51 protein-coding genes (1 of these 51 running past the window's edge) are annotated in these 57671 nt (G+C 56.0%); 28 read left to right on the top strand and 23 right to left on the bottom strand.

Features of this window, described 5'->3' with window-relative positions; genetic code table 11:
• Together IEY52_RS06960 and IEY52_RS06955 are read right to left on the bottom strand one after the other, a co-directional pair.
• Positions 1–794: the beginning of an MDR family MFS transporter gene (locus tag IEY52_RS06960; protein WP_189001740.1), read on the bottom strand. It extends 1030 nt beyond the left edge of the window; 794 of the gene's 1824 nt are visible here — the first part of the coding sequence; its start codon is at positions 792–794; its stop codon lies off the left edge, out of view.
• Positions 791–1255, bottom strand: coding sequence for a MarR family winged helix-turn-helix transcriptional regulator (locus IEY52_RS06955; protein WP_189001739.1), 465 nt, complete (start codon positions 1253–1255; stop codon positions 791–793). Before IEY52_RS06955 ends, IEY52_RS06960 begins: the two co-directional genes overlap by 4 nt.
• A gap of 232 nt (positions 1256–1487) precedes the next feature.
• On the opposite strand from IEY52_RS06955, the gene IEY52_RS06950 reads away from it, so the two are divergent.
• The gene (locus IEY52_RS06950; protein WP_189001738.1) at positions 1488–1895 is read left to right on the top strand and encodes a hypothetical protein; all 408 of its coding nucleotides are present in this window, start codon (positions 1488–1490) and stop codon (positions 1893–1895) included.
• 9 nt (positions 1896–1904) lie between these two features.
• Here the strand turns inward: IEY52_RS06950 and IEY52_RS06945 are convergent, their stop codons facing one another.
• The 4 genes from IEY52_RS06945 to IEY52_RS06930 form a co-directional block, all read right to left on the bottom strand.
• Positions 1905–3200, bottom strand: coding sequence for a diguanylate cyclase domain-containing protein (locus tag IEY52_RS06945; RefSeq protein WP_189001737.1), 1296 nt, complete (start codon positions 3198–3200; stop codon positions 1905–1907).
• Positions 3201–3464: 264 nt separating this feature from the next.
• Positions 3465–4949 carry a caspase family protein gene (locus IEY52_RS06940; RefSeq protein WP_189001729.1) on the bottom strand — a complete coding sequence of 495 codons (1485 nt, stop codon included), beginning with the start codon at positions 4947–4949 and terminating at the stop codon, positions 3465–3467.
• Between the two features lie 443 nt (positions 4950–5392).
• Entirely contained in the window at positions 5393–6664 is a 1272-nt protein-coding gene (locus tag IEY52_RS06935) for a spherulation-specific family 4 protein (protein WP_189001727.1), read from the bottom strand.
• A 165-nt stretch (positions 6665–6829) separates the two neighbouring features.
• A complete protein-coding gene (locus IEY52_RS06930) occupies positions 6830–7063 on the bottom strand; it encodes a hypothetical protein (protein ID WP_189001725.1) in 234 nt (77 codons plus the stop codon).
• Between IEY52_RS06930 and IEY52_RS06925 the strand changes: the two genes are divergently transcribed.
• A complete protein-coding gene (locus IEY52_RS06925) occupies positions 7062–7856 on the top strand; it encodes a DeoR/GlpR family DNA-binding transcription regulator (RefSeq protein ID WP_189001723.1) in 795 nt (264 codons plus the stop codon). The two genes, IEY52_RS06930 and IEY52_RS06925, sit on opposite strands and share 2 nt — an antisense overlap.
• Positions 7853–8968: an N-acetylglucosamine-6-phosphate deacetylase gene (gene nagA, locus IEY52_RS06920; protein WP_189001721.1), complete on the top strand. Its 1116-nt coding sequence runs from the start codon at positions 7853–7855 to the stop codon at positions 8966–8968. The genes IEY52_RS06925 and nagA overlap by 4 nt, the downstream gene beginning before the upstream one ends.
• A gap of 51 nt (positions 8969–9019) precedes the next feature.
• On the opposite strand, the gene IEY52_RS06915 is transcribed toward nagA, so the two are convergent.
• Positions 9020–9361 carry a VOC family protein gene (locus IEY52_RS06915; RefSeq protein ID WP_189001719.1) on the bottom strand — a complete coding sequence of 114 codons (342 nt, stop codon included), beginning with the start codon at positions 9359–9361 and terminating at the stop codon, positions 9020–9022.
• Positions 9362–9644: 283 nt separating this feature from the next.
• Here IEY52_RS06915 and thrS point away from each other — a divergent pair, with 283 nt between their 5' ends.
• On the top strand, positions 9645–11531 hold the full coding sequence (thrS, locus tag IEY52_RS06910) for a threonine--tRNA ligase (RefSeq protein WP_189001717.1): 1887 nt from the start codon (positions 9645–9647) through the stop codon (positions 11529–11531).
• A gap of 148 nt (positions 11532–11679) precedes the next feature.
• On the opposite strand, the gene IEY52_RS06905 is transcribed toward thrS, so the two are convergent.
• A complete protein-coding gene (locus IEY52_RS06905) occupies positions 11680–12459 on the bottom strand; it encodes a carboxypeptidase-like regulatory domain-containing protein (RefSeq protein ID WP_189001715.1) in 780 nt (259 codons plus the stop codon).
• 152 nt (positions 12460–12611) lie between these two features.
• A complete protein-coding gene (locus tag IEY52_RS06900) occupies positions 12612–12845 on the bottom strand; it encodes a DUF8617 domain-containing protein (RefSeq protein ID WP_189001713.1) in 234 nt (77 codons plus the stop codon).
• A gap of 239 nt (positions 12846–13084) precedes the next feature.
• Between IEY52_RS06900 and IEY52_RS06895 the strand changes: the two genes are divergently transcribed.
• From IEY52_RS06895 to IEY52_RS06840, 12 genes are all read left to right on the top strand, one after another.
• Complete coding sequence (locus tag IEY52_RS06895; RefSeq protein WP_189001711.1) at positions 13085–14539, top strand: endo alpha-1,4 polygalactosaminidase; 1455 nt, start codon at positions 13085–13087, stop codon at positions 14537–14539.
• Positions 14540–14576: 37 nt separating this feature from the next.
• Positions 14577–15521, top strand: coding sequence for a carbohydrate ABC transporter permease (locus IEY52_RS06890; RefSeq protein ID WP_189001709.1), 945 nt, complete (start codon positions 14577–14579; stop codon positions 15519–15521).
• A complete protein-coding gene (locus IEY52_RS06885; RefSeq protein ID WP_189001707.1) occupies positions 15508–16386 on the top strand; it encodes a carbohydrate ABC transporter permease in 879 nt (292 codons plus the stop codon). The genes IEY52_RS06890 and IEY52_RS06885 overlap by 14 nt, the downstream gene beginning before the upstream one ends.
• 58 nt (positions 16387–16444) lie before the next feature.
• On the top strand, positions 16445–17710 hold the full coding sequence (locus tag IEY52_RS06880; protein ID WP_189001705.1) for an ABC transporter substrate-binding protein: 1266 nt from the start codon (positions 16445–16447) through the stop codon (positions 17708–17710).
• Positions 17710–18657, top strand: coding sequence for an N-acetylglucosamine kinase (locus tag IEY52_RS06875; RefSeq protein WP_189001703.1), 948 nt, complete (start codon positions 17710–17712; stop codon positions 18655–18657). The genes IEY52_RS06880 and IEY52_RS06875 overlap by 1 nt, the downstream gene beginning before the upstream one ends.
• Before the next feature lie 95 nt (positions 18658–18752).
• Positions 18753–19706 carry an SIS domain-containing protein gene (locus IEY52_RS06870; protein ID WP_189001701.1) on the top strand — a complete coding sequence of 318 codons (954 nt, stop codon included), beginning with the start codon at positions 18753–18755 and terminating at the stop codon, positions 19704–19706.
• A complete protein-coding gene (locus IEY52_RS06865) occupies positions 19703–20557 on the top strand; it encodes a class II fructose-bisphosphate aldolase (RefSeq protein WP_189001699.1) in 855 nt (284 codons plus the stop codon). Before IEY52_RS06870 ends, IEY52_RS06865 begins: the two co-directional genes overlap by 4 nt.
• On the top strand, positions 20554–21459 hold the full coding sequence (locus IEY52_RS06860) for a 1-phosphofructokinase family hexose kinase (RefSeq protein WP_189001696.1): 906 nt from the start codon (positions 20554–20556) through the stop codon (positions 21457–21459). The genes IEY52_RS06865 and IEY52_RS06860 overlap by 4 nt, the downstream gene beginning before the upstream one ends.
• Before the next feature lie 113 nt (positions 21460–21572).
• A complete protein-coding gene (gene melA, locus IEY52_RS06855) occupies positions 21573–22910 on the top strand; it encodes an alpha-galactosidase (protein ID WP_189001694.1) in 1338 nt (445 codons plus the stop codon).
• A 193-nt stretch (positions 22911–23103) separates the two neighbouring features.
• Positions 23104–24402, top strand: a complete 1299-nt coding sequence (locus IEY52_RS06850; protein ID WP_189001692.1) for a Gfo/Idh/MocA family protein — start codon at positions 23104–23106, stop codon at positions 24400–24402.
• 370 nt (positions 24403–24772) lie between these two features.
• Positions 24773–27196 (top strand): SBBP repeat-containing protein, encoded by a 2424-nt coding sequence (locus IEY52_RS06845; RefSeq protein ID WP_189001690.1) that lies wholly within the window; start codon positions 24773–24775, stop codon positions 27194–27196.
• 247 nt (positions 27197–27443) lie between these two features.
• A complete protein-coding gene (locus tag IEY52_RS06840) occupies positions 27444–28493 on the top strand; it encodes an endo alpha-1,4 polygalactosaminidase (protein WP_189001688.1) in 1050 nt (349 codons plus the stop codon).
• Positions 28494–29673: 1180 nt separating this feature from the next.
• Here the strand turns inward: IEY52_RS06840 and IEY52_RS06835 are convergent.
• On the bottom strand, positions 29674–30039 hold the full coding sequence (locus IEY52_RS06835; RefSeq protein WP_189001686.1) for a hypothetical protein: 366 nt from the start codon (positions 30037–30039) through the stop codon (positions 29674–29676).
• A 128-nt stretch (positions 30040–30167) separates the two neighbouring features.
• On the opposite strand from IEY52_RS06835, the gene IEY52_RS06830 reads away from it, so the two are divergent.
• The 6 genes from IEY52_RS06830 (at position 30168) to IEY52_RS06805 (ending at position 37973) form a co-directional block, all read left to right on the top strand.
• Positions 30168–30527, top strand: coding sequence for a hypothetical protein (locus IEY52_RS06830; RefSeq protein ID WP_189001685.1), 360 nt, complete (start codon positions 30168–30170; stop codon positions 30525–30527).
• A gap of 255 nt (positions 30528–30782) precedes the next feature.
• Complete coding sequence (locus IEY52_RS06825) at positions 30783–32174, top strand: cytochrome ubiquinol oxidase subunit I (protein ID WP_189001683.1); 1392 nt, start codon at positions 30783–30785, stop codon at positions 32172–32174.
• On the top strand, positions 32171–33190 hold the full coding sequence (cydB, locus tag IEY52_RS06820) for a cytochrome d ubiquinol oxidase subunit II (RefSeq protein ID WP_229684663.1): 1020 nt from the start codon (positions 32171–32173) through the stop codon (positions 33188–33190). Before IEY52_RS06825 ends, cydB begins: the two co-directional genes overlap by 4 nt.
• A 3-nt stretch (positions 33191–33193) precedes the next feature.
• Positions 33194–34813 (top strand): thiol reductant ABC exporter subunit CydD, encoded by a 1620-nt coding sequence (gene cydD, locus IEY52_RS06815; protein ID WP_189001681.1) that lies wholly within the window; start codon positions 33194–33196, stop codon positions 34811–34813.
• Positions 34806–36332 carry an ATP-binding cassette domain-containing protein gene (locus IEY52_RS06810; protein WP_189001679.1) on the top strand — a complete coding sequence of 509 codons (1527 nt, stop codon included), beginning with the start codon at positions 34806–34808 and terminating at the stop codon, positions 36330–36332. The genes cydD and IEY52_RS06810 overlap by 8 nt, the downstream gene beginning before the upstream one ends.
• A gap of 294 nt (positions 36333–36626) precedes the next feature.
• Complete coding sequence (locus IEY52_RS06805; RefSeq protein ID WP_189001677.1) at positions 36627–37973, top strand: GGDEF domain-containing protein; 1347 nt, start codon at positions 36627–36629, stop codon at positions 37971–37973.
• 78 nt (positions 37974–38051) lie between these two features.
• On the opposite strand, the gene IEY52_RS06800 is transcribed toward IEY52_RS06805, so the two are convergent.
• Both IEY52_RS06800 and IEY52_RS06795 read right to left on the bottom strand, forming a co-directional pair.
• Positions 38052–38312 carry a cold-shock protein gene (locus IEY52_RS06800; protein ID WP_189001675.1) on the bottom strand — a complete coding sequence of 87 codons (261 nt, stop codon included), beginning with the start codon at positions 38310–38312 and terminating at the stop codon, positions 38052–38054.
• A gap of 166 nt (positions 38313–38478) precedes the next feature.
• Positions 38479–39492 (bottom strand): endo-1,4-beta-xylanase, encoded by a 1014-nt coding sequence (locus IEY52_RS06795; RefSeq protein ID WP_189001673.1) that lies wholly within the window; start codon positions 39490–39492, stop codon positions 38479–38481.
• A gap of 383 nt (positions 39493–39875) precedes the next feature.
• Here IEY52_RS06795 and IEY52_RS06790 point away from each other — a divergent pair, with 383 nt between their 5' ends.
• The 5 genes from IEY52_RS06790 (at position 39876) to IEY52_RS06770 (ending at position 45547) form a co-directional block, all read left to right on the top strand.
• Positions 39876–41510, top strand: a complete 1635-nt coding sequence (locus IEY52_RS06790) for a GGDEF domain-containing protein (RefSeq protein ID WP_189001671.1) — start codon at positions 39876–39878, stop codon at positions 41508–41510.
• A gap of 353 nt (positions 41511–41863) precedes the next feature.
• Positions 41864–43177, top strand: a complete 1314-nt coding sequence (locus tag IEY52_RS06785) for a flotillin family protein (RefSeq protein ID WP_189001668.1) — start codon at positions 41864–41866, stop codon at positions 43175–43177.
• 95 nt (positions 43178–43272) lie between these two features.
• A complete protein-coding gene (locus IEY52_RS06780) occupies positions 43273–44280 on the top strand; it encodes an FAD:protein FMN transferase (RefSeq protein WP_189001666.1) in 1008 nt (335 codons plus the stop codon).
• A 48-nt stretch (positions 44281–44328) separates the two neighbouring features.
• Positions 44329–44922 carry a DUF2271 domain-containing protein gene (locus IEY52_RS06775; protein WP_189001664.1) on the top strand — a complete coding sequence of 198 codons (594 nt, stop codon included), beginning with the start codon at positions 44329–44331 and terminating at the stop codon, positions 44920–44922.
• A 52-nt stretch (positions 44923–44974) separates the two neighbouring features.
• On the top strand, positions 44975–45547 hold the full coding sequence (locus tag IEY52_RS06770) for a PepSY-associated TM helix domain-containing protein (protein ID WP_189001662.1): 573 nt from the start codon (positions 44975–44977) through the stop codon (positions 45545–45547).
• A gap of 72 nt (positions 45548–45619) precedes the next feature.
• Here IEY52_RS06770 and IEY52_RS06765 read toward each other — a convergent pair whose 3' ends face one another.
• The 3 genes from IEY52_RS06765 to IEY52_RS06755 all read right to left on the bottom strand — a co-directional run bounded on the left by IEY52_RS06765 (position 45620) and on the right by IEY52_RS06755 (position 49482).
• On the bottom strand, positions 45620–45763 hold the full coding sequence (locus IEY52_RS06765; protein ID WP_189001661.1) for a hypothetical protein: 144 nt from the start codon (positions 45761–45763) through the stop codon (positions 45620–45622).
• Between the two features lie 133 nt (positions 45764–45896).
• Complete coding sequence (locus tag IEY52_RS06760; RefSeq protein ID WP_189001660.1) at positions 45897–46916, bottom strand: LacI family DNA-binding transcriptional regulator; 1020 nt, start codon at positions 46914–46916, stop codon at positions 45897–45899.
• A gap of 325 nt (positions 46917–47241) precedes the next feature.
• A complete protein-coding gene (locus IEY52_RS06755) occupies positions 47242–49482 on the bottom strand; it encodes a carbohydrate binding domain-containing protein (RefSeq protein WP_189001659.1) in 2241 nt (746 codons plus the stop codon).
• Between the two features lie 507 nt (positions 49483–49989).
• On the opposite strand from IEY52_RS06755, the gene IEY52_RS06750 reads away from it, so the two are divergent.
• Entirely contained in the window at positions 49990–50823 is an 834-nt protein-coding gene (locus IEY52_RS06750) for a GNAT family N-acetyltransferase (RefSeq protein ID WP_189001658.1), read from the top strand.
• A 2-nt stretch (positions 50824–50825) separates the two neighbouring features.
• Here IEY52_RS06750 and IEY52_RS06745 read toward each other — a convergent pair whose 3' ends face one another.
• The 8 genes from IEY52_RS06745 to IEY52_RS26625 all read right to left on the bottom strand — a co-directional run.
• Entirely contained in the window at positions 50826–51527 is a 702-nt protein-coding gene (locus tag IEY52_RS06745) for a phosphatase PAP2 family protein (protein WP_189001657.1), read from the bottom strand.
• A 97-nt stretch (positions 51528–51624) separates the two neighbouring features.
• Positions 51625–51957 carry a hypothetical protein gene (locus tag IEY52_RS06740; RefSeq protein ID WP_189001656.1) on the bottom strand — a complete coding sequence of 111 codons (333 nt, stop codon included), beginning with the start codon at positions 51955–51957 and terminating at the stop codon, positions 51625–51627.
• 68 nt (positions 51958–52025) lie between these two features.
• Positions 52026–52394 (bottom strand): hypothetical protein, encoded by a 369-nt coding sequence (locus IEY52_RS06735; RefSeq protein ID WP_189001653.1) that lies wholly within the window; start codon positions 52392–52394, stop codon positions 52026–52028.
• A gap of 352 nt (positions 52395–52746) precedes the next feature.
• Positions 52747–54321: an MDR family MFS transporter gene (locus tag IEY52_RS06730; RefSeq protein WP_229684662.1), complete on the bottom strand. Its 1575-nt coding sequence runs from the start codon at positions 54319–54321 to the stop codon at positions 52747–52749.
• Positions 54322–54416: 95 nt separating this feature from the next.
• Positions 54417–55169, bottom strand: a complete 753-nt coding sequence (locus tag IEY52_RS06725; RefSeq protein WP_229684661.1) for an ABC transporter ATP-binding protein — start codon at positions 55167–55169, stop codon at positions 54417–54419.
• Positions 55148–55960 (bottom strand): ABC transporter permease subunit, encoded by an 813-nt coding sequence (locus IEY52_RS06720; protein WP_189001649.1) that lies wholly within the window; start codon positions 55958–55960, stop codon positions 55148–55150. Before IEY52_RS06720 ends, IEY52_RS06725 begins: the two co-directional genes overlap by 22 nt.
• Entirely contained in the window at positions 55957–56928 is a 972-nt protein-coding gene (locus IEY52_RS06715) for an aliphatic sulfonate ABC transporter substrate-binding protein (protein ID WP_189001647.1), read from the bottom strand. The genes IEY52_RS06720 and IEY52_RS06715 overlap by 4 nt, the downstream gene beginning before the upstream one ends.
• Positions 56929–57175: 247 nt before the next feature.
• Positions 57176–57671 (bottom strand): LLM class flavin-dependent oxidoreductase (locus tag IEY52_RS26625; protein WP_229684660.1); only part of this gene is annotated, 496 nt, incomplete at its 5' end.

Genomic DNA, 57671 nt, shown 5'->3' with positions numbered 1-57671 from the left:
ATCAGGGAGACCAGGGCCGTGCCAAAAAGACCCAGAATGCGGCCTGAATCCCAGGGGTAACTGCGTCCGCCCCAGGTGAGGGCCAGCAGCAAAGGAACAAAGGTGGTGACGATCAGGAGGGCACCCACATAATCGATCTGGGGTTTCTTCTCCAGGCTCATTTTCAGCAGGGGCATGTGGGTGACCAGCATGTAAAGGCTGACCAGACCGATGGGCAAATTCACGTAGAACACCCAGCGCCAGCCGTCAATCACATGGCCGAACAGGTGCATGGTGCCGTGGTCGGTCAGGAATCCACCGATCAGGGGTCCAACCACACTGGACAGCCCGAACACTGCACCGAACAGGCCCTGGGTTTTGCTGCGTTCTTCCACAGGAACGATGTCTGCAATGACTGCGAAGGCAATGGTGAAGAGGGCTGCGCCGCCCAATCCCTGAATCGCCCGGTAGATCACCAGCTGGGTCATGCCGTCTCCCAGGAGGGGCAGGGTACCGAATTCTCCGGCCAGTCCGCACAGCATCGAGCCCAGCAGGAAGATGATCACCCCGATGATCATGATGGGTTTTCTGCCATACAAATCAGAGAGTTTGCCGTAGATGGGCACCATCACGGTGCTGGTGAGCATGTAGGCGGTGGTGACCCAGGAGTAGAGTTCCAGCCCTTTGAGTTGCTCGATGATTCTGGGCATGGCTGTAGAGACGATGGTCTGGTCCAGAGCGCCCAGCAACATCACCATCATGATGGACCCCAGGATCAGGTTTCTCTCTTTGGGTGTGATCGTGATCTGTGTCATGCGTTTTCCTTTTCTTTCTGTTCTTTCTGGTAGGCGTGTTCCACCATCTTGCGCAAGAACCCGATGAGGGTGGAAAGCTCTTCGGGGGTGAGGGATCCAACAATGGGCTCCATGGTGCTTTGGATGGTCTGCTGCACCTCTTTGCGGCGTGCTTCCCCTTCCGGGTTGATGGAAAGGATGGTGCGCCTGGAATCGTGGGGGTCGATTTCCCGGCTGATGGTGCCTGCCTGCAGCAAACGTTCAATGCTGCGGCTCACCATGTCGCGGGGAATGCGCAGCATCTCCGCAATTTCACTGGGGTAACGTGCCCCCTGGTGAATTTCACGGGCAATCAGCAGGTCCTTGAGTTGCAGGTTGTGCACCTGCTCCAGCCGCTGGTTCAGTCGGTTGCCCATCAGCTGACCGAACTCCTGCTGGGTCTTGAGAAAATCAAAAATCAGGGGTGTCGACGGTTCCGTCATGTGATTGTTATAGCATATAGTTGCACCATCCAACTATATTTTAATGCAACTAAGCCATTCTGCTGAGTCCAACCTGAACTGGGCGCACTTTCAGACAGAAACAAGGAGGGAAGCCCGGCCTTTGTTTTCTCGGCGAAATATCCCGTTTGGCACACGATGGACTCGTGTTCATTTTCAAGAAGTCTGCTATACTGAGCGGGCAATCAAACCATCTTTTGTTTGAGGAGAACCCATGAGCCTTGCCCTTTTTATTGTTCCAGAAAAGCCCCTGTCCATCGATCCTTTTGTCAACGGCAAAGCCATGGCCCACGTCATGGATGAGCTGGACCGGCTTTCTGAAGCTGCACAGGTTCCTGTGCTGCTCACTTTTCTGGATGTCTCAGAAATGCTGGAGGAATTTTCAGACGAAGACCCGGAGGAGTTTGAAGAAGCACCTGAAAACCCAGATGCCGTCTGGTTTGATCCGGCACAGGGCCTGCAAACCGTGCAAAGCCTGGTGAACACCCTGCAAAACCAGCCAGAACTGGATTTCGAAGAATTCCGAAGGCAAGACGTGCTGGATGATTTGCAAGAACTTCAGAAAGTGCTGGAAGTCTGCCTGAAGGAAAATGTGCGCTTTCATCTGGCGTTGGATTGTTGAACTTCTTTCTCAGCCCAGACGGTAATTGAAGCGCCCAGACTGCTTCACCTCGTACATCAGGCTGTCTGCCCGCTTGAGCAGGTCGTCTACACTTTCGCCTGCAATGGCCCGGGTGAGGCCCACACTGACCCCAAGCTGGATGTTCTGGTCTTCAATTTCAAAGGGATCCTGCATGACCCTCAGGATGCGGTCTGCAATCTGCGAAAGCGTCTCATCAGACACGTCTCCTCCCAGAATCACCGTGAATTCATCTCCAGCCAGACGGTACACCCGGTCCTGCGTGCGCACAGCATGCTTGAGCCTGTCTGCCACCTCTCTGAGCACAGCATCTCCGGCCTGGTGACCATAATTGTCATTGACTGCCTTGAAGTGGTCCAGGTCCAGAAAGGCAACAGCAAACGGTCCAGAACGGAAACGGCTGCGCAAATAGGCATAAAAGGCATTCCTGTTCTCGGTGGCTGTCACCTGATCTTTAAAAGCAATGTCTTGCAGGTAAAGCTGGTATTCCACATGGTCGGTGATGTCTTCAAAAACCAGCAGGGTGCGGTCTTCTCTGGGCATGGAAATCCGACTCACCTGAAACCAGCCCTGCCCCACCCAGCGGGAATAAACCGCTTCTTCTCTGCTGCTGGACACCTTGTGGTCTTTTTTAAGGGCTTTCCAGTTGAACACCTCTCCCTGTTGCCACACCAGCCCGGTGATGCGTTCAGCCGCTGGATTCAAACCAATGATTTTGCCCTGATCGTCCAGCAACACATAGCCACTGGGAGAGCCTGCCATGATGGTGTGCAGGTCCTCATTGATCTGCTCGAACTCTGACCTGAGCAAACGCTGCTCCAGTTCACTGAGCACACGCGCCGAGAAGCGCTGCATGATGTCGATGTCCCGGCAACTGAACACATGGGGTTCATGGCACACCCCCAGGATGGCCCCCACACGGTAGCCATCTGGGGTGATCAGGGGCACCCCCAGAAAAGCCTGCACCTGAGGCACCTCAGGCAAATTCAGGCGGTACCGTCCAGGTTCCTGCACATCCGACACCACCACGGTCTGTCCCTGATGCACAATCTGGTCGCACAACAAAAGCAGGCTCTGGGGATCGCCCTCAGGCCAGAAAGAGCAGATGCGCATCCATTCCCGTCCAGGATTCATGAAACTGATCAGCACACCCTTGAGGTTTAAAATGAAGGCCAGATCTTCAGCCATTTTATTGAACACATCTTCATCCAGGGTGTCCAGTATGGAGAAGCTGAACAGCCGGTCAATTCTTTTTTCCTGGGTGATGGTGTATTGGGCAACGCGCACGATATCAACTCCATCAATCTTAATTTGCTTCATGTTAGGAGAAACCCTGAGGAGAAGGGTGAAAGAATGGCCATAAGGGAAATCCCGAATCTTGAGGATTGCGATAACATTCTCAAATGGGTCTCCCATAAAAACAGCCGGGGCTCAGCAGCAAATACAAAACCTCATTTTGACTTCAGAAGTTGATTGCAAATGCCTGCACATCGGATTGCAAAAAAATCCCGCCAGTGGCGGGACAGGGTCAGACATGTCAGAGGTGTCAGGTCAACGGGTGGTTTCCAGAACCAATTCTGCAGCGCCAAAGTAATACTGGGGTTTCTTGTCTTCAGAAACAGGGCTGCTGGTGTTTGCAGGTGGGGTGCTGGTTGTTGGGTTTGCAGGAGGAGAAAACACCCCAATGGCCCGTGCCACGGCAGTGGAAAGCACAGGGGTGTCCTGATCAGACATCACCCTGAACAGGCCCGTCAGGTTGCCCACATTCTCCAGCAGCAAATTCAGGGGCTGGCTGGTCACCAGGGCCAGCACGCGGCTTTTGCCTACAGGTTCCACAGCCACAAAATCAAAATTGCCGTAACGCAGACCGGGCAGGGTGATCACTTCATTGGCCCGCACCTGGTTTTTGTCGTTGTATTTGTTGGGGAACACCACCACCAGACTGCCATCCGGGTCAAATTCGATGATGTTCAGGTATCCGGCTTTGCTGCTGCGCACTTTCATGGAGATGCGCTCTCCCAGCTTGTAGGAAGGCTGGCTGGGCAGGGCTTCCACTTTGAACTGGGTCTTTTTCACCAGCTGGTCAAAAAGGTCTGCAGCACTGTTGGCCGCCTGCACGGTGGGTGGAGGGGCCACAGGAGGCGGAGCATCTGCATCTCCAAAAGCAAAGAAATCGCTGTTCAGCCATTTTGTTGGACCGGTGAGCTGGGGGGTGTGGGCTTTGGATTTGGCCCGCTGTTTGATCCAATCCACGGCGTAATTTCTGAGGGCTTCAAAGCTGATGGGTTTGGGCAGTGTGGACAGACCGTTGTACACCGCCTGGGTGAAGGCACTGCCCTCCCCTTTTCTGAGTGCACCCAGGGCCACCTGGTTTTCCGCAGCAGCGCTGAACTCAATGTACCGCTGGTTCTCCGCAGCTTTGCTGGCATCCAGGGCACCATCGTCCAGGGTGAAATCCTTGTTGCTGGCCAGCCCACAGCCGGTGCTGGACTTCTCCCAGAATTTGGAATCTGCATCCACATCCTCATCAATGTCAAAGAGGCTCTTGGTGACGGTGCCACTGAAACAACTGTCGAACATCACCAGGACTTCTCTGGCCTTCACGCCATCCAGCACATTCTGGATTTCATCGTCCAGAATCAGGTTGAGGTCATAAGGGACAATGCTCTCATCGCAGCCGTCTGCCTCGTCACCACTGCGGTCATTGACCTGGGCACCGTGACCGCTGTAGTAAAAGATCACCTTGTCATTGGGGCCGACCCCTTCGGTGAGCCAGGTGCGCATCTGGTTCAGGATGTTGGCACGGGTGGCCTGCTGGTTCATCAGGGTGTGCACCTGATCCGGCTTGAAGCCCAGTTCGCCAATCACTTCGCCGATCAGTTTGACGTCCACTTCTGGACCGCGCAGGTTGGCTTTGGGGTCTTTGTATTCTGCCAGACCGACCAGCAGTGCGCGGTTTTCGGCAAAAGCAATGCTGCTGAGCCCCATACAGGCCAGAGCGCCCAGGGTCTTCAGGTTCAGGGCTTTCAAATTCATGGGTCCCTCCCGTGGTGGACATGCTGAAGTGTTGGATTGAAGGTTGGGCAGGCGTGCTCTTATTAAAGCAGAAAACCCAGACAGAAACGCCAGCTGAAACCTGACAGCAGGAATCCCTTCCCTCAGATTTCGGGCCAACTGGAAAAAGTACGGGGGCACCTTCAGCAAAGTTCCACAGCATTCATCCATTGTGCTTCCTGAATCCGATCATGCACAATTTTTGTGGGTCAGGTGGGCTTTCTGGTCACAACATTGGGGTGAAAAAGCAAAAAGCAGAAGGCAAAGATGCTGAGGGTCGAGCGCCGAGGGCAAAAAGCAGAAAGCAGAAGGAATTGAGGGACTGCCAGAAGCCAGGGGCAAAAAGCACCCATACAAAACAAAAAGCACCCTCTGAAAGGGTGCCTGATGGGTGGGTTCTTCAGGGTTTTTGCTGGAACTGGTGTTTACTGAAAATAGTATTTCTGGGTGCTGGCTCCAGAGTAAGTCTGGGCACTGACCAGGGCTCCTGCGCTGTTGCTGGCCACGGTCAGGGCCCTGCCATTGGTTTTGGAGGTGAAGTACACCAGACCTGCGCTTTCCTGCATGGCCCAGAGCTGGCGGTCTCCCTGGGTGCAGGCTCCCCAGGACACGGTGCTGGCATTGGAGGCCGAGATGTAGGCACAGTTGATGCCGTATTTCAGCTGATAGTAATTGCCTGAAGCATTCTGATAGGTGAGGGTCCAGGCGGTCACGCTGTTGCAGGCCTGCTGTTCCACCCTTGTGCTGATGCCTTTCAGGCAAAGCTGGCTGGAACTGTTGACCAGTTTGTTGCTCAGGTTGCCCCAGTTGACCCCTCCAGTGGGAGGTGGAGTGGTACCTCCAGACAGCACCTGGGTTTCGCGGGTCCAGTATGGGGGAAGGCTGCCCCAGGTGTTGTCTCCGTTTTGCCAGTCTCCGCCAATGCTGGTCATGTAGGCGTAATCTGCGTTGCGGTTTTTGGCATCTTCCGCGATGCGTTCCATATCGGTCTGGGTGGGCACCGAGTACACCAGATGCCAGGCCAGTGCCCCTTTGGCGTGGGCTGCGCTGGTGGAGTCTGTGATGCTCTGGGCCTGTGCTGCATAAGCAGCCATGTCGGATTCAAAGAGCACGGCAATTTCCCCAGCATTCACACCACCCACCACGCAGTTGTCTGGCACGCCAGCGTTGTAGGCGATGATGGCACCGGATTTGTAGCGGTTCACGATGGTGCGAAGCTGCTGGTATTCGTTCACAAAGGCGCTGCAGTTCCAGTTGGAGGGGGCGGCTTCATCAAAGAAGATGCCTTTGAGGTTGGGCATCTGCTGGAAGTAGGCCTGCACCTGCGCTTCAATTCTGGCCCAGGTCTGGCACACGCCTGCCTGGTTGCAGGTGTGGTTGAAATAGCCGGTGGGCACGTAGGCCAGCATCTTGACCCCTCTGGCGTTCTGGGTGTCCACAATGCTCTTGAAGGTGCTGACGTTGCCGACCAGAGTTGTGGTCTGTCCCTGGAAAATGCCACTGTCCGGGTTGATCAGGGCAATGGAATTGGTGGGCAACTGGTTGTACAGGCTGGTGTCGGTGCCCCAGTAGCTGATCACTCCAATTCTGGATTCCAGACGCTGCTTCTGTACGGCAGCGGCCTGGTGGGTGGGGGCCAGCGAAGCAGAGCAGGCGGTGAGCAGGGCCAGGGATGACATCAAAAGGGATTTGCGCATGGGTTTCTGAGGTCCTTTCTTTGAAGCAGAATCACATCGTGACTGCATGATCAGCAAAACAGCCCAGCCAGCAAGCAGCCCAGAAGCAGATGGTGCAATGCAGGGAAATCAGGGGGGGAAGTTGTGGGACCCCCTCACTGTACATAAACAATAAATCAAAGTCAATCACTTGATTGATTGTTTTTGATTCTTGATTGATTTTTTCATCCAACTGATTTTCTCAATCATCACATCAGGCAAGACCATCCACCTGCAGAAGCCGAAAAATCGGCTTTGCTTTTTCAGGTTTCGATCAGAAAAACCCTCAATCCTTCTCAAATCTCGATCAATCTTTGATTGACTTTGACCAAAAATCCGCTTATGCTGGGAAAAACCCAGCCCCTGATCGAGGACCCCCATGCTCGAAATCCGCCTGAAAAAAATCCAGCAATACCTGTACTCCCACGGGACCGCCAGTGTCCAGGAACTTGCAGACCACACCGGAGCCAGCGTTGCCACCATCCGCCGGGATCTGGTCAAGATGGAAGAAGACGGCCTGATCTCCCGCACCTACGGTGGGGCCACCCTCACCAGTGAGAACGGGGTGGAAATCGCCTTTCAGGTCCGGGAACACCAGTACCTCAAAGAAAAACGGGCCATTGCAGAAGCGGCTTTTGCCCACCTGAAAAGCGGCATGACCGTGTTTCTGGATGCGGGAACCACTGTGCTGCAACTGGCCCGCATCCTCAAGATGCAACCCCTGCCCCTCTTTGTGATCACCAACGGCATCAGTGTGGCCCAGGAACTGATCGGGGTGGGCGATGTGAAAGTGATGCTGCTCGGAGGGCAAATCCGCCCCGAAAACCTCTCCAATGTTGGCCCTTACGCCGAACGCATGCTGGAACATTTCTGGTTTGACATGCTCTTTCTGGGCACCAGTGCCGTGCGCATTGAACACGGGATGTTCACACTGGACGCAGCAGAGGCCTCTCTGAACTTCAAGATGCTGGAACGCGCCGGAGAAAAAGTGCTGCTGGCAGATTCCAGCAAGTTCAGTCGGACTGCCCCTTATCGGGTGGCAGAGCTTTCTGCACTCAGTCGCATCATCACCGACCACCACCTGCCAGACGAAGTGGTCCGCAAAATCACCGACCAGGGTGTGCAACTGGAAAGGGCCAGCCTGACCGTGCAGGCGGTGGGTGAAGCCGGGTGAAGCAGTACATCACCGGCAACATCCTGACCCCTCAGGGCTTCAGAACAGGCACCTTGCACTTTGACCAGCACATTCTGGCCTTCGAGGAAAAAACCCTCTCTGGACCTCAGCCTTTTGTGTTGCCCGGATTCATTGACGTGCACGTGCATGGCGGGGGTGGCTATGATGTGATGGATGGGCTGAAAGGCATTGAGGGCACCGCCCAGTTTCATGCAAAACACGGCACCACTTCCCTGCTGGCGACCACCATGACCCGGCCCTGGGAACAGGTGCTGAAGGTGCTGCAGGACATCAAAACGGCATCTGGAACCAGATCAGCAGGATCTGCACACATTCTGGGTGCCCATCTGGAAGGGCCTTTCATTTCCAGATACCGGCTGGGTGCACAGCCCGATTTCACCCTGGAACCTGAATCACATCTGGTGCAAGCTGCGCTGAATGAAGGCAACATCCGGGTGGTCACCCTGGCACCAGAACTGAACCATGCCGAAACGGCCATCGCGCAGTTCGTGCAGGCCGGAGTGAGGGTCAGTCTGGGCCACACCGCTGGAGATGAAAAAGACGCCCTGAAAGCCGTAAGCCTGGGGGCCAGCAGTTGCACCCACACCTTCAATGCCACCGGAGGCCTGACCGGAAGGGAACCGGGCGTGCTGGGGGCCGTCCTGACCAGCGAAGGCGTGCACACCGAGGTGATTCTGGATTTCCACCATGTGCACCCCCTCAGTTTCAAACTTTTGACCCTGCTGAAACCTGAAAAAACCCTGCTGATCACCGATGCCATGCGTGCTGCAAGCCTGCCAGATGGCGTTTACGATCTGGGAGGTCAGGAGGTTCTGGTGAAAGATGGGGTGACCAGACTGCCTTCAGGCTCTCTGGCAGGCAGCGTGCTCACCATGGACCAGGCCTTCAGGAATGCTGTCCAGTGTGGTCTTACCGTGGAGGATGCTTCCAGGCTGACCTCCAGGAACCCAGCACGTTATCTGGGCCTGCAAAACAAAGGAGAACTTCAGACTGGCTGGGATGCGGATCTGGTGGTGCTCGGTCCTGATCTGGAAGTCACTGGGGTTTTTGTCGCAGGAGAGCAGGTTCTGAGACAACCCACTCCCAAATAAAAACAAAAAGGGGAAGGTCTGAACCACCTTCCCCTTTTTGTTCTTGCTTTCTCAGTGCAAAACTTCCACCAGAAACCCTCCCGGACAGCGGTAATAAAACGTCCAGGAACCGTGGAGTTTTCGTGGGGCATCTGCCTGCAGACCGTCTGCCAGCATGCGCTGGTGGATTTCATTGACTTTTTCTGCAGTGGGCTGAATGAACCCTATGTGGAAACCCTCTGGATACTGTGCCCCTTCTGATTTGAAAAGGCCCATCACCATGCCCTGGTCATCGGTGAGGAAGGACATGTGATCGGTGGGTTTGCCCATGCCTTTCATGTCAAAGTACTTTTGCAAAAAATCACGTGTGCCAGCGACATCTTCCACCAGCAGGGTGAGGTGATTGAGTTTCATGGTCTGTCCTTTCAGGGATGGGCAATGGACCCATCCAGATGAGGGAAGGAAGTTTGAGAATGGCTTTCCAGATTCATTCTAAAATTTCTCCTCCTGTTTCACCCCGACCATCTGGCCTACTTGACCCCACCCACATCACCCCCTTACACTCCAGAGAAGATGAACCGGAACTTGACCACCACCACCATGCAGGGGGACACCAGGGCGTAAAAGCTGATTTGGTGATCCCCCGGCCTGCGTTTGGTGCACAGGCCGGTTTTTTTTGTTTTTCTGGAGGTCTGACATGAGTGTGAACGCTAGAAACAACGCTGAAATCGCCCAGAACGTCCCTTCCCAGGCCATGGGTGCCCTGATCAACTCCCAGGTTTACGACCTGCTCAAGCCCCTTCCTGAAGGCGCAGAGGTGCAGTATTTTTCGCTGGATGATCCTGAAGCCGCACAGCTTTTCAGGCATTCGCTGGCCCATGTGCTGGCCCAGGCCATGCAGCACCTTCATGCAGGTCAGGACATCCAATTTGGCATTGGCCCGGTGATCGAGAATGGCTTTTATTACGACTTTGGGCTTCCTGAACCCTTGAAACCTGAAGACCTGCCTGTGCTGGAAGCCAGAATGCAGCAGATCGTCCAGCAGAACCTGCCTTTTCAGCGCTTTGAAGTGTCCAGAGGTCAGGCAAAAGAAAAACTGGCAGCGCAGCGTTTCAAACTGGAATTGCTGGATGGACTGCCAGAGGATGCTGTCATTTCTCTGTACCAGCAGGGGGATTTTCTGGATCTGTGCAGGGGGCCGCACCTGCCTTCCACGGGTCTGATCCCACCCCATTTCAAACTGACGCATGTGTCCGGGGCTTACTGGAAAGGGGATTCCAGCAGACCCATGCTGCAACGGGTATATGGGGTTGCATTTCGTTCCCAGGCAGAACTGGAGCATCACCTCTGGCAACAGGAAGAAGCAAAAAAGCGGGACCATCGCAAACTGGGCCAGCAGCTTGAACTGTTCATGGTCTCGGAGGAGGTCGGACAGGGGTTGATCCTCTGGCAGCCAAAAGGGGCCATGGTTCGCCTCCTGATCGAGGAATTCAGCCGCAAAGCCCACCTGATGAACGGCTACGACTGGGTGATTTCCCCCCACATCGGGCGGGCACAGTTGTGGGAAACGTCCGGGCACCTGGATTTTTACCGTGACAGCATGTATGCCCCCATGGACATTGATGGAGAGGCTTACTACGCCAAACCCATGAATTGCCCTTTCCACATCGAGATCTACAAAAACAAGAAGCGCTCTTACCGGGAATTGCCTCTCCGGTACGCAGAATTTGGCACGGTTTACAGATATGAACTGTCTGGAGCACTGCATGGCCTGACGCGGGTTCGGGGGTTCACGCAGGACGATGCCCACATTTTCTGCACCATCGAGCAGGCAGAGGCAGAAATTGCAAAAGCCCTGGAATTCTCACTGTTCGTGCTGCGAAGTTTCGGGCTCTCGGATTTCACGGCTTACCTGTCCACGAGGCCCATCGACGCTGTAGGAGAGGCAAAAGACTGGGAACTGGCCACGGAAAGCCTCAGAAAAGCCCTGCAGCAGGCAGGATTGCCTCATGACATCGACGAGGGCGGAGGGGCTTTTTATGGTCCCAAAATCGACCTGAAAGTCAAGGATGCCCTGGGCAGGCAATGGCAACTGAGCACGATCCAGTTTGATTTCAACCTCTCAGAGCGCTTTGATCTGGAATACATTGCAGAAGATGGGCAGGCAAAGCGGCCTTTCATGGTGCATCGGGCCTTGTTTGGCAGCATGGAACGCTTTTTTGGGGTGCTGCTGGAGCATTACGCCGGAGAATTTCCGTTGTGGCTTGCTCCGGTGCAGGCCAAAATCATTCCCATTGCAGACCGACACATTGAACATGCCCAGAAACTCGCCAATCAACTGAAAGCCAACCAGTACCGTGCAGAGGTGGACCTCCGGGGTGAACGCATGCAGGCCAAAATCCGCGATGCTGAATTGCAAAAAATCCCCCTGGTTCTGGTGGTCGGAGACCGGGAACAGCAGGAGAATCAGGTCAGTGTTCGGGAACGGGGCGTGAAGGAACAGCAGGTGCTGTCTGTTGAAGCCCTGCTGGAAAAGTTGAAAGCGGCCTCTGTGGACCGGATGCTTTTTCAGAGCGATTTTTAAGTGCTGCATTGCAACTGGCAGTGAAGAAGTTTACAGTCTACAGTTCACAGTTCACAGTTCACAGCGAGAAGAAACCCACCCATGTTCTGAACAAAATAAAGCCCTGAGGTTTCTCAGGGCTTTTGCTGATGGCTGACCGCTGAATGCTTCATTGCCCCTGGCATTCCTGCAGGATGTCCGGGCAATCGTCGTCGCTGATTTCCAGGAACATGGTGGGCCTTAAAGCATAAAAGTCCTTCCAGAAGCCGCCTTTGAAGCTTTTCTGGGTGAATTTGAGCTGGCCGCCACTGCTCTGGGCTTTGCGCACATACAGGGGTTTGCCGTTCAGGGTGATGGTCACCTCGTAGGTGCCGTACATGACGTTCTTGACGATGTAGCCATCTCCGGTGTTGTCCAGGGTGGCTTCACGGGTTTTTCCGGTGGTGCCGTCTGCCAGTTTGCCCACGGGTTTGAGGATGACTTTCATCTGGCTGGGTTCAGCATAGAAGCCCAGGGCCATGCGAACATTGACGATGCCCAGGTTGCCATAAGTGGTGTTGGCAGGTCTGAACACAAAATTGCGCACCCCACCCACATTTCCGGCCACCAGTTGCTCGTTTTCGGGGATCAGGTCCACATCCACGGTGGTGCCCTCGTATTTCAGACGCATTCTGGCGGTGATGTTCCAGGTGCCCAAGGGTTGCCGCACGTCCAGGCTGTATTCCCCTCTGGCGTTGGTGTAGCCAATCACGTTGGTATTGTAGTACAGGGTGTTGTCTGCAATGACTTCTGCATTGGGGATGGGCTGACCGTCTGCGTTGAGCACTTTTCCGGTCACGAAGCCCTTTTTGATTTGTTGTTTTGTGTTGTCTGCAGCCTGGGCCACCAGGGGCAAACCAAAAAGGGCGAGGGCAATCATCAGATTTGAAATGGGTCTGGCGTGGTTCATGGTCATCCTTTGCTGCAAGGCAGGGCATTTGATTTCCGTTCTGGATGCCCATGCCGATCTGTTGATCAATGTACCTGCAGGGGGATGGTTGGAGCATGATTGCTTTTCTGCAGCAAAAGAGAAGCCCAGTTCACTGCAATGATCACCCACCTTCAAGCTTCTGGCAGGTAAGAAGTGGGCATTTCAGAAAAGCCGTTCCAGAACACCCAGAGCCGTCCACAATCCGGGCATTTTGCAAAACGCTGAAAGCGCTCATACAGGGCATCTGTGTCCGCCATGCCATCATAAAAATCAAAATCCACATCCGAAATGAACAGGTACTCAATGGGGTTTGGAATGGGGCTGAAGCTCAGGACTTTCCCGCAATTGCACAGCATTTTTGGCATGGTGCTCCTCCTGCAAGTGAATTGAACACCAGAGGAACACTCTGGGTGGCTTCCAGCTTACCTCTCCAGAGCAATTTCAGGGTTTTCACTCACACCACTCCAAGGCAGATCACCAGATGATCACATTCGCTTACTATAGTGATTGACTTTGATTGAATTTTCCCCTAGGATGAGGGTACAGAAATTCCCTTATGTCCAGCGGTCCAGCCGCAGGATTCATTTGTCTCCCGGAGGAAGCCATGCACAGAAAAACCCTGATCGGCCTCGGTTCACTCACGTTGTCTTGTTTTCTTTCCCTCGCAGGTGCGCAGAACCTGAAACCCGAGTACATTGCCCAGGCCACCGAAAAGACCATTTCTGTGGATGGCGACATCAGCGACTGGGCTGGCCTGCCCAGGTACACCATCGAGATGTCCAACGGCTTCCCTTCTGTTCCAGTCGGATCCAAAGGCTACTTTCAGGTGGCTTACGACCAGAACAACCTGTACCTGGTCGGGGTGTTTGATCAGGCAAAAGAAACCGTGCTGGCCAAACTGGCCGAAGACGCTCCTGAGTGGTGGAACGATGACGTGCTGGAAATTTACTTCGAGCCCAACCGCACCGACAAGGTGCCCACCAGTCAGCACTTTGCCATCAGCCCTGCAGGGGTGCGCTTCAAGAACTACACTGCCACCACCGAGTACCAGACCGCCTCCAGAATTGAAGACAACCGATGGATCGTGGAAGCGGCTTTCCCACTGGGCAAAGGCGTTTTTGCTCAGGCAGGAGACGGCACTGCCTGGAACCTGAAAGTGGGCCGCGAGCACCAGAAAGCCGGAGAATACCCCCTCTGGCCCATGGGTGGCGACTTCAACGCCGAAACCAATTATGGCATTCTGGCCTTCACCAAAACCCAGCAGGATCCCCAGGTTTTGCTCTCCAAATATCAGGTTGCCCAGGAAACGGCAACCCCCATCGTCAGCCGTGTTTCTGACATCTCCTCTTTTGCCACTTACTACGGCAAAGACGCAGCAACCATCAGCAAACTGAGCAACTTTGATCTGGCGATCACCCAGCCCGGTCTGAGCAAAGAACAACTGACCGCCCTGCACGAAAACGGAACCCGCGTGGTGGCCTACCTGAGCATCGGGGAACTGGATCCTGGCAGCGCGTGGGCCAGCGAAGTCAAGGACAGCTGGGTGCTGGGCACCAATGCCAACTGGGGCTCCAGGTTCATCAACGCCAGCGAAGCCGGATGGCAGGACATCATGGTCCGTGAAGCAGGCAAGCTGATTGCACAGGGCTATGACGGGGTTTTCCTGGACACCCTGGACACTGCAGATCTCTACCCACAAGCCGCTGCTGGACTGGTTGCCACTGTGGACAAGCTGCGCAAAACCTACCCCAACGCTGTGATTGTGCAGAACCGGGGCTTCACCCTGCTCAAGCAGACCGCAGAACTGGTGGACGCCGTGATGTTTGAAGGCTTCTCCAGCGCCTGGGACTTTAACAAGAAGGAATACCACGCCGTGCAGGGAGACCCCAACTTCGTGGCCTCCTTTGCCAAACGCGGCCTGGTGGTGCTGGCCCAGGATTATGCCAACCCGGACGACACCGCCACCATCACCAACGATTACGTGCGTGCCCGGGAATTTGGCTTCATCCCCTACGTGGCCAACCTGATGCTGGACCAGCTCTACATCCCCGAATTGTGATGACCGGAGCTTCAAGACAGGCGAAACAGGAGGAAACATGCTGATCCAGCCCGCACGAAAACCCAGATCCAGACTCAGCAACCTGAGACAGCAAGAGGCCCTGCTGGCCTACCTCCTGATTCTGCCCTCCACCATCGGCATTCTGGTGTTTGCAGTGTTCCCCATTCTGGCCTCCATGGGCATTTCCATGACCAACTGGGGCGGACTGACCCAGCCCACCCTGGAGAACTTCAAAAGCCAGTTTTCAGGGTTGCAGAACTATCAGACGGCTTTAAGCGATGACCGGGTGGTGCGCTCGTTGCAGCACACCCTCACTTACGTGCTGCTCTCTGTTCCACTGGGGGTCGCGGTTTCCCTGGCCATTGCCACCCTGATCCACAACCTCAAAGCAGGCTGGCTGCAAACCTTCTTCAGAACCACCTACTACCTGCCGATGGTGACCATTGGTGTGGCTGTGGCCCTCTTGTGGCAACTGCTCCTCAACCCCCAGGGTCTGATCAACCTGATGCTGAGCTGGTTTGGCATCAAAGGCCCCAGCTGGCTCGCCTCTCCCGAGTGGGTGCTGCCCGCCATTGCGCTCTTCTCGGTGTGGCAGGGTTCTGGAACCAGCATCATCCTGTTCCTGACCTCCCTTTCCAACGTTCGCAAGGAACTGTATGAAGCTGCCCAGCTGGACGGAGCCACCGGATGGAGTGCTTTTACCAGGATCACCCTGCCCATGATCAGCCCCACCATCTTTCTGGTGCTGGTGCTGTCCCTGATCTCCAGCATCCAGGTCTTTGATGCCGTGCTGGTGATGACCAACGGCGGACCCGGAGATTCCAGCACCACCATTGCGGTTTACATCTACAAAACCGCTTTTCAGTACTTCAAGTACGGTTACTCCGCGGCCCTGGCCTGGATCCTCGCCATCTTCCTGATCGTGCTGACCCTGATTCAGTGGCGCATGCAGAGACAGTGGGTGAACTATGACCAACAGTAACCGCCAGAACCTGACCGTGACCACCTCAAAGGCCAAAAACACCGTGAAAATTCCCCTCTGGCGCGTTCTGATCATTGCCGCCCTTTCTATCGGCTCCCTGATGATCTTCCTGCCCTTCTTCTGGATGATCCTCACCGCCTTCAAGACCCCTGTGGAAGCCTACGCCTGGCCTCCTGTGTGGATTCCCAAAAGCTGGAGCCTCGCCAATTTCCAGCAGCTCTTTGACACCATCCCCTTCCTGAAGATGTTCTGGAACAGCGTCTGGACCTCCATGGCCATCGCCAGCCTGAACGTGATCACCGCCGCTCCTGCTGCTTACGCTTTCGCCAGACTGCGCTTTCCGGGCAACAACCTGCTTTTTGGTTCGCACATCCTGTCCCTCATCGTGCCCTGGCAGGTCACCCTGATCCCCACTTTCCTGATGATCAAGCAGTTCGGCTGGTACGACTCTTACGCCGCCCTGATCATTCCCAGCATCTCCAACGCCTTCACGGTGTTCCTGCTGTTCCAGTTCTTCAGAAACCTGCCCAAAAGCCTGGAAGAAAGCATTCTGGTGGATGGCGGCACCTGGTTCACCGCCCTGTGGCACATCGGCATTCCCGCTTCCAGAGGCGCAATTGCCGCCGCATGGCTCTTTGCCTTCCTGGGCAACTGGCAGAACTTCCTGTGGCCCCTGATCGTGCTGCAATCCCAGGACAAGATGGTCCTTCCGGTGGGGCTGCTGAGCCTGCAAAACCAGTTCTCGGTGAACGTCCCGGTCCTGATGGCCGGAGCCACCCTGGCCAGCCTGCCCACCATCCTCGCCTACCTGTTCGTGCAGCGTTACCTCACCGATTCTGCCATCACCAGCGGAATCAAAGGCTGAAACCCTCCACCCGGTCAAGATTTCGATTCGCTTCATGAAAGCGTACAAGGAGCATCCCATGAAAAAAGCATCTGTTCTGACCCTGTCCCTGCTGGCCCTGACTGTCGCATCCGCCCAGAAAGTGACCATCCAGTACGCCACCTGGGACGCCACCCGCCAGAAAACCGACGAGGCATTGATTGCTGCCTTCGAGAAAGCCAACCCCACCATCGATGTGGAGTACAACCTGGTGCCCTGGGGCGTGTACTGGCAGAAAGCCGCCGCCATGACCGCCGGGGGAAGCACCTTCGATGTGATGTGGATGAACCTGGACAACTTCCCCTTCTACCAGTCCCAGGGCGCTCTGGCTCCCCTGTCGGTGCCTGAGAAGTCCCTCACTTCCATCAACAAGAACATGCTGGATCCTTACCGGGTTGGTGGCAAACTTTACGGGGTGCCCCTCGGACCCCAGGCGGTCACCGTGTTCATCAACCGTGCCCTGTTCAAAGAGCGCGGCGTGGCCGTGCCCACCAAAGAGTGGACCTGGGACCAGATGCTGGACGCAGCCAAGAAACTCACCTTCGAGAAAGACGGCAAGAAAGTCTGGGGCATCAACGCCCAGGATTTGCAAGTGGACCTCGAATACGGCATGAGCTTCTATTATTCCAACGGCGGCAAAGGCCTGATCAAAAAGTCCGGCAAGACCTTCAAATCCAACCTGGACCGCACCTTCAGTGACACCGCCCAGAAGCTCAGCGACCTGATCTACAAGCACAAGGTCAGCGCAGGTCCCGCAGATGTGGGCCAGCAGGGCTACCAGCAGTTCCTGGCCGGACAGGTGGGCATCTTCGTGGAAGGTTCCTGGATGGTGCCCGTGTGGTCCCAGAACCCCGATCTGGACTGGGCTTACGCTCCTTTCCCCAGCCTACAGAAAGGCAAACCTGCCCGCCCGGTCTTCAGTGCCCACGCCCTGGTGGTGCCTGCTGGAAGCAAAAACAAGGAAGCCGCCAGCAAGCTGATCGAATGGCTGAACACCAGCACCCAGGCCCAGCGCATGATCGCCCAGAAGGGACTCTTGCCCACCCTGGCCGATCAGTACAAAACCCAGTACCTGCAGGCCCTTCCTGGCCGCAATGCTGGCGTGGTGTTTGACCAGCTCAAAAACTCCGTGATCATCAACAGCGATGTGCGCAATCTGTCGAACCTGCCAGAAGTGCTCACTGCCCTGAACACCAGCATGAACCTGGTCTGGACAGGCAACGCCAAGGTGGCAGACGCCGTCAAGAACGCCACCAAAGACATGCAGAACCTGCTGAACCAGGGCAAAGTGATCGGGAGCAACTGATGGATTACGTGCTGGGGCTGGATGGGGGTGGCAGCAAAACCGCTGCCCTCCTGCTCAGCGAGACAGGCTCCGTGCTGGGGCCTTTCTACACCTCCGGGGTCAACCCTTTTGACAACGCAAAGTGGAAGGACACCTTGAACAGCTTCCTGAATGCCCTGCCACAGGTTTCTCTGGTTTCTGCCTGCTTCGGGCTTCCCGGTTACGGCGAAATGGACACCTGCTCCAGACAGCAGGAACAGACCGTGCAGGACTGGATTTCCGATGTGCCCCATGATGTGGTCAACGACGTGCAGGTGGCCTTTGAAGGAGCGTTCTGCGATCAGGCCGGAGTTCTGATGCTGGCTGGAACAGGCTCAATGGCCTGGGGCAGCGGCGGACAGAAGCACATTCGGGTCGGAGGCTGGGGAGAACAGATCGGAGACGAGGGCAGCGCCCACTGGATCGGTCATCAGGCGCTTTCATTGCTGACCCAGACCCTGGATGGCCGCTTGCAGGACGAGGTTTTCAGGGCCAATTTGCTGGAAACCCTGAGCATTCCCTCTGCAGATCCCGGACCCGACCTGCTCTCCTGGTTTTACACCCTGACCCACCCCAGATCGCAGGTCGCTGCACTGGCCCAGCAGGTGGACCGCATGGCCCAGGCTGGAAACCCCACCGCCCAGAAGCTGCTTTCCGATGCCAGCAGCCATCTGGCCTGCCACATTCAGACCGCCTGGACCAGACTCGGCTTGCAGGACAGCGACCTGAAATGGAGTTACGCTGGATCCCTCTTCAAAAGCCAGCAGGTGCTCTCAGGCGTCAAAAATGCCCTCCCAGAAGGCACCCTGCAAGAACCCCTGCTTCGCCCCCTCTCTGGAGCCGTCTGGCACGCCGCGAAAAAAGCAGGCTGGGACCGGCCTCTGGAACGGGTGCGGGATGCGGTTTCCGCTGTGGGTTATAAGGGATAACCCCTCACCCTGACCCTCTCCCCTTTGAACCTCTCCCCTTCACCCACCTGAAGGTCCTCCTCTTCCAGCGTCTCACCTTCAGAAAGGAAGTCCCAATGAACGTCACCGAACAGAGCATTTACGAACAGTTTTCCTTCTGGAAATCCGCCCTTGCCATCGAGCTTCCCGTGCTCAATCCAGAAAAACTGACCATTGTGGTCGGATGTGGCACCTCTTTTTACCTGGCCCAGACCGCCAGTGCACTGCTGAACCGCCACGGGTTCCGTTCCCAGCCGGTTGCAGGCAGCGAGTGGACCCATCACGCCAGCAGTTACACCCCTGAAACCGTGCAAATTCTGGCCCTCTCCCGCAGCGGCGAATCCACCGAAACCATCGAGGCCGTGGAGTACAGCAAGGTGAAAGGTTACCCCGTCATCGGGATCACCTGCGAAAAGGGCAGCACCCTGGAGCGCATCAGCGACTTCCCGGTTTACGCTGCCACCCACGTCAGAGAGGGCATCGTGATGACCTCCTCTGCCAGCCTGATGCTCCTGCTGTCTTTGCGTCTGGCCGGAATCCAGGTCTCGGAGGCAGATGTGGACCGGGCCGAGGATTTCCTGCACGAAGCTTCCACCCAGCTGGACCGCCTGTTGCAGGACCGCTCCCACTTTGTTTACCTGGGAGGAGGTCAGTTTTACGGCATTGCCAACGAGGGTGCCCTCAAGCTGCAGGAAATGAGCCTCAGTTACACCCAGGCCTACCACCCGCTGGAGTACCGCCACGGCCCCATCACCCTGGTGGATGAACGCACCCTGACTGTGCTGCTGTACAACGCTGAAACGCACGCCCTGGAAACCAGATTGACCGGAGACCTGCAGAGCAAAGGGGCAAGGGTGATTGGTTTTGGAGGCCCTGGCGACCTCTCCCTCCCCTACCCCACCGAAAACCCCGAAGTGGCCCCTCTGCTGGCCCTGCCTGTGCTGCAACTCATGGGTGAACGGGTGGCGCAACTGAAAGGCCTGGACACCACCCAGCCCCGTCACCTGACCAAAGTGGTGGTGCTGTCATGACTGCGGCCCTCAGACTGAAACCCAAAAACCGCGCTGCTGCGCTGCTGGCCCACGCCCGTGAGCACCGTTACGCCATCGGGGCCTTCAATGCCGTGAACATGGAAACTGCGGAAGCCATCGTGCAGGCGGCAGAACTGGAAAAAGCCCCTGTGATCCTGCAGGTCTCCGAGAACGCCGCAAGGTACGCAGGTCTGGAACACCTGACCGCCATTTGCCAGAGCCTGAGGGAACACGCCTCCATTCCGGTGATCCTGCACTTTGACCATGCCGAAACCCTGGAAAGCGCCCTGACCGCCGTGGCCCTGGGTTTTGACATGGTGATGCTGGAAGGCGGAGACCTCGACCTGGACGGCAACGCAAAGCGCCTGAAGCTGCTGTCCAAGACCGCCCACGCTCTGGGTGTGGCCGTGGAGGGCGAGTTTGAAGTCACCCAGAAAGGCGAACGCGAAGCCACCCACCTGAGTGCCAGTGCCCTATCCGAGTTCATGAAGGTCTCCGGGGTGGATGCTGTTGCTGTAGACATCGGGACCAGCCACAAACAGACCGAGAAAACCGCAAAACTGGACATCTCCCACCTGCGGGAACTTTCCCACCAGACAGGTGCTCCCCTGGTGCTGCACGGATCAAGCGGGGCCACCCCCGAGGACCTGCGCATTGCCATTCATGAAGGCATCTCCAAAGTGAATGTTGCCACCGAACTGATGCTGGAATTCACCCGTGGCGTGCGGGAACAGCTTGCAGACCCCAAACTGTACGATGCCCGCAAATACCTGGGTTATGCCCGTGAAGTGATGACCCAGCGCGTGCGCACCCTGATTCAGACGTTTGGGAGCAGTGGGCAGGTTCTATGATCATCGCGCTCACCCCCAATCCCTGCATTGACCGGGTGCTGCACCTGGACCGCAAAATGACCCCCCACAGCCTGCACCGGGTCACGGAATCTTTTGAGTACGCCGGGGGAAAAGGGGTCAATCTGGCCCGCGTGGTGCGGGTGCTGGGCGGCGAGGTGTTGCTGGCCGGTTTTCTGGGCGGCTTCAACGGCCTGAAGTTCCGCCACTTGATGCAGCAGGAAGGTCTGGATGGGGTTTTTCTGGAATTGCAGGGAGAAACCCGCGAATGCCAGATCCTGCTGGACGGTTCCGACCAGCCCACAGAAGTCAATGAAAAAGGCTTAACCGTAGGCAAGGCAGACTGGCAGAAGCTGCTGACAAAACTGCCTGCTGGGAAACTGGCCATCTGCGGCAGCCTGCCCCCTGGAGATTCTTTAGAGCATTTCGGGGCCATCCTGAGCAGCTTGCCTTCAAAACCCGTGGTGGACACCAGCGGCAAAGCCCTGGACCTCGCCCTCTCTGCAGGGGTACTGCTGTGCAAACCCAACGGGCATGAACTGGCCGCCATTGCAGGAGCACCCATCAGCACCATGACAGAGGCTTTTGAAGCTGCCTCTGAACTCTACCAGACCTTTAATACCCCCATTCTGCTGACGCTGGGCGCACAGGGAGCCGCACTGGTGACCGAAACCGTTCAGCATGTGCAGGCCCCAAAGGTGAAAGTCAAAAACCCCATCGGGGCCGGAGACAGCCTGCTGGGAGCCTATTTGTGGGCCACCGAACAGGGTTATGCCCCTGAGCATGCCCTGCGCTGGGGTGTGGCTGCCGGAGCAGAATGTGCCCGCAAAGGTGGAACGGCTTTCGTGACCCGTGAAGGCATCACCGAGCTGTACCAGCAAACCCAGAACCTGCAACTGTCCTGAGGTTCTGATTTCGCAGCAAAGACAACACCAGACCACACGGAGGCCCGAGGTGTCCGGACCATCCGAACAGAGCAAGCAGACACTCCGTTCTGATTTTTTCACAGGAGAGAAGCATGAACAAGATCGTCATTCTGGGCGCAGGAAGCGCCGTTTTTGCACAGCAGATGGTCACCGATGTGCTGTGCATTGAAGGGCTGGACACCGGCGAATTCGCCCTGGTGGACATTGATCCGGTCAGGCTGGAACTGGCCCACCAGCTGGCAGAACTGGCCGTCCAGAAATCCGGCAAGAATTTCCGGGTGACGGCCACCACCAACCGCCTGCAGGCCCTGCCCGGAACAGATTTCGTGATCTCCTGCATTGAGGTTTCCGGTCTGGAAAACGTGCAGTATGACTACGAGATTCCCCTCAAATACGGGGTGGACCAGTGCATCGGAGACACCATCGGACCGGGAGGACTGTTTAAATTTTTGCGCACCGCCCCAAGCTGGCTGACCATCCTGAAAGACATTGAACGCCTCTGCCCGAAAGCCGTGGTGATGAATTACACCAACCCCATGAGTGCCCTGGTTTTGCTGGCCACCCGTGCCACAGACCTGCAGGTGATTGGGCTTTGTCACAGCGTGCAGGGAACCGCCCAGCAGATCTCCGAGTACATCGGGGTGCCTTACCAGAAACTGCGTTACCAGTGCGGGGGCATCAACCACCTGAGCTGGTTCACCAAACTGGAGGTGGATGGGCAGGACGTTTACCCGGAGTTGCTCAAAGTCGCCCAGAACCCGAAGATCTACGAGCAGGACCCTGTGCGGTTTGAAATGCTGCTGCATCTGGGGGCCTTCACCACCGAATCCAGCGGGCATGTCTCTGAATACACCCCTTACTTCAGAAAAAGACCCGACCTGATCCAGAAGCACACCCGTGCAGGCTACCGCGGCGAAAGCGGCTATTACGCCCACCACTGGCCCCACTGGCGCTCCTACCACGACAGGCACGCCAGAGAAACCATCGCAAAAGGGGCAGAGGCACTGGAACTGGAACGCAGCCACGAATTCGGCTCTCAGGTGGTCGAGGCCATCACGCTGAACCGCCCACAGGTCATTCACGGAAATGTGAAAAACACCGGCCTGATCGAGAACCTGCCACAAAGCGGCTGTGTGGAAGTGGCCTGCCTGCTGGACCACAACGGCATCCAACCCACCCACTTTGGCCGCCTGCCTGAGCATCTGGCTGCACTGGACCGTGCCCACATGACCTTCCATGAAATGGCCGTGCAGGCCGTGCTGGAACAGGACCGTGAAGCCGCCGTGCACGCCCTGATGCTGGACCCCCTCACTGCTGCCGTGTGCTCCCTTTCTGAAGCCCGCAGCCTTTTTGATGAACTGGCCGAGGCGCAGAAGGCGTATTTGCCACGGTTTATGGCAGGTGGGGCGAAGGCTGCACTTGCCGATTGAGCCGAGAACCTGCAGGGGCGACACATGCCACGCCCTTTGCCGAGAGCCGAGAGCCGAGGGCAAGGTATGCTGATCATCACCAACCGTCAAATTTGTCCTGTTGTACTTCCGTCTTTTCTGTAGAACCTCCCTTGCCATTCAACCTGACCGCTGACGGCTGACAGCTGATGGCTTTCCCCCTGAGGTACCCACCATGACCGAACCCATTCAGGCCCTACTTCTAGGCGCAGGCAGCCGCGGTTACGACGTGTTTGCCCGCTGGGCGCTGGAGCATCCAGAAAGCCTCAAATTCGTTGCTGTGGCAGACCCTGATCCTGGCAAACGCCAGCGCATGATGGAAGAGCACGGGATTCCTTTGAATCATGCTTTCGCAAACTGGCAGGATGCCCTGAACGCCAATTTGCCCATCCAGGCGGTGGTGAATGCCCTTCCAGACCACCTGCATGAGGAGAGCGCCACCAGAGTCATGCAGAAGGGATACCATCAGCTTCTGGAAAAGCCCATCACCAACAACCTTTCTGGAGCCGTTCGCATTGCAGAGGCTGCAGAGGCTTCTGGCAAGGTCCTGATGCTGGCTTATGTGCTCAGGTACACCCCGTTTTTCTCCACGATTCATGATGTGGTGCAGTCTGGTCAACTTGGCGAGGTGACCCACTTCGAGTGGTCCGAGAACGTCTCCTCCATTCACTATTCCCATTCTTTTGTGCGGGGCAACTGGTCCAACACCGAGAAATCCAGCCCGATGATCCTGGCGAAATGCTCCCACGACCTAGACCAGCTCTCCTGGATTCTGCCCAAACGCATCAAGCACCTGTCCAGTTTTGGTTCTTTGCTGCACTTCAGGGAAGAGAACAAACCCGAAGGTGCCCCGAAGCGCTGTCTGGATGGCTGTCCTGCTGCAGAAACCTGCGCTTTCCATGCTGCCAAAATCTACCTGACCGAGTATGTGAGCTGGCCCGTCAATGTGATCAGCACAGACATGTCGCTCGATGGCCGCATCAAAGCCCTGCAGGAAGGCCCTTATGGGGTCTGTGTGTACCAGTCTGACAACGATGTGGTGGACCACCAGGTGGTGATGTTTGAACTCGCTGGTGGAGGCTCAGGCACCCTGGCCATGCATGGACACTCTGGCGAAGAGGGCCGTTACGTGCGAATTGACGGCACAAAAGCGACGCTCAGGGCGGTGTTCACAGACCGCAAACAGGAAATCTGGCTGGAACCCCACACCTTCGAGACCTCCTACCTGACTGGAGGGCACCAGATCCCCATTCAGGCCCCCAGTGGCACTGCAGGCATGGGTCACGGCGGCGGCGACGATGGGGTCTGTCAGGCTTTCGTGCAGGCCGTCCAGAACGGGACCATCGAACCCACCAGCCAGTACCTGGAAAGCCAGTACCTGGCCTTCGCCATTGAAGAGGCCCGCAACCAGAGAAGCATGGTGAACATGGAAGAATTCCGGGAGCGGGCTGCGGTGAGGGCACTGCAGGTTTAGATTTCTTGCGCTTAGATCCCCCTGTGCTCGCTTCGCTTGCACTGTCCCCCTTAACGAAGGGGGATTGTTTCTTGTCTGGCACCCATCCCCCAACACTGACGGGGGACCGCCTTGAGGCGTCAGCGAAAGGCAGGGGGATCTTACCCCTAGTGCCCTCAAACGCCCACTCCCTCTCACAGCATTCCCGCATCTTTAATCATGGATACCGTTATACTTGATCAAAATAGTTCACAGATATGATTGACTATGATCGCCAACAGTGCTAACCTCAGGTCAGTTCCCCCACCATTGCCCTTTGCATCACCTGAGAGATTCACAAGCATCAAAGCCGCCTGATCCCAACAGGACAGGCATCTGGAGGTATTGTCACGTGAAGTCCATCCAAACATTCACCCTGCTCGTCAGCCTTGGTCTGCTCGCTGCCTGTGGATCTGCGCCACAAGTCTCTTCCAGCACCCCCCAGGCGAAAGTCCAGAAACAGGTGGCCACCAAAGCCCCCTCCCGCCTGAAAGATGCCCAGGGCAACCTGAAAGTGCTGAACTACGCCACGTTCTATGCCACCCCCACCAGCGCAGACCTGGACGAACTGCAAAAACGGGACATCTCCTTTGTGCAGCCCAATGCCGTCAGCAACGAGCAAATCCAGGCATTGCAGACCATCGGTTACGCCATTTCTTACCTGTCCATTGGCGAGATCGGGATTTACAACACCTACTACATCAATGGCCAGCCCAAATACGGCTGGGAACTGCTGGGATGGAGCAACAGCGATCCCAACAACCACACCATCACCGGAACCCCCGTGATTCCCCAGTCCTGGGTGGTGGGCCTCAACAAGAGCTTCCAGGCCCCCATGCTGGACCTCAGCAATTCTGCAGCCCGTGCTTTCCTGGTGTCTCAGGCGCAGTACCTGTGGGGCAGGCAGTTTGATGGTCTTTTCCTGGACACCGCAGACGATGCCGAATTTTTTGGAACCGGCACCCCCAGCGTTCAATTTGAAAACGAGGGTCTGATCCTGTATGCAGGCCGTCCCACCTACGCCCAGATGCGGGCCGGTTACATCGCCACCATCAAGGCGCTCAGGGAAGCCTATCCCGGCGGCATTCTGGTGCAAAACGGTGGTTTTGACCTGGTGCTGGACAGCGAAAACAGCGGAGACGGCACCGAGGGTTACATCGACGGTGTGATGCACGAGGTGGCCACCACCCGCTACCTGCCCCCATCGGGCAACCCCACCAACCCCACCCTGAACGGGGCCAACTACCTGAGCTGGACCTCTTACTACGCCATGACCCCCGAACCCCAGCGCACGGCAGACCAGAACTACCGCATCAACCGGGACCAGCATGCAGATGCCTACAAGAACAGAGGGGGCGTGGTTTTCGCGCAGGATTTTGCCACTTCAGACCGCACCGATCTGGCCTGCCTGTCCTACGAGGTTTCCCGTTCCCACGGCTGGATTCCTGCCTACTCTGATGCTTACTTCCAGAAGCTCTACACCTTCCCCAACAGCACGGCACAGATCCGGGCCTACACAGGTTGCGCCAACTACACCTACACCACCGCCAGTGACTTCTCTGTGGTCTTCCAGCCCCGTGTGGTGAGCGCAAAACCCGGAACCTCCACCAGCACCACCCTGAACGTCGGGGCCGTGAACGGCTACACCAGCCCGGTTTCCCTGCGGCTGGGCAAATTGCCTGCTGGCGTCACTGGAAGCTTCACCAGCACCCAGGTCACCCCTGGCCCCACCACCCAGGTGGGCCTGACCCTGAATGTTGCCAGCACCACGGCTTTAAAGACCTACATTGTGCCCGTGATTGCCACCAGTGCCGGAAACAGCATGCGTTATGATCTCAGGCTCAATGTGGTCAATGTCAATGGAGAAAGCGTCTGGATCGCCAATGCTGGCAACGGAACCGTGGCTGCTTACGATTCCCAGAGCACCCTGACCAGCACCAGCACGGAAAACCGCAAGGCCTCCAGCATTTCCCAGCCCTACGACATCGCAGTGGCTGCAGATGGCACGCAGTTCGTGGTGGAAAACGTGGGCAATCCTGCCGCGCCCCAACCTGCAGGGCGCGTCCTGAAATACGCGCCTTACAGCCTCAGTGAACCCCTGCAAACCCTGACTGGACTGAATTACCCCACCAGTGCCGCCCTGGACAGCGTGGGCAACCTCTGGGTGGTCAGCAGTGCCCTGGACTGGTCTGGCGCAGTGCGCGGCACCCCCAGAATCAGCCGCTTTGCCAGCAACGCCACCACCGAGACTTCAGGCTTCAACTTCCCAGCCAGCACCTACGGTTACCCTTTCCGTGCCGCTGTGGACAGCCAGAACCGCCTGTGGGTCACCACCACCTACGGCCTGGTCACCATGTTTGCCACGCCCCTGACCTCCAACGGAGCTGCCCCCGATCTGGTCTGGCAACTGACCGGACTGAACCCCAAAGGCCTGACCTTTGACGGGCAGGGCAACCTGTATGTGGTGGGCAACACTGGAAGCAGCAGCAAGGCCGTGAAACTCAGCACCACCAGCCTGACCCTCAGCCCATACACCGCCAATGCAGATTCCCGCATCCTGAGCACCTACACCAGCAACCTCTACAGCCCCTTCGATGTGGATGTGGATGTGCTCGGCAACCTGTGGGTGGTCAACTCCACCAACAGCGCAGGTACTGGAGCAGGCAGTGTGGTGAGGTTCCCCGCCGTCTCTGGCACCCCCTCCAGCACCCCCAACCTCATCCTGAACCAATCCACGCAATATACGCTGGGAATTGCAGTCTCGAACCCGCTTTAATCAGGGGCGCGGATCATCAGGGGGCCGTGTTCGGCCCCCTGATTTGCACAGGACATGGGCTTGCGCCCCGCTCAGGGCCGAGAGCCGAGGGCCGAGGGCAGAAACCAGGTTGTGGTTGACTTCAGCGATCAATCTGTAAAACGAGGGTTTTCAGACCCTCAGAACATGTTTCAGGCATGCACTTGCTTTGGCATCTTTCGCTCTCGGCCCTCGGCCCTGCGCCCTCGGCATTCTTCAAGGAGACATCATGAAAAAAATGGCCCTTCTGACCTTCAGCGTGACCATGGTGGCCTGTTCCCAGACCCTCTCCCAGACTTCCATTTCTGAGCAGGCCGTTCCCAACATCTTCGCCTCGCCTCAGGTGCCCAGAACCTGGGATTACCGCATTGCCCAGGTGCTCACCAGTTCTGTTTCTCAGGTGGTCAGTCAGGACGCCTGGAACGCCACCCCCAGCAGCGTCACCAGTTTGCACAATGCCTCCAGAGCGGTGCTGTGCTACTTCAGTGCTGGCACCTGGGAATATGACAATTTCACCCGACTGAACATCAACAAGGTGCTGACCAATGGTTCGGGCAGTGTGGCAGAAGCACAGGCTGTTGCCACGGCCATCAAAGCAGGAAAAACCAGTTACACCTATGGCGGCCAGACCCGGCAGATGATCGGAGACCAGCTGACCTTCAAGAAGCTGGCAGGCAGTCAGCTTCCGGGCTGGGATGAGTATGTGTACAAGCTGGCTGGTTTCACGGCCAGCAGCAACACTGCAGAACACATCCTGCTCAGGCGCATCATGACCGAGCACATGCAGCGGGTCAAAACCCTGGGCTGTGAGGCCATCGAACCGGACAACATCGATGCTTATGCCAATGTTTCAGGCATTTCCAGCACCGACCAGTACAACTACAACGTCTGGCTGGCCAGCACTGCGCACAATCTGGGCATGAAGATCCTGCAGAAAAACGACCTCGGACAGATTGCCGATGGTGCTGCAGATGTGCCCTCTGGCAAGGTGGGTCTGGCAAAAGTCTTCGATGGGATCATCAACGAAGAATGCTTCCAGTATCAGGAATGTGGGGAGATGAAACCCTTCAAGGACCTGAACAAGCCCATCTTTGTGCGGCAGTACCTGGTGTCCAATTGCAGCACCTACCAGAGCGCAAAGTACAGCAGCAGCGACATCCGCACCCGTTTACAGGTGGCTGCGGCCCTGCACCTTAATGTCTCCGGGTCAAAGTACGACAACGGAGGATCGCCAGATGCCAACGCCAATCCAACGACTTGCGCGTTTGGGTCCTGGTGACTTGAGTGAAAAGAAACAGAGCCAGCGTTTGCTGGCTCTGTTTCTTTTTTGCTTTTGCTGTGGAGTGGTTCAATGGCTGGTTCAGTGTCCGGGAACACCGCCAGCCCAGGACTGGGATCCAGCCAGGGCCTGGCTGCCAAAAAGGGCGGCAAGGAACAGCATGGAAATGATTTTGTTTTTCATGGGCTTCCTTTTAATGTCCGGGAACGCCACCAGCCCAGGACTGGTAACTGGCGAGGGCTTGACTGCCGAAAAGGGCGGCCAAAAAGAGCAGGGGCACGATTTTCTTTTTCATGGTGAACCTCCAGATTCCGGTCTTGCTCAGACCTGAGATCAGGTTAAAAGCCCTCTATGTTCATTTCCTGTGGGTTCTGAAGATAGAAAAATCCTGGTGTTCTGGAAAACAATTCGCTGGTGAAATTTCACACAATTCAGCCTGAAACAAGCTTTGTTCCGGAAGTCCTCTTTTGATCCCATACCAAATCAACAGGGGGTTTGTGTAAAATAAACCCTAAGTTTAAGAGTTCCGTCAGGGTTTTGCAGGTAAAGTAAGACAACAAAAAGAGATGTCCAGTGAAAGGCATCTTTTTCTCCACATTCCTCCTGACCCACCCAGACCCACGGGTGGGTTCAATTTGTGTGGGAATACAATCAGGGCAACCCTCCAGGAACAAGATCCATGACCGTGCTGGCTGCAGCTTGCATGCTGTTTTTCATTGCAGGATTTTTCCACTCCTGAACACCCCATCCCTGTGGCCTGCAGCACAATTTTTCCAGAAGTGTAACGATTTTTCTTCCTCTGGTCAGATCTTGCCTTGTGCTGTACTTTTAAAGGCAAAAAGTCACTTTTCCATATGATTTAATCCATTCGATTGCCAATCAGCAACAACTTAAGTCAATAGGTGAAACCCCTCTTTCTATGATGTGCATTTGCAAAACATATTACAGACAGGTGTGCTATAGTTAACGTGGTTCTCACCAGCATGACAGCGTCGCCGACCAGAACGGAAAGATCGGCAGCAATTGACCATCCCAAGCCAAACCACCTTTGTTTGAATGGCAGTCAGGGTCTTCAAACAAAACTTCTCCTTTGCAGTCAAGTCAGACATTCTCCATTTTCAGTGGTCTCACTCAAGCGTTCCACCTGAAATCGAGCAAAAGGAGACGGCCATTTTGTTCTTCAGACGCAACCGAAACCAGCACCGAAAAGACACAGACCACCCTGCAGATGATGCTTCCAGCACTGCAGAAGCTCTGGCACATCAACATGAGCAATACGAACAATCCGAGCTGCTGCACAGGTCCCAGCATCCCAATCTGGATTCTCTGTATTACCGCAACAATTCTTCTCCGCAAAGCCCTCAGGTTTCTCCGGCACCTCCTGCTGCTCCAGTGGCAGAAGCCACACCTCAAACGGCATCCACAGTCCTTCAAGAGGCTCCAGCGCCTGATCCTGTGACTGCTGCGCCTGAACCACCAGCACCTGAACCTGTCGGTGCACAGCCTGCAGAACCTGAGGCTGCTGAGCCTCCAGAACCAGAAGCATCAGAACCAGCAACCCCCAGTTCCACACTGACCGCAACGCCCGAAGTTCCCACCGAAGCCACACCCTCTCCCGAAGCGCAGCAGCCCATCCAGCCCTCTGTACCAGTTCAGGAAAGTGAGGTCTTTGACATGTCCACCATCAACGAAACCATAGACGCCGCCCTCAACACCATCGATGGTTCTACAGCAGCAGCACTCGTGGATTACCAGAGCGGCATGGCCCTGGGCATGAAGGGGTCAGGAATCAACCTGGAACTCGCCGCCGCAGGCAACACCGACGTGGTGCGGGCCAAGATGCGCACCATGGAATCACTGGGCATCAAAGGTGGCATCGAGGACATCCTGATCACCCTGGACAACCAGTACCACATCATTTATCTGATTCCAGGCACCCCGCTGTTCCTGTATCTGGTGCTGCAAAAAGACCGCGCCAACCTGGCGCTGGCCCGCTACAAACTCAAAGCCCTGGGCAGCGAAGTGCGCGTCTGACCTGTTGACCCTCAAGATTTCAGACCGGACCATGCTTTTGCTGGTCCGGTTTTGTCATGGTTGCTCCCAGATGATTGCAGCAGAACGCATCAGGCATTACCGGCAAATTACAGTTCATTTCTTCAAGCCACAGCTCAAACTCTTATTTTCAGGACAGATGTCCTTAAGATCTGCATGAATTGCAACATTGGATTCCACTCCAGAATGGGACAGGAGCCCCTGTGACAAATCAGCTGCATGCTTTTAAATGAAGGCATGGATGCATTGCTGCTTTCCCGCTGGCAATTTGGAATCACCACCCTGTACCACTTTCTGTTTGTGCCGCTCACCCTGGGGCTTTCTTTCATGGTTGCGATTTTTCACAGCATTTATTACCGCACAGAGAACACCGCCTATAAAGACCTCGCCAAATTTTTCGGGAAACTTTTCGTCATCAATTTTGCACTGGGTGTGGCCACAGGCATTGTGCAGGAATTTCAGTTCGGCATGAACTGGAGCGAATACTCCCGCTTTGTCGGAGACATCTTCGGGATTCCGCTGGCCATTGAAGCCCTGATGGCCTTCTTTCTGGAATCCACTTTTCTGGGCTTGTGGATTTTTGGCTGGGGCAGGCTCCCGAAATGGGTGCACCTTGCCAGCATCTGGCTGGTGGCGCTGGGGTCCACCCTGTCCGCCATCTGGGTTCTGGTGGCCAACGCCTGGATGCAGATGCCCGTGGGATATGCCCTTCAGAACGGTAAACCTGTGCTGACAGACATTTTCGCGGTGGTGATGAGCGAGCAGGTGCAGAGCCAGATTCCCCACACCCTGGTGGGTGGGTACATCACCGGAGGGCTGTTTGTGCTGGGCATCAGCGCTTACCACATGCTGAAAAAGAACCGGCCAGAGTTTTTTCAGAAGTCTTTCCAACTGGCCCTGATTTTCACCACGGTGTTTGCTGTGATGGCTGCCACCACCGGACACAAGCAGGCCCAGCACGTGGCAGAAAACCAGCCCATGAAACTGGCCGCCATGGAAGCCCTCTGGAAAACCGAGGAACCTGCCAGCTTTTCTCTGTTTGCCATCATCGACCAGCAGAAAGGGGAATCTTTCCGGGAAATCAGGCTGCCCCTCTTGCTGAGCGTGCTGGCCCACAACAACACCACCGGAGAGGTCAAGGGCATTGAGGAACTGCAAAAAGCCCTGGAAGCCAAATATGGTCCTGGAAACTACATTCCTCCTGTGGCCGTGCTGTACTGGGCTTTCCGCATCATGGTGGGTCTGGGGATGGGGTTCATCCTGCTGGGTTTCTGGGGACTGTGGTCCTGGTGGAGGGGCACCTTGCTGAACAACCGCCTGCTGCTGACCTTCAGCCTGATCATGCTGTTTGCCCCTTACATTGCCAACAGTGCTGGCTGGGTGGTCACCGAGATGGGCAGGCAACCCTGGGTGGTGTATGGCCTTTTAAAAACCGTGGATGGGGTCTCCCCCAACGTCAGCAGCGCATTTGTGTGGATCAGCATGCTGGGGTTCACCCTGATTTACGGATTGCTGGCAGTGGTGGATGTTGTGATGCTCAGAAGGTATGCCCTGGCCGTTCCAGTGGAAGATGCGGATTCCAGGGATGCAAAAGTCCCTGTCTCTGCCCAGATTGCGGAGGTGAAATGATGGACCTGCAAACCCTGTGGTTTGTTCTGATTGCAGTGCTGTTCACTGGGTATTTCTTGCTGGAGGGCTTCGATTTCGGGGTGGGGATGCTGCTGCCCATACTGGGCAAAAACGACACCGAAAAGCGGGTGATCCTGAACACCATCGGGCCGTTCTGGGATGCCAACGAAGTGTGGATCATCACAGCAGCGGGAGCCATGTTTGCAGCCTTTCCCGACTGGTACGCCACCCTGTTCAGCGGGTTTTACCTGCCGATGTTCCTGATTCTGGTGGGTCTGATTGCCCGCATTGCTGGCATTGAATTCCGGGGCAAAGTTCACAGTGCTGCTAAAAGAAACCTCTGTGACGGTCTGATTTTTGCAGGGTCTTTCCTGCCTGCTTTCATGTGGGGCCTGATCATCACCAACATCGTGCGCGGCCTGCCCATTGATGCCAGCAAGACCATGGTGGGCGGTCTGGACGTGATTTTTCACCCTTACGCTTTGCTGGGAGGGCTGGTGGCGGTGGTGGTGTTCATTCTGCACGGTGCGCTCTTTCTGTCCTTAAGAACCACCGACCCTCTGCGCCTGCGGGCACACAGGACCGCCGAGCGTTTCTGGTTCCCCGCTGGGATGTTGCTCCTGATTTTCTCCTGGCTGGGCCGCAGCCAGACCCACCTGTTTGAAGGGATGGGCCTGGTTCCGGGCACCCTGCCTTTGCTGGCCATGCTGAGTTTCCTGTTTATTCCCATTGCCCTGCGCATCAAGAACGACCAGCTGGCTTTCATCTCCGGGAGCGCCACCATCCTTTTTGCCACCGTGGTGGCCTTTGAAGGCCTCTTTCCCGAAATCATGCCCAGCACGCTGGGAAAAGACCTGAGCCTGACCATTTACAACGCCTCCAGCAGCCCATACACCCTGAAAGTGATGAGCGTGGTGGCCCTGACCTTGCTGCCTCTGGTGCTGGGATACCAGATTTACACCTACTGGGTGTTCCGCAAACGGGTCACCGCAGACGCCCTGGACGGAGGGTACTGAGCCATGCAACCCCTGCTGGCCCGGCCTGGAACCCGACAGATTGCCTTCACCTCTGCACTTTTTGCAGTGCTGATGGGAGGGCTCACGGTGGGGTTGTGGTTTCTGGCTGCAACCGTGCTCAGCAGGGCATTAACACAACTTCCTGTGCAGGGTTCTTTGCTGCTGGGACTGTCCCTGAGCTGGATTGGGCGGGGAACGCTGCAGGCCCTGAGGGACCATCTGGTTTTCGTGCAGGCCCAGCACATCAAAACCACCTGGAGGCAGGAACTGCTCCAGAACCAGCTGAACCAGAACGCCAATCTGCAGGAGCAGCAGGTGCTGGGCAAAACCCTCAGCGTGCTGGATGATGGGCTGGAACAGGTGAGCAAATTCCATGGGCGCTTTTTGCCTGTGGTTGCCAGCAGTCCTGTGATGTCCGGGCTGGTGCTGATGGTGCTGTTCACGCAGGACTGGGTTTCGGGTCTGCTGCTGATGGTGACAGGTCCTGTGCTGATCGTGTTCATGGTGTTGATCGGGTATGCCACCCAGGTGGTGCAGGAAAAGCAATTCCAGAGCCTGACCCTGCTCAGCAGTGCTTTTGTGCGCACCCTGCGCACTGCGCCGATCCTGAGGGCTTTTGAGCGGCAACAAAAGACCCTGACCGCCTTGCAGGAAACCAACCGCATCCTCAGTGTTCGCACCTTGCAGGTCTTGAAGGTGGCTTTTCTGTCCGGTTTTGTGCTGGAACTCGGGGCCACGCTGGGCACAGCAATGGTGGCGGTGGCGGTGGGCATCCGGCTTTCAGAAAACAGCATGGATTACTTCACGGCTCTTTTTGTGCTTTTGCTGACCCCTGAGTATTTTCTGGGTCTGCGCCAGCTGGGCACCGAGCATCACGCTTTCATGGAGGCAAAAGCAGTGCTGCCAGAAGTGCTCGCCCTCACTCCAGAACCCACCAAAAAGCCGACCCACACAGCCACACTGCACACCCCTCCAGAAATCCGTCTGGAAGGAGTGAGCTTGCAGAGGGGAAACCAGCAGATCCTGAAGGGACTGACCCTCGTGGTGCCTGCAGGAGGCCTCCTCAACATCTGCGGTCCCAGTGGTTCTGGCAAGAGCACGGTGCTGTCCGCCTTGCTGGGCTTGCGGGAAGTGCAGGATGGGCAAGTTTTACTGTCCGGGCATGCTGCTCAGCACATCTCAGAAGCAGAGATGAAAACAAAAGTGGCTTACGTGTCCCAGCATCCGGTGTTTCTGGCAGCCACAGTCAGGGACAACCTGCTGGCGGCAAACCCGCAGGCCAGCGAGACACAACTCAGGCAAAGCCTGCAAAAAACCCTGCTTTGGGAAGCCCTGCAAACCCGAGGGGGTCTGGACCTGCAGCTCTCCGAGGGAGCACTGAACCTCTCTGCTGGAGAACGCGCCAGATTTGCCCTTTCACGGGCTTTTTTAAAAGAGGCCACCCTGCTGGTGCTGGATGAACCCACCGCCCACCTGGACCACGCCACCGAACAGGCCCTGCTCCCGGTGCTGCACCACCTGAGGGCAGGCAAAACCACCGTGCTGGTCACCCACCGCAGGACCCTGCACTTTCCTGGTGCACAGGTGCTGTCTCTGGGCACAAAAGAGGCAGAGCATGCCTGACCCGAAGCCCTATCCAGCCTGGTTGCCTCTGGTTGCAGTGCTGTGCAATGTCCTGATGGCCCTTTTCGGGGTGGGATTGATGGTCAGCAGTGGGCACCTGTTGTCCCGTTCCGCCCTTCATCCTGAAAGTTTGCTGCTCCTGATGCCCATCATCACCACCGTGCGGTTCTTTGGTCTGGGACGGGCTGTGCTGCGTTATCTGGAACGGCTGTTCTCCCATCAGGTGACCCTTGGGCGCATTGAAAGCACCCGCAGAAAGGCCATGCAGCAGCACCTTGTGCACTTCACGTACCGCCTGCTGGGTCCAGACCGTCTGGATGCCGTGCAAACCGTTCAGCGGGACACCGAAAGCCTGCAGAACCGGTTTTTGACGGTTTCTGTGCCCCAGTTCACCACCTGGACCGTGACCTTGCTGGTGGGTCTGCTGCTGCTGAGCCTGGTGCCTGGAGCAGCCCTGGTGTGGTTTGCGGTTTCGGGTGCCGTGCTGCTGGTGATGCCTCTGGTGATTCGCCCTCTCCTGCAGCGCCTTTTGCAGCAAGTGCAGGAGGCCAGACATGCCCGCAGCCTGCAATTGCGCACCCAGTTGCAACATGCCACAGAATTGCGTTTTCTGGATTTGCCCATCTCACAGAAAACCAGTGTTCTGGAAGACAACATCCAGAAACTGGAAAGTCAACTCAGAGGGCTGCAAACCTCTGCTCTGCTGGTGCGGGAAGTGATGCAGGGCACAGCCCTGGGTTTGCTGTTGCTGCAATTGCTGCATTCAGATCTGCCTGTGGTCTGGCTCTCAGGGATCTGGCTGGGGGTGGTTGCTGCCAGCGATTTGCAGGTGGCTTTCCTGAACAGCCTCACCGAGCAGGTCAGGGTTTCCCTGATCCAGTGGCCACAGCACAGTGCATCAGATCAACCCTCTATGAACAACACGGGTCTGAACCACACAGGGGCTGTGCTGAAGGTCAAATTGTCAGAAGGCCAGACCTTCACCCTGCAACCTGGAGGTCGCATCATGCTGACAGGGCCAAGTGGGTGTGGCAAAAGCACCCTGCTGGAAAAACTGCTGGGTTTCCGTGAACTGACATCCGGCGAAGCTGTGCTGGACCATCAGGACCTGTCTGGTCTTGCTGGCAGGGAAAAACTGTTCAGCTGGTCTCCCCAGGAACCCCAGCTGCAAGATGCCACCGTTCAAGAAAACCTGGGAAGCTGGAATGCTGCTTTGCTTGAGTCCCTGCATCTCCCTGCAGACCTCAGGCCAGACACCCTGCTGGGCGAAACTGGGCGGCACCTCTCAGGAGGAGAAATGGCAAGGCTGCAGGTGCTGAGGGCATTGCTGCGTGAGGCTCCTTTTCTGCTGCTGGATGAACCCACTGCCCATCTGGACCCTGGCTCTGCCCTGCAAACCATTCAGACCATCGAACAGGCGGCAGGGAACCGGGCCATGCTGGTGATCAGCCATGACCCTGAGCTTTTTGGATCCCACTGGCAAAAGGTGGACTGGATTCCCAGACAGAGCCTCAAATGAACCCACAAACCCATTTGCAGCACAGATCTGCAAATGACCGCAGAATTTAAAGCATTTGTCAGAAAAACAAGAAGCTTTCATGTGGGGTTGGTGTTTTTGGAAGGGGAGGTTTCAGCTGAAACCTCCCCTTCCACTGAAAAATGCAGTCATGTATAGATTGTGCATGATTTTTCGGGTGGGCTTTTCATTGCACATCAAGCTTGCACATCACACGGGGCATGCAGGCAATGTGCTTATAATTAATGTGAAAAACCGGAGCTCAACTGGGATCAACTGAAGAACACTGGAGAAACAATGGCTTCACTGGATGGATTGATTGACCACAATGCAAAACTGATCTGGGCCAGCGCCCTGCTGAAAAAACACCTGCCGCACCAGGACCTTCAGGGCACACGGGTACAGGTGCCAGAAGCCTTCCAGCCAGGAGAACCGGTGATGCTGGCTTTTCATGCTGCAGAGCAGCACCGTGAATTGATGCTCACCCTCGTTCACATTCCAGGAGGATTGCTGGGATGCGCCATCACCCAGCTTCCTCCCCGCAGCAACCGTCTGCCCTGGGAGCAGCACCAGCGCATGCTGGCTTTGCAGGAAGCCGCTTACCGGGATCCCCTGACAGGGCTGCTCAACCGTCGGGCTTTTGAAGAGCATCTGGAACATCATGTGCAGAGCCCGGGGCAGTTTTCCCTGATCATGGTGGACCTGGACGGCCTCAAACACATGAACGACACCCATGGTCATGAAGCGGGAGACGCTTTTTTGCAGACTTTTGCCAGTGTGCTGCAGGAACAGCTGCGCACCAGCGACACCCCCTTCCGCATCGGAGGGGATGAGTTTGCGGTGATCATGCAGGACCTGGAGGCCTCCCAGATTCACATTGTGGAAAAACGCCTGGAAGGGGTGCGGGCCGTGGTGCGTGAACGCATGTACCCGGAGTGCGATTTCAGCGCCGGGGTGGCCTTCTTTCCCCAGGAATCCCCCCATGATCCCAAGCTGCTGCTGCACCTGGCAGATGAACGCATGTACGAGAACAAGAACGCCAAGAAACACCCGACGGTTCCCCATGCCCGTCTGGTCAATGCCGTCAACCGTCGGGCGGTTTTTCAAAGCCAGCAGGCCACCCTGGATTTGCTGGGTTCAGGGCAGCTTCCAGATGTCCATTACTGGCAATCAATGCTGGAATATGCCATCCAGATGGTGCCCAGTGCCCAGGCAGGCAGCCTGAATTTGTGGGAAGAATCCGGTTTTGTGCGGGTGGCCCAGTTGGGCTTCGATGATCAGATTCTGGGCCTCAGCTTCACACAGCAAGCCCAGCAGGTGTGGTACGGGGAAAGCGCCGAAGACTGGCGCAAGGGTTCACCACGCATTTTTCGAGGTGCAGAACTGATTTCCCAGAAGTCCAGAGAAGCCGCAGATCTGGTGGGCCACCCTGTGGACCGCTACGCGTCGGCAGGACGCATTCGGGAGATCGTCTGCAACATCACAGCACCCATCTGCCACGATGGACAGGTGTATGGGCACCTCAGCCTGGACAATTTTGCAGGCCCCAGAGCCTTCAATGAAGAAAGCCGACTGGCAGCGCTGGAAATTGTGCGCCAGTGTGCCACGGTGTGCCGCCTGCTGAACCTGCAAAGCTGCAAATGAGCCCAGAGGCAGGCAAAAAACAGAAGCAGGCAAAAAACAAAAACCCGGGCAAATGCCCGGGTGTGTCTTTAAAGTCGCTTACCAGCGGCTTTGACGCTGGGGACGGCTGGTGTTGCCGCTTTCGGGGGCAGCTTTGGTCACCACAATGTTTTTGGCTTGTGGGCCTTTGCCGCGCTGGCCTTCTTCAACTTCGAATTCGACTTCGTCGCCTTCGTTCAGTTTGCGGAAGCCCTGGCTCTTAATGGCGCTGTAATGGGCGAACACGTCGGGGTGACCGGGGTGCTCGATGAATCCAAATCCTTTTTCTGCGTTAAACCACTTGACTCGACCTACTGGCATACTTTGCTCCTCTACCTTCCAAGAAAAAGCGACGCACAATCTTAAACCTTGTGCGCCCTTCGTTGTTGCGTACTTGGAAGTGGTTACATTATCGCTGATCGGCTGCAGGCCAAATGAACCATTGCTTACAAATTTCTGGTTTCGGTCAAAATGCTTGCGTTGCCCTTCATTTCTGCGCAACAGGCTGTTTCAGTGCTTCCTGCACAGCAAAATACGCAGGCTTGGGATTGTAGAATCCGTCATAGAGCAGTGGGGCATCTCCAGGAAGCCAGGTGTGGTTGTCGGCGACCCCCCAGGTCAGGAAGGCCGTGCAGTTTCTGGCCTGCAGGCACACCGTCACCACATCCGAATACAGCTTCGCCATGGCCTCGTTGCGCTCTTTGGCGGTTCCAGGAAATCCAGCGGAACGCACATCAAATTCGGTGATGTGCACCTCCAGATTCAGGTCTGCCAGGCGCTTCATGTTCTGGGCAATGTCTGCCATGCTGGGCGGGTTGTTGAGGTTCAGGTGCATTTGCATGCCCACCCCATCCAGAGGAACATTTTTTTCTTTCAGGCTTTTCACCAGGGCATACACATCGTCCGATTTGCGGGTCAGGGCCTCGCTGGAATAGTCGTTGTAAAAGAGTTTCGCTGCAGGATCTGCCTGGTGGGCATACTGGAAGGCCCGTGCAATGAAGTCATCCCCCAGGGTTTTGCGCCACAGGGTGTCCCGCATCCCGCCAGCGTCTGAGATGGCTTCATTGACCACATCCCAGGCAAAAACCCTGCCCTTAAAATGGTCTGCCACCGTCTGGATGTGGTTTTTCATGATGGCTTCCAGCTGTTCTGCCGTCCAGGTGCCTGCGGTGATCCATCTGGGAACCTGTTCATGCCACAGCAGGGTGTGACCGCGCAGCAGCATGTTGTGTTTTTCGGCATACTGGGCCAGCAGGTCACCCAGACCAAAACTGAATTCATTCTGCTGGGGTTCGGTGGCGTCCATCTTCATGGCGTTCTCTGCCACCACCACATCAAAATCCTTTTCCAGAATGTCAGTGTAGTCCGGGTCGTCCAGCAAGAACCGCAGGTCGATGGCGGCTCCGATGTGCAACTGGTGTGGGCGGGCCAGGTCTTTGAGGCCTTCTGCGAAAGCACAGGAACCCAGGGTCAGGGCCAGCAGCATGAGGTGTTTTTTCATGAAAAATCCTTTCTGGAGGCGAGGAAAGCAAAACAACTGGCTGAGGGGTGTTGCCTCAGTATGTTTGGCCTCTGAAAAAAATGCAAGAGGGAAAAAACAACGTGGGGCTCTGAAAAAATTGGTCTGTCAAACCTCCGAGCAACACAGAATTTTTCGCAAAGAAGTTCTTTTTTGAAAAACTTTTCAGTACCCGGTCCAAAAAAGAGCCTGTTTGTGGCCTGTCAGGAAGGGAACCCGGCCTTTTTGAATCCCGTTTTCTGAACACTGCATGAGGATGCTGTCAGAAAGCCGTAACACCTCTGCCTCTATGCTGACTCAAACGGAAAGGCCGCTGCACCCGCACATCTCCCGTTTTCCCACTCAGGCTTCACCCGAGGTGTCATGTGCTCAAAATCCCTCAAGACCGCTTGCAGCATTTCAAATGGTCCGGCCTGTTCCTGATCGGTCTGCTGGGTTTGCTGTTTCCTGCCAACCACCTGAATCCTCTCTGGCTGCTGCCCCTCATGGGCGTACTGCTGGCTTTCTTGCTGACCCGCACCACTGCAAGCTGGGCCGGAGCCAAAGTGGGGGTGGTGCTGTGGATCATGGGCAAGGTGTGCTTTCAATTGCAGGTGGAGTTGCTGGGACACGGCCTGATCACCCTGGGATACCTGATGTGGGCCTGGAACCTGCTGCAACTCAAAGAGCGCACCCGCACCGGACTGGCCCTCACCTTCTTTCTGCCGCTGCTGGGAGGGGTGCTGCTGACCATCACCCAGCGGGAAGCCCAGCTTTACGGTGCCATTTACCCGCTGCTGGATTTGTTGCTGCTGGTTCTGGCCCTGCCCGCCATTCAGGCTTTCATTGAAGGCCGCACCTCTCTGGGACGCTCCATCTGGCTGAGCGGTCTGATTGCCCTGCTGGCCACCGACCTGAGCGAAATTTTCACTGTGGTTCCAGACCACTTCCTGACTTTTACGCTGCTCTATGCTGCTTTTGCCTACGGCATCCGTCTGGAAGAAGCCCGGCATCCTGACAGCCTCACCCCCATCACTGCATCGGCTTTTGTGCTGCTGGTGGTGCAACAGGAATTGCAACGCCAGCCTTTGCAGCAGGACATGAACCTGCTGTCTTTTTACCTGGGCTTCCTGGGGGTGGGCACCCTGCTGCTGGCTCTGCGCAACCACCAGAAACTCACCCAGAAGCAATTCCAGACCTTCAACACGGCCCTGCTTTCCATGCTGGACACCAGAGAAGCCCCTTACCGGGAACTGCGCATGGAAGATCTGGCGGTCAGCCTCTTCCAGAACATCCAGCACATCCTGCCTGAGCTGACCGGCCTGCAACTCGATGGCCAGGATGCTGTGTTGATGGGCAACACCAGCCCGCTCAGCCGCGAAGAAAAAGTCTACATGGAAGGCCGTCCCAGCACCCGCATCACCTTTTACTTCAGTGTCTTGCCTCCCCAGCAGCACGCCCTGAATGCCACCGTCAATGCAGCCAAATACGTGATCCAGTACGCTGCCAGACAGCACGCCATGCAGGCCCAGCTTTTTGTGGATCCCCTCACCGGGGTCAGCAACCAGCGGGCCATTACGGGCATCACCCACCGCTTTGAAGGGCTGTCCAGCCGTCAGGGGGCACCCGTCACCCTGTGCTTGCTGGACCTGGACCACTTCAAGAAAATCAACGACCAGTACGGCCATGAGGTGGGAGACAAAGCCCTGAAACTCACCGCCACGCTGGTGCGCAAACAGCTGCGCGGCGAGGATGAAATGATCCGCTGGGGCGGAGACGAATTCATGATCTTCCTGTACAACTGCACCCCAGAGCAGGCCGCTGGAACCCTCAACCGCATCCGGCAAAAACTCAAGCTGTTCAGCCAGGACCGCCTGGGCTTCAACATCAGTTTCTCGGTGGGGATGGCAGGTGGGGTGGTTTCGCTGGCCGGAGACCTCAACAAATGGATCATCAACGCAGACATGCATTTGCTGGAAGCCAAAGCCCGGGGGCGCAACCAGACCATTTCTGGAGGGTGAGCAACAAGGCCGAGAGCCGAGTGCACAGAGCCAAGAGCAAAAAGCAACATGAAACACCTTGATGGCATTTCCTCCGGCATCTCATTCTGAAAAACCCCCTTTACGAAAAAAGGCCCAGGTTATACAATAAGACCAAGTTAGGGGAAACCCGGAGACCCACCTCCATATGTGGGCTTGGCGGAGACTGATCAATGATCGGTCTTCTTTTTTGTTTTTCAGGTGTTTGCAAAGGACGGTAAATTTTGATCCAGCAGCAAACGTAATTTCAACTTCCAGCTCAAATTTCAAATGGAGCATGCTTTATGCTTCAGGGTCTCTCATTGCCAAAAAAGGCAAACCGAAAGGGGAAGAACATGGATCTCACTTATGCAACAGCCCTGATGGTGATTGGAGTGGTGGTGCTGGCCAGCGTGATTCTGGTCTCCATCATCAAGAACTTTGTGATTGTGGTGCCGCCCAACCGGGTTCTGGTGGTGTCGGGCCGCAAAACCACCCAGCACGATGGAGACACCGTCGGGTACCGGGTGATCCGGGGTGGGCGGGCTTTCCGGGTTCCGGTGCTGGAACAGATCAGCTGGATGGACCTGGGCACCATTCCGCTGGAACTGACCGTGCAGAACGCTTTTTCCAAAGGGGGCATTCCCCTGACCGTGCACGCTGTGGCCAACATCAAAATCAATGCCCAGGAACCGTTCCTTTCCAATGCCATCGAGCGCTTTCTCAACACCTCTCTGAGCCAGCTGACCCACATCACCAAAGACACTTTGGAGGGAAACTTGCGTGGCATCATCGCCACCCTGACCCCCGAGGAAATCAACGAGGACCGTTTGCGCTTTGCTGCAGCCCTGATCGAGGAGGCCGAGCACGACATGCACAAACTGGGCATGCAACTGGACACCTTAAAGATCCAGAATGTCTCAGACGATGCCGGGTACCTGAAGTCCATTGGTCGCAAACGCACTGCTGAGGTCCTGAGGGAAGCCCGCATTGCCGAGGCAGAGCGCAATGCAGAAGCCACCCAGGTGGAAGCGGGGGCACAGCAGCGCTCCCAGGTGTCTCAGGCGCAGGCGCAGCAGGCCATCATTGAAGAACAGAACAAACTGCGGGTGCGCACCGCAGAACTGAATGCCATTGCGGTGTCCAAAGAGAACGAGGCAGCAGTGGCAGGTGAACGGGCACGGGTGATTGCAGAACAGGAACTGGAACACCAGCGCATCATGACCAACCAGAAGCGCCTGGAGGCAGATGTGATCACACCGGCCCGTGCGCAACGGGAAGCCCGTCTGCTGGAAGCCCAGGCTGCTGCAGCGCCCATCATTGAGGAAGGAAGGGCCAGAGCAGAAGCCTTCCGCTTGCTGATCGAGGTCTTCGCGGAAGGTGGGGTGGCCGGAGAGCGGGCATTCATCCTCAACATGATGCCTTCTCTGGTCAAAGACGTTTCGGATGCCGTGCGTGACGTAAAAATTGACAAACTGAACGTGATTGATTCTGGAGAGGGACAGGGGTTCAATACCGTGCTGAACAACCTGCCCAGAGGCATCCTGGGCTTTTTGCAGCAGATGGAAACCACCACCGGTGTGGACCTGCTCTCTGCGCTGAAAACCACCATGCTGACCCTGCCCGAAAAACCCCTGCCCGAAAAACCTGTACAGGCGGCTGCAGACTGAAACACAAAGAAAAAGCAAATGTTTCCGTAACCGCTTTTTAACTGGCTCCCTTTACACTTCACCCTGAAGTCCAGAACGGCTTCAGGGGTGAATTCATGTCTGCCACAACCTCAAACCTGACTGTGTTGCAACGCCTGAAAAAAGGCTGGCTGAAGTCCTGGAAAAAACCAGCATCAAGCAGCAGGCATTTTGTGAGGCACTTTGAAGGGGTGCTGGGCACCTCGCTGGAAATACAGCTGCTTGCCGAAACTGCAGAACAGGCCAGTGCAGCAGAACACCTGTTGTTGGCAGAGATAGACCGCCTGGAGCTGGTTTTCAGTCGGTTTTTGCAGGGCAGTGAACTCAACCAATGGCAGCAAAGCCATCAGGAGTGGCATTCTGTTTCTGCAGATCTGCACTGGCTTTTGAAAGAAAGCCTGTTCTGGATGGAGCAAACAGACCGTGCCTTTCATCCCGGAGTGGACGCCCTCACCGGGCTCTGGAAAGCCGCTGCCCTCAATGGGCGGCCTCCAGAGCAAACAGAATTCCAGCCTGTTCTGGAAGCACTTTCTGGCCCCCTGTGGGAGGTTCGAGATCTGAAGGCCTGCAAGCTGTCCAGGCTGCAACTCAACTTCAATGGCTTTGCCAAAGGTCGCATTGTGGATCTGGCCTGCAAACGGGCTTCAGAGGTTCCCGGAGTCAGCGAACTGCTGGTCAACATCGGCGGGGATCTGCGGCACCAGGGCAGCAGACCCATCCAGGTGTCCATTGCAAATCCCTGCTCTGGCGCAGACAACCTGCCTGCCTTTGCCTGCCTGCAGATCCAGAATCAGGGTCTGGCCACCAGTGGTCACGTTCACCGGGGGTTTCAGGTGGGAGACCAGTGGCATTCGCACCTGATTCACCCTGGCACAGGTTTGCCCGTCACCCGTCTTGCAGGGGTGTCCGTTCTGGCCGATGACAGTGCCACCGCCGATGTGCTGGCCACGGCCTTCAGTGTGCTGCCCATCCAGGACAGCCTGGCCCTTGCAGATGGTTTGCCCAGGGTGGGGTGCCTGCTCATTGAAGGTCCGCAAACCGTTCACTTCAACCGCTTCTGGAAGGACCATGTCCTCTCCTCGTAACTTTCGTCCTCCGTCTCCTGTTCTCTTTCCCAGCTTTGAGGTGGTCCCATGAGTGATCAGAAATCCCGTTACCTTTCCCGCCGTTCCTTCCTGACCCGCACAGGTGCTTTTGCTGCCACCCTGATGGTGGGTCGTCTGGCTCTCGCTCAGGGTGCCAAAACCAGCAAGTTCAACAGCGACCTGGAAATGGCCATCAACTTTGAAATCCAGCAGACTTCTGGAGGCCGTTACCAGCGTCCTTATGTGGCCGTATGGATCGAGAACGCCAGCGGTTATCCGGTCAGGACCGTCAGCCTGTGGATTGAGAATTCTGGCAAGGGTTTGCGCTACGTTCGTGAACTGAGGCGCTGGTATCAGGATGAAACCACCCGCTCAGGCAAAGATGGCGGGGATTTGATTTCTACTGTGTCCAGTTCCACCCGCAATGCAGGCAAATACACCGTGGTCTGGGACGGCAAGAACGACAGGAAAGCCCTGGTGGATCAGGGGGAGTATTACATCTGTGTGGAGGAATCCAGGGAACACGGCCCTTACCAGCTGGTGCGCAAGAAGGTCACGGTGGGCGATGCAGCCCTCAAAGAAACGCTCGGCAGCGATGGTGAGCTGAAGGATGTGTCCATTGAGCTCCGCAAGAGAAAATAATCCCACCAGAAAGGGTGCAGCCGCCCAGAAAGTCCGCCCTTTGAAGGTGCGGATGTATGGCTGGTTTCGCTGGCTGCACATCTACATCTCGATGTTTTCTTTGCTGATCATCCTGTTTTTCTCGGTCACGGGGATCACCCTGAACCATCCCGACTGGGTGTTTGGCAGCGTGGAAACCCGCTCTGAAGTGAAAGGCACCCTGCCTGCAGGCTGGAATGCCGACCAGAAAGTGAACTGGTTGAAGGTGGTGGAGTACCTGAGGGCCACCAATGGGGTCAAGGGCAGTGTGGCAGATGGGGATTACCAGAGCGATGACCAGCAGGCTTCGGTGAGTTTTCATGCGCCGGGTTACGCTGCTGATGCTTTCATCGAGATGGACACTGGCAAGTACACCCTGAACATTGATGCCCAGGGCGCAGTGGCGGTGCTCAATGACCTGCACAAGGGCAGGGACACCAGTCCAGCCTGGAAATGGGTGATTGATGTTTCAGCAGGCTTTCTGGTGCTGGTCTCCCTCTCCGGGCTCGGGTTGCTGATTTTCCTGAAGAAGCTGCGTCCTGCAGGATTGATGACAGCTGTGGCAGGAGGCGCTCTGGTGCTCATCCTGATGAAACTGGCTTCCTGAAAACCTGCCAGCCTGAAAAAGCACAACCAACAAGCACATGAAAAAACCCCGAAATCGGGGTTTTTTTGGGGTTTACTTTTTGGTCTGTGAGCGTTCCTGGCGCAACTGGTGGACCGAAGGACGTCTTTGGAGTTCCGGAGGGTTGGTGATCCGGTAAAGCAGGTAGATGCTGATGATGACGATCAGCATGATCACACTGAGGATGAGCCAGTCCATGCTTTAACTTAACAGGTGCAGGGTTGTTTTCAGGTTGTCTTCAGTTCAGTTTTTGTAATGAAACCCAAACTCCCAAAATATTCCCTGAATTGCAATGATTATGCAACGATTTATGACACTTATCCAGCAGCCTTCATCTGGCCTTTGTAGTGGATCCCCGGACCACCAGCTCCACCGGGAGCAGCATCCGTTGACCAGGCAGAACGTCTCCATCGGTCATGGCAATGATCAGGTTGATGGCGGTTTCACCCAGTTGATACAGCGGCTGGCGAATGGTGGTGAGTTGTGGGTGCACCCAGCCTGCCATGGGGATGTCGTCAAAGCCCACCACCGACAAATCATCTGGAATGCGAAGCCCCCTGCGGCCTGCAGATTCCATCACCCCGAAGGCCATGGCATCACTGAGGGCAAAAATGGCGGTGGGTGGGTCATGCAAATTGAAAAGGTGCTCAGCGGCTTTGAAGCCACTGGGCTGGCTGTAATCCCCCTGCACAATCAGTTCAGAATCTACGGGAATGCCGTTTTCTTTCAGCACCTCCTGATAACCATCCAGCCTTTCCAGGTGTGCCCGCGAATAGGTGCCTCCAATGAAAGCAATGCGGCGGTGCCCCAGGTCCAGCAGATGCTGGGTGGCCAGCCTTCCTCCGGTGTGGTTGTCCACATCAATGGAAGGCAGGGGGGTTTCGATCAGGCCGTGGTCCAGGGTGATCACTGGAATGTGGGTTTCCTGCAAGAGGGACAGGTAGCTCTGCTCTGCTCTGGGCAGCAACACCAGAATCCCATCTGCAAGTCCAGATGCCAGAGACTGGATGCGTCGGAATTCCCGTTCTTCATCGTCGCTGGTGGTGCAAACCAGCAAATCCCAGTGGTGCTGGTCTGCAGCGTCTCCTGCTCCACGCAGGATTTCACCAATGTAAAGGGTGTAATTGGAGTTCAGTTTGGGCACCACCAGTCCAATGGTGCGGGTGCGCCCGGACGCCAGGTTGCGGGCCGAACGGTTGGCAATGTATCCGGTTTCCTGAATGACTTCCATGATGCGCTGGCGGGTTTCTTCAGCAACCCCCTTCTTGCCATTGATCACATTGGAAACGGTCATTTTGGATACGCCTGCGATGCGTGCAATTTCACTGAGCGTCATGGCTGGTCTGGTCATGTGGGGTCCCCTGTGGATGGATGTTTCAGAATAAGAAAAGGCGGCTTCCTTAATTGTAAGCGAAGTGTAACTTTAACGGTATAGCATCATTTGCCACTTTACACAACCAAGGTGAGTAAAAGGTGTAATTCCATCATGCTGGTCAGGTCTGGGCTGCAAATCCTGTCCATCCGAAATGCTACGGGCAAAATGTGCTGTTGTGCTCAGGTCATTCTGTAACATGTTACATTGAAAGAACACACCCCTTCACAAAAACTCTGGCAAGAAAAACCCGAGACTTGCAGGGTCTCGGGTCTGGCATCACACTTTTGAAGTCAAACGGGGATCAGTTGATCTTTTCCAGACGGAAGTCATCGAAGTAGAGGTCGTAGCTGCCTGCGCCAGTGGCACCCAGAATCTGCAAAATGGCTTTGTTGTTGGTCTGGGGTCCAGTGAACTCGTAAGAGTAGGTCTTGGCATCGCTGGTGATGTCCACTTGCTGGTTGAGGTAGCGGGCGTAAGGCGCACCATCGTCCCCAACCACCACTTCCACTTTGCGGGCATCAGAAGAGTGGGCTTTGAAAGTCAGTCTGTATTTCTGGTCTTTCACGATGGGCACATTCTTCTGGTTGAGCTGGATGAACCAGTATTGACCAGAGTTCACGGTGTTCACAGCCAGCTTGATTTCTCCGCCTTCAACAGAGACATTGACGGGGTTGTTGTCCTGCTGGTAGAAGGACCAGTAATCGGTATTGTTGATGCCAGGAATGCCGTCCACAGCGGGAGATTCTTCAGAGAAGTTGCCGTTGTAGATGTAGTTGCCATCGGCGGTGGGGGGACGCATGCTGACATCCACATCTCCCACTTCTTTGACCGACACATTGTCAATCCAGACCTGGTTGGCTCCAGCGTTGCCCAGGTTGAATTCCAGACGGGCTTCTGCATCGGTGGTGCCCATCATGTCAAATTCCAGGGTTTTGTGTTCTTTGGTGGTGCCGATGCCCACGTTCTGCTCACCAGAGTAAGCAGCATAGCCACGGCTCTCTCCGCCACCCACTTTGACCATGATGTTACGGGCCACAGAAGACCACACATCAAACTCCACTTTGTACTTCTTGAGGTTCTTGATGGTGATGCCGTCCTGGCGCAACTGCACAGCATAGTTCACGCCACCAGGATTGGTGATGTCCACTTTCAGGGCGTTCCCCTGGGCCTTGTCATTGGAGAAGGTGTATTCAGAACCCAGTTTGAAGGAGGTCCAGAAGTAGGAGTTGTCTGCGCCAGCCAGGGAAGTGGTGGTGTCGGTGATGTGAGAATCGTTGGCGGCCCAGTCAAAAGAGGGGTTGTAAACCAGGTTGCCGTCTGCCAGAGGGGGACGCTGGGGTTTGGGGGTCCAGGGGTAAACCATGTCAGGACGGGGGCCGGGATCGCGGTTCTCGTCTTCAAGTCCCCAGACCTTGACGTAATCCACCAGCATTTCTGCTTTGGTGAGGGCAGGATCGGTGGGGTTTCCGTCAAAGTTGCCTCCAACTGCCAGGTTCAGCAGCAGGTAGAAAGGCTTGTCAAAAGGCGCTGGCCATGCGGTCAGGTCAGCGTCTCCTTTGGGTGGGGTGGCTTTGGAGCTCCACCACTGGGTCTTGGTGGCGGTGACCACGCCATCGACCAGCCATTTGATCTCGTTGGAGCGCCACTCCAGGGTGTAGGTGTGCCACTCGTTGATGCCTGCAGCGGGGAAGGTGTACTCTTTGCCCGAGAAGACGTTGTTGGGCCACATGCCGCCGTAGTGCAGGGTGTGGGCCACCCGGTCAGGTTTGCTGCCCCAGGCTTCCATGATGTCGATTTCACCGTTGGCTGCCCAGGTGCCGTAAGGGTTGTCAGGCTGGTCTTCGGGCAGCATCCAGATGGCGGGCCACAGGCCCTGTCCGGTGGGCAGTTTGGCACGGATTTCAAATTTTCCGTAGGTGCGGCTGAACTTGCCAGCGGTGCGAATGCGCCCGGAGGTCCAGGTGAAATCCTGCAGGGTGCCGTTGGCATCGCCCTTGTAGTTTTCCTTGATGGCGGTCAGGACCAGATGGCCGTCTTTGACAGACACGTTCTGGGCACGGTCGGTGTAGTATTCCAGTTCGTTGTTGCCCCAGCCCGGGGTGTAACCAGCACCAGAGCCGAATCCGTTGCCAATTTGGTAACCCCATTTGCTGGCATCCAGGGCTGCACCATCAAAGTTGTCTTCCCACAGGGCAGTGGAAACCGTCACAGACACGGGAGCAGAGGCCACCACATGGTTTGCCGTGTCATACACTTTGGCAGTGAAGGTGGTGTCTGCAGTGATGTTGCTGTCCACAGAGTAGGGAGCCGTGGTGTCGGTGGCAAAGGGAGCTGCTCCACCATTGTAGAATTCCACTTTCTTGATGCCCTTGTCATCGTTGGCGGTGGCTGTCAGGGTGACTTTTCCTCCGCCTTTGGGCAGTGCAGTGGGTGTGGCTGTCAGGGTGATGGTGGGGTTGTTGTCGGGTTTGACGGTGGTGGTGCAGGCCATCAGCGACAGGGTGATTCCAAGTCCAAGAATGGTGCGGTACTGATTTTTCACTTCATCCTCCCATGAAGCAGGAACAAAGACACGCTGGTCCTCTTCCTGATTACAGCTTTGCTTTACCGGTAAATTTTTTGTCCAGGGCTCACCCACATTTGGAGAGCATCGCCAAGGGCTGTTGCCTTTAGCGGTAAAGTTATTTTGGCTATGGGCACATGGTAAACAGATTTGATAGCGTTTTCAATCCCCCTGCCTTTTGTTTCAAAACGTTACAATTCTTCTTGCCACTGCAAGCGTTTCCTCAAAACAAAAAATCCCGTCATGCGGCCGGATTTAGCCATTTACCGGTAAATGAAAGTGGTTTCAGATGATTGGCGTTTTCACCATATGTAACGGCACACAAGACCTGTGACAGATGGATGGACCTCAAAAGAATCAAAACAATCAATCACTAAGAAATTTGCTCAAGGCTTGAAGAGATCGGTGTTACACCTCTCTGCATTCAAAAACCATCCTGCATTTGGCGTAGAGCCAGCCAGTCCCTCCAGATGTCAGAATCTGCCCATGACCTTCACGTTGCACCCAGCCACAACGTTCACCCTGGAACAACTCAATGACATCTTTGTGGGTTCCTTTCAGGGCTACTTTGTGCCCATTCCCAGTGACCTGAAAACCTTCACCTACCGCCTGAGGTCCGAACACATCGACCTCTCGGAAAGCCTGGTGGCCCTGGTGGACGGCAAACCCGCAGGAATTTCTCTGACGGCCCGCAGGGTGGGACGCACCCGACTGGCCGGACTGGGGGTTTATCCAGAACACCGCAAACATGGTCTCGGGCAAAAACTCACCGAGGCCTTCTTGCAACCCGCCCTGGAACGGCAGGACGAGGTGCTGCTGGAATGCTTCCAGGTCAATGTTGGGGCTTTGCAGCTTTACCACAAGCTGGGTTTTGAAATCCAGCGCAGCCTGCTGGGATACACCGGCAGCGTGTCCCCAACAGCCCACGCTGATCTGAAAGCCCTTTCTCTGCAGGAAGCTGTGGCCTTTGTCAGGGAGCAGACAGAGCCCGATCTCCCCTGGCAAATCTCCCCTGACACGCTGATCAGCCTGCCCCCCACTGCTCAGGCTTACCGTTTGCAGGACAGTGTCGCCATCGTTTCACAGGCAGGAGAGCAGCTGTACCTCAGGTCTCTGGTGACCCACAAAGAAAGCAGACACCAGCGGCAGGCCACCCGACTCTTGCAAGCCATCAGCAGCAAAACAGGAATCCAGCAGTGGCAGGCCATACCTGTGTTTCCTGAAACCTTGATTCGCCCACTGGCCGAAAAGCTGGGATGGCAACCTTCAAACCTGCAGCAATTTGAAATGGTGCTGCAGAATCCTCAGACGCAAAACTGACCTCAAACCTGCTGGGAAGAACTGGAAGATGCTGCAGGGGTTTGCACGGGTCCTTCTGGGTTGGTGCGCCTGCGGCTCTTCAGAATTTTCCAGAGGGCCAGGGACCAGGCCACCCCACCCGCCCAGCCAGACAGCACATCGGTGGGATAATGCACCCCCAGGTAAATGCGGCTGAGTCCCACCGACAGCGCAAACAGCACCCCGAAAATCAGCATGTGCCAGCGGTAACGGGTGTGCCACAGCAAGGCGGTCAATGCAGCAGCCAGCGCTGCTGAATACATGGAGTGCCCGCTGGGGAAACTGGCTGCAGGTTCATTGACCAGCCAGTCCCACAGGTGGGGCCTGTCCCGGTTGAAAAGCAGTTTGAGGATCACATTGAGCAGTCCTGCTCCCAGGGTGGAAAGCAGAAAATAAATCCCATAAGCCTGACGGTGTTGCAACGCAAAAATGCAAATCAGAACACTGATGGGTCCGATCACCTTCACGCTGCCCACAATGCCCAGGGTGATGGCCACAGCATCCAGCACAGGGGAAGAAAACCCATGCACCCAGCGCATGAAAGGTTCATCAAATTTGAATGGGGTTTTGTCCAGCAGATCCTCGGCGATGAGCCCCACCCCCAGCAGGGGAAGCAAGATGCCCAGCAACCAGAAGATCAGGATTTTCCAGTGAAGTTTGAGTGCCTGTAACGTCCAGTTGATCATGTTAGCAGTGTGAAAGCAGAATCCAGCAAAAACTGTGACAAGTTCTGCTTCTTGCGCATTGCTGAACCCTGGCTAAACGCTGTCTCAAGCCCAGCGGTCAATCATAAGGCAATTCTGGGACCCGCAAACCAGCCAGGGTCAGCAAATCTGCCACCTGGTCCAGCAACATGTGAATGGCAGAGTAAGGACCCAGTGGAAAAACCTCCATCTCGGTGCCAATGCCTGCTTTCAACACCGCCCGGAAGGTGTGGGGCGGAAAGCGCGAGGCCAGACGCTGCCCTGCTGTCAGAGGACCTTCTGAGTAAACCACCTCATCCAGCACGTCCAGCCACTGGAACACCACACCTCTGGAATCAAAAAATTGCAATCTGGATTGGTAATCCTGCTCCACCAGTTGCCGCCAGTTTCTGGGATTGAAGGTTTCCAGCATGCTCTTCCTCGCTCTTGCTGCAAAAGAAAGGGAGTTTGCACTCCCTTTCATGGATTGTGTTCTGAACATCAACCTGTGGCCACCCGTGCAGAACGGGCATTCAGGTTCAGGTTGTGTGCGACCTGTCCCTGGGTGTACCCTCCGGGCAGTCCTGCCAGTTGGATGGTTTGCTGGGTGTGACCATCCAGGCAGCAAAACCACTGCACCACACTTGCAGGCCCCAGCATGCGGAACAGCACCTCCCGGTAAAAAGCGTTGACCAGCACATGCGGCTCGGTGCGCAGGGTGCGGTGGTTTCTGGCATGAAAGACCACCCTGACCTGATTGCAGTCTGGATCTGCAAACACCTGCACCTTGCAGGCTTCTGGCCTCTGGCCTTTGCGCTGGTTGATGAACCTGGGCGCGGAGTAAACACTGGGCAGATTTGTACTGTGCATGCGGTCCTACACCTCCTTGTGGGTGCACCTGTGACAACGAAATGACCTGTGCAGGGGTGGGGGCTGAATGGGCAAGATGCGAACGCAACACCCTGATCAATGCCATGAAGGTTCAGAGGGAGATGCCCTCTGGAAAAACCTCTGGATTGACAGGATGGGTGCGTCACACAGCTACAGTTAGGTAAATTAATGATACTGGATTCAAATGAAAAATGTACCCTTTAACAGTGTGTAACATTCTTTTGAACTGAAGGCAGGCTTTGTTTTTTTAGACAGCTTTTGCTGCACTCAGAACAAAATGTTCGGGCAGGCTGGACAAGTTGTGGATTTGTGAAGCAATGCAGCTGGCACTTCAGGATTTCAGCCGGGTGTGGGGCAATTTCCACAGCACCACCACGGCCAGAACCCCCAGCACAAATGTCGCCAGAGAAATGCTATGCACTGCCCCGGCCAGCATTTCTCGCAAACCCGAGAGCACCTTGCTGGCCAGCTCTGGACCTCCCAGCTGCAGGAGCTCCTGGTGCAGACGGGACATCAGGGCCGGGTTGCTGAGGGCATTGGGATTCTGGATGCTGGCCACCACCTGTGGTGGCAGGTCCTGTACGTCTCTGGGCAGGTGATCCAGCAGGTGCAAAGACAGGTCCTGATTCAGGAACACCCCCAGGATGGTCACAAAAATGGTTCCTCCCAGTTGCCGGAAAAACTGGTTCAGGCTGGTGGCCATGCCCAGGTCTTCTCTGGACACAGCATTTTGCACCGCCAGGGTGAGCAGGGACATCACCGGACCAATGCCCATCCCCAGCAGCACCATGTAAAACAGCACATGCCAGACCGGGGTGTTCTGGTTGATGGTGGCGGTGCAGGCCAGTGCAACAGCACTGAGCCATGCCCCTCCCAGCACATACGGTTTGTAACTGCCTGTTCTGGACACCAGAATCCCAGAGAGGGCACTGGTCCCAACCTGACCGACCATCAGGGGGGTGAGCAGCAGGCCAGAGAGGGTGGCTCCTGTGGCCTTCACCCCTTGCATGTAAAGGGGCAAATACATGATGCAGGCCTGCATGGTGGCAATGGTCAGAAAACCCGCCAGGTTGGAAAGCAACACCGTGCGGTTTTGAAACAGCTTCAGATTGATGACCGGACTGGGGAATTTTCTTTCCCACAAGACAAACCAGATCAGTGAAATCCCAAAAATCCCAAAGCAAACCAGGGCCTCGGGCGAAGTCCAGGAGGTTTTGAGTCCCACAAAGGTGAGCCCCAGCAGCAAACTGAGGGTGGTGGTGCCCAGCAAAACATTTCCCAGGTGATCAATGGTGGCTCTTAGGGGCACATACGCCCCCTGCAAGTGCTTCTGGATGAACAGGAAAGCCAGCAACGCAAAAGGCAAATTGACCAGAAACACGTACCTCCAGCCCAGATGATCGGTGATCAGGCCACCAATCAGGGGACCCACCACACTGGAAAACCCAAACACCGAAGTGGTGAAACCCTGGTATTTCCCCCGTTCCAGTGGATCAAAAATGTCTGCAATGGTGGCAAAGGACATCGAGATGAGAAGACCTCCTCCCACACCCTGCACGGCCCTGAGGGCAATGAGGGTGAGCATGTCTGGCGAGAGGGAAAGCAGGGTGCTTCCAAAAGCGAAAATGACAATGCCCAGCAACACCAGCTTCTTGCGGCCATAAATGTCGCTGATGCGGCCACTGATGGCAATCACCAGCGTGCTGCTCAGAAAATACCCTGTAAAAGCCCAGGAATACAGCTGGATGCCTCCCAGTTCAGAAACCACCCTGGGGAGGGCTGTTCCCACCACCGTCAGGTTCAGGGAAGCCAGAAACAACACCAGCAACACCCCGGCAAAAGCCCAACGTTTCTGCAGAGGGGTGAGCATCGTAGGGGCAGAAATGGAAGAAATCAGATGGGTCATGGTGCCTTTCATGGATGTGACATGGAAAAAGGACATCGAAAAAGGCGAAGAACCCAGGTTCTCCGCCTTTCAGATGTGCCATGGGTTCAAGGGGGTCAGCTTGCAGCAACTTCGCCAGAGAGGTTCAGTTCGGGCTGGTGGAGTTCGCGTTCCAGGCTTTCGGCCAGTTCCCACAGGTGGGGATCGCTGCGTTTTCTGGGGCGGGGCAAATCCACGGTCACTTCGCGGGCGATTTCTCCGTCCCTGAGCACGATCACCCGGTCTGCCAGTTGCAGGGCTTCCTCGATGTCGTGGGTGACCAGCACGGCAGTGAACTTGTGGGTGTTCCAGAGGTCTTCCAGCAGTTTCTGCATTTCGCCTCTGGTCAGGGCGTCCAGTGCCCCGAAAGGCTCGTCCAGCAAAAGCAGGTGGGGCTTGTGGGTGAGGGCACGTGCCAGGGAAACCCGCTGTCTCTGTCCTCCGGAAAGCTGGCTGGGCCAGTCTCCGGTTCTTTCTGAGAGTCCCACACTTTCCAGGATGTGATAAGCGTAAGGGTGGGTGTTTTTGGGCAGTCCCAGGGTGACGTTGTTGATCACATTCAGCCAGGGGAGCAGGCGGTCTTCCTGAAACACCACGCGGGTTCTGGGGGCCTGACCGTTTGCGGTATCCAGGGTCAGTTTGCCGCTGCTGATCTCTTCGAGTCCGGCGATCACCCTCAGGAGGGTGGTCTTCCCTCCTCCACTGGCTCCGATCAGGGCCACCAGTTCGCCTTCTTTGACGGTCAGGTTGATGTTCCTGAGGACTTCACGTGCACCGAAGCGCTTGCCGATGTGTTCCAGATGCAGGGTCACTTGAGGTTCGGATGCCATGGCAGCAGCCTCCTTTCCAGAATGCGCACCGTGCTGTCGGCCCATTTGCCCAGTGCGGCGTAGATCAGGATCACCAGCACCACAATGTCGGTGCGCATGAATTCACGGGCGTCCATGGCGAGGTGTCCGATGCCAGCGTTGGCAGCAATGGACTCGCTGACCACCAGAGACAGCCAGGCAATCCCCAGGGAGTAACGCAAACCCACCAGAATTCCAGGGAGGGCACCGGGCAGAATCACACGCCAGAAGGTCTGCTGTCCGGTCAGACCGTAAACTCTGGCCATTTCCAGCAGCTTGGGATCAATGCCCCGGATGCCGTGCACGGTGTTGAGGTAGATGGGGAAGAAAGTGCCCAGGGCGATCAGGAAGATCTTCCCGGTCTCTCCGATGCCAAACCACATGATCACCAGTGGGACCAGGGCCAGGTGGGGAATGTTGCGCACCATCTGCAGGGTGCTGTCCAGCAACACCGACAGGAAGCGGTTGATGCCCACCAGCAGACCGAGGGTGAACCCGGTGGCGAAGCCCAGGAACACACCCAGCAAAGCACGCTGGATGGAGATGGCGAAGTGTTCCCACAACTTGCCGTTGCGGATCAGTTCTTCGAGGGCTCCAAAGACTGCAGTCGGTGCAGGGAGGATCTGGGCACTGAGCCAGCCCGCATTGGAGCTGATCTGCCACACCACCAGCAGGGTGATGGGAAGCATCCAGCGCCACAATTCGGTGGCATTGAACTTGAAGCTGCGCTTCTGGCGGGTGTTGCTCTGGGGAATGCTGCGGGTGATGGTCATTTTTTAACCGCCTTTAATCCAGATTTGGTGAAGGGCACTTTGCCAATGAAATCCGTGATGAATTTGGTTTTGTTGGGAATCACGCCCAGTTCAAAGAAGGCATCTGATTCTTTCTGCAGGTAAGCCAACTGTTTTTCCGGGAAAGGCTGGATGCGGTAGGGCAAGGCACGCTTGACCACCACTTTCAGCACATCTCTGGGGATGCCCAGTTCTTCGTTCCAGAGGTCCACCAGTTTGTCGGGGTTGTTGTTGGCCCAGTCGGCGGTGCGCTTCAGTTCTGCCAGCAGGTAGCTCAGCGCTTTTTTCTTGCCTGCGTCTTTCAGCACCCGGTCCACAGTGATCCAGTAGCCCACCCCATCGGTCAGTTTGTAGTTGTCTCGAATGACCCGCACGTTGTTGCCTGCTTCAGCAATGGCGTAGAAGGGGTCCCAGATGGTCCAGGCATCTACGGCACCACTTTCCAGAGCGCCACGGGCTTCTGCCGGGGGCAGGTTCACCACTTCAATGTCATTGAGGTCCAACCCTGCTTCCTTGAGGGCCAATTGCGTGAAATAGTGGGCGCTTGATCCGCGCTGCAAGGCCACTTTCTTGCCCTTCAGGTCCTTGGTGCTTTTGATGGGAGAAGCTTTGCTCACCAGAATGGCACTGGTGTGGGGACTGGGGTTTTTGGTGATGCCCACGTATTTGAGGGGGGTGCCTGCAGCCAGCGCAAAGATGCTGGGGGTGTCTCCCGTGGATCCGAAGTCCACAGCTCCGGCACGTTGGGCTTCCAGCAGTTGCGGTCCAGCGGGAAACAGGTACCATTCAAATTTGATGCCATATTTGACGGACTCATCCAGCCAGCCCAGGGATTTCAGGGCGGTGAAGATGCCCCCTTTCTGGTAGCCAATGCGGAACACAATGTCTTCAGCCTGGGCCACAGAGCCAAGGGAGAGGACAGCAATTGCAGTGAGGAATGCTTTCTTCATTTCAAATCCTTTCAGGACAGTTTTTCTGTTGGTGTTTCTGTTGGTGTCTTTCTTGAGAACGTCTCTTAAATGAGGGCCTGCACTTGACGAGGGTGCAGGCCTGAAGTAGGGAACTTGGTACAGGCAACACCTCCCCACGTGAACCCGTTTCTTGACTGGGTCCCCGTGTTTTGATCCGACGATTTCCAACGTGGAAGGAGAACGATGATGTGTGAGGGAAGGGGTGAAGAAAAAGGTCCGACTCAGGTCAGAAGGACACAGCCAGCCGTTTTTCTGCGGATTTGACCTGCAGAACGCCGGTCTGGGATTTGCCAATGGCGGGGAACAGCAGTTCTGCTGTGCGGTAGGCTTCTTCCAGGTGAGGGTAACCCGACAGGATAAAGGTGTCCACGCCGATGTCCTGGTATTCACGGATCAGGGCTGCGACGTTCTCGGGGTTGCCCACGAAAGCGGTTCCTGCTCCTGCACGCACCAGTCCGATGCCAGCCCACAGGTTTTTGTAGATTTTCAGGTTGTCTTTGTTGCCACCATGCAGGGCCAGCATTCTCTGCTGGCCTGTAGAGCCCGTAGAAGACAGGTGTTGCTGGGCTTTCTTGACGGTTTCGTCATCAAGGCGGTCAATCAGGCGGTCTGCTTCCTGCCAGGCTTCCTCTTCGGTTTCCCGCACGATGATGTGAGCACGGACACCGAAACGGACTTTTCTGCCCAGCAGCGCGGCCTGCTCGGCCACCCGTTCGATCTTC

Source organism: Deinococcus roseus (genome assembly GCF_014646895.1).
Taxonomy (GTDB): Bacteria; Deinococcota; Deinococci; order Deinococcales; family Deinococcaceae; genus Deinococcus_C; species Deinococcus_C roseus.
The sequence above is the reverse complement of the archived record's forward strand: the minus strand, read 5'-3'. Positions and strand labels throughout refer to the sequence as shown.

Coding starts and splice junctions, on each gene's coding strand:
- IEY52_RS06955 (WP_189001739.1), bottom strand. CDS start 1,255: ATGACGGAACCGTCGACACCCCTGATTTTTGATTTTCTCAAGACCCAG.
- IEY52_RS06950 (WP_189001738.1), top strand. CDS start 1,488: ATGAGCCTTGCCCTTTTTATTGTTCCAGAAAAGCCCCTGTCCATCGAT.
- IEY52_RS06940 (WP_189001729.1), bottom strand. CDS start 4,949: ATGAATTTGAAAGCCCTGAACCTGAAGACCCTGGGCGCTCTGGCCTGT.
- IEY52_RS06935 (WP_189001727.1), bottom strand. CDS start 6,664: ATGCGCAAATCCCTTTTGATGTCATCCCTGGCCCTGCTCACCGCCTGC.
- IEY52_RS06925 (WP_189001723.1), top strand. CDS start 7,062: ATGCTCGAAATCCGCCTGAAAAAAATCCAGCAATACCTGTACTCCCAC.
- IEY52_RS06930 (WP_189001725.1), bottom strand. CDS start 7,063: ATGGGGGTCCTCGATCAGGGGCTGGGTTTTTCCCAGCATAAGCGGATT.
- IEY52_RS06915 (WP_189001719.1), bottom strand. CDS start 9,361: ATGAAACTCAATCACCTCACCCTGCTGGTGGAAGATGTCGCTGGCACA.
- thrS (WP_189001717.1), top strand. CDS start 9,645: ATGAGTGTGAACGCTAGAAACAACGCTGAAATCGCCCAGAACGTCCCT.
- IEY52_RS06905 (WP_189001715.1), bottom strand. CDS start 12,459: ATGAACCACGCCAGACCCATTTCAAATCTGATGATTGCCCTCGCCCTT.
- IEY52_RS06900 (WP_189001713.1), bottom strand. CDS start 12,845: ATGCCAAAAATGCTGTGCAATTGCGGGAAAGTCCTGAGCTTCAGCCCC.
- IEY52_RS06895 (WP_189001711.1), top strand. CDS start 13,085: ATGCACAGAAAAACCCTGATCGGCCTCGGTTCACTCACGTTGTCTTGT.
- IEY52_RS06890 (WP_189001709.1), top strand. CDS start 14,577: ATGCTGATCCAGCCCGCACGAAAACCCAGATCCAGACTCAGCAACCTG.
- IEY52_RS06885 (WP_189001707.1), top strand. CDS start 15,508: ATGACCAACAGTAACCGCCAGAACCTGACCGTGACCACCTCAAAGGCC.
- IEY52_RS06880 (WP_189001705.1), top strand. CDS start 16,445: ATGAAAAAAGCATCTGTTCTGACCCTGTCCCTGCTGGCCCTGACTGTC.
- IEY52_RS06875 (WP_189001703.1), top strand. CDS start 17,710: ATGGATTACGTGCTGGGGCTGGATGGGGGTGGCAGCAAAACCGCTGCC.
- IEY52_RS06870 (WP_189001701.1), top strand. CDS start 18,753: ATGAACGTCACCGAACAGAGCATTTACGAACAGTTTTCCTTCTGGAAA.
- IEY52_RS06865 (WP_189001699.1), top strand. CDS start 19,703: ATGACTGCGGCCCTCAGACTGAAACCCAAAAACCGCGCTGCTGCGCTG.
- IEY52_RS06860 (WP_189001696.1), top strand. CDS start 20,554: ATGATCATCGCGCTCACCCCCAATCCCTGCATTGACCGGGTGCTGCAC.
- melA (WP_189001694.1), top strand. CDS start 21,573: ATGAACAAGATCGTCATTCTGGGCGCAGGAAGCGCCGTTTTTGCACAG.
- IEY52_RS06850 (WP_189001692.1), top strand. CDS start 23,104: ATGACCGAACCCATTCAGGCCCTACTTCTAGGCGCAGGCAGCCGCGGT.
- IEY52_RS06840 (WP_189001688.1), top strand. CDS start 27,444: ATGAAAAAAATGGCCCTTCTGACCTTCAGCGTGACCATGGTGGCCTGT.
- IEY52_RS06835 (WP_189001686.1), bottom strand. CDS start 30,039: ATGCTTCTGGTTCTGGAGGCTCAGCAGCCTCAGGTTCTGCAGGCTGTG.
- IEY52_RS06830 (WP_189001685.1), top strand. CDS start 30,168: ATGTCCACCATCAACGAAACCATAGACGCCGCCCTCAACACCATCGAT.
- IEY52_RS06825 (WP_189001683.1), top strand. CDS start 30,783: ATGGATGCATTGCTGCTTTCCCGCTGGCAATTTGGAATCACCACCCTG.
- cydB (WP_229684663.1), top strand. CDS start 32,171: ATGATGGACCTGCAAACCCTGTGGTTTGTTCTGATTGCAGTGCTGTTC.
- cydD (WP_189001681.1), top strand. CDS start 33,194: ATGCAACCCCTGCTGGCCCGGCCTGGAACCCGACAGATTGCCTTCACC.
- IEY52_RS06810 (WP_189001679.1), top strand. CDS start 34,806: ATGCCTGACCCGAAGCCCTATCCAGCCTGGTTGCCTCTGGTTGCAGTG.
- IEY52_RS06805 (WP_189001677.1), top strand. CDS start 36,627: ATGGCTTCACTGGATGGATTGATTGACCACAATGCAAAACTGATCTGG.
- IEY52_RS06800 (WP_189001675.1), bottom strand. CDS start 38,312: ATGCCAGTAGGTCGAGTCAAGTGGTTTAACGCAGAAAAAGGATTTGGA.
- IEY52_RS06795 (WP_189001673.1), bottom strand. CDS start 39,492: ATGAAAAAACACCTCATGCTGCTGGCCCTGACCCTGGGTTCCTGTGCT.
- IEY52_RS06785 (WP_189001668.1), top strand. CDS start 41,864: ATGGATCTCACTTATGCAACAGCCCTGATGGTGATTGGAGTGGTGGTG.
- IEY52_RS06780 (WP_189001666.1), top strand. CDS start 43,273: ATGTCTGCCACAACCTCAAACCTGACTGTGTTGCAACGCCTGAAAAAA.
- IEY52_RS06775 (WP_189001664.1), top strand. CDS start 44,329: ATGAGTGATCAGAAATCCCGTTACCTTTCCCGCCGTTCCTTCCTGACC.
- IEY52_RS06770 (WP_189001662.1), top strand. CDS start 44,975: ATGTATGGCTGGTTTCGCTGGCTGCACATCTACATCTCGATGTTTTCT.
- IEY52_RS06765 (WP_189001661.1), bottom strand. CDS start 45,763: ATGGACTGGCTCATCCTCAGTGTGATCATGCTGATCGTCATCATCAGC.
- IEY52_RS06760 (WP_189001660.1), bottom strand. CDS start 46,916: ATGACCAGACCAGCCATGACGCTCAGTGAAATTGCACGCATCGCAGGC.
- IEY52_RS06750 (WP_189001658.1), top strand. CDS start 49,990: ATGACCTTCACGTTGCACCCAGCCACAACGTTCACCCTGGAACAACTC.
- IEY52_RS06745 (WP_189001657.1), bottom strand. CDS start 51,527: ATGATCAACTGGACGTTACAGGCACTCAAACTTCACTGGAAAATCCTG.
- IEY52_RS06740 (WP_189001656.1), bottom strand. CDS start 51,957: ATGCTGGAAACCTTCAATCCCAGAAACTGGCGGCAACTGGTGGAGCAG.
- IEY52_RS06735 (WP_189001653.1), bottom strand. CDS start 52,394: ATGCACAGTACAAATCTGCCCAGTGTTTACTCCGCGCCCAGGTTCATC.
- IEY52_RS06730 (WP_229684662.1), bottom strand. CDS start 54,321: ATGACCCATCTGATTTCTTCCATTTCTGCCCCTACGATGCTCACCCCT.
- IEY52_RS06725 (WP_229684661.1), bottom strand. CDS start 55,169: ATGGCATCCGAACCTCAAGTGACCCTGCATCTGGAACACATCGGCAAG.
- IEY52_RS06720 (WP_189001649.1), bottom strand. CDS start 55,960: ATGACCATCACCCGCAGCATTCCCCAGAGCAACACCCGCCAGAAGCGC.
- IEY52_RS06715 (WP_189001647.1), bottom strand. CDS start 56,928: ATGAAGAAAGCATTCCTCACTGCAATTGCTGTCCTCTCCCTTGGCTCT.